Below are 56,457 nucleotides of genomic sequence, written 5' to 3'. Positions count from 1 at the left end.
CCCGGCGGATCGAGCGTCTGGAGGGCGGCGAGCACGTGTTCGACCTGCGGGAGACTCGTGCCGAGCCGCTCGCCGGTCTCGACGAGATCGACCTGGATGTAACCGGCATCGTCGAGCTGATCGATAAAATTCTGGGCGATCAGCCGGTCGCTCATATCGGGCAGGACGAAGGGGATCTGCTGCGCCAGATGATCGCGCAGCGACACCTGACCGGCGACAAAATCGTCGAGATCGTAATCGGCGCCGTCGGCGCTGCCCGGCATCGATTTCCACTGTCCAACGAGTTCCGGTGCATCGAGGCGCTGCGGGCCACCGTCATCGGGAAAGACATTGGTGTAATTGGCGTCGAGCTCGTCGTTCAGCCGGCCGGTGCTTTCGCTGCCGCCGTTGTCGTACCAGTCGCTCGACAGCGCCTCGGCGCGATTGTCGGCGCCGTCGTCCGAGCCGGCGTCCTCCGGCGAATGACCGAACTGCTCGTCCTCGCCTGCCGCCCGTTCGTCGCCCGCCTCGCCGTCATTCGACGGAAATTCGAGCAGCGGGTTCTTCTCCACTTCCTGAGCGATGAACTGGTTGAGCTCAAAATGGGTCATCTGCAGCAACTGGATGGATTGCATCAGTTGCGGCGTCATGACCAGGGACTGGCTCTGGCGCAGAAATAGATTGGCGGACAGTGCCATGACGGACGCGAAACTCCCTCGACTCCAGGAAACCGCGCCCGATCCACGCTTCAGGCCACGGAAATCCGAGTTGGCCCAAAAATTGCTTTTTTATCTCATTTGGTCAAGCGGAACTACGCGGCAAGGTGAATCAGCGCCGGATCAGAGGCTGAAATTGTCGCCGAGATAGAGCCGGCGCACTTCCGGATTGTTGACGATGTCATTCGCCCGGCCGTGGGTCAACACCTCACCGGCGTGGATGATATAGGCGCGGTCGATGAGGCCAAGCGTCTCACGCACATTGTGGTCGGTGATGAGAACGCCGATGCCGCGCGCCGTCAGGTGGTGGACGAGGTTCTGGATATCGGCGACCGAGATCGGGTCGACACCGGCGAAGGGCTCGTCGAGCAGCATGAAGGTCGGGTCGGTTGCAAGCGCTCGCGCGATTTCGAGGCGGCGGCGTTCGCCGCCGGAAAGGGCGACAGCGGCACTCTTGCGCAGCTTCTGGATATGAAACTCCTCCAGCAGCTCGTTCAGCTTCTGCTCGCGCTCGGCCTTGTCCTTCACATGCACTTCGAGGACGGCGCGGATATTTTCTTCCACCGTCAGTCCGCGAAAGATGGAGGCTTCCTGCGGCAGGTAACCGACGCCGAGGCGCGAGCGGCGGTACATCGGCATGGTCGTGACATCGTTGCCGTCGATCTCGATCGTGCCTTCATCCACCGGCACCAGGCCGGTGATCATGTAAAAGCAGGTCGTCTTGCCGGCGCCGTTCGGGCCGAGCAGTCCGACGGCTTCGCCGCGACGCACCACCAGGGAGACGCCGTTGACGACACGGCGCGTCGCATAGGTCTTGGTCAGACCACGGGCGATCAGCGTTCCCTGATAGCGGCTCTTGTCGGCGGCACCCGCAGCTTGCGGCTCAGGCCTGCCGAACATGGTGGATAGCGATGATAATTTCACGTGGGAGGCCGGTTCAGTTCTGCTTCTGCGCGTTCGGCTGCGATTTGGGATCGAGCTGAATCTGGACACGACCGCCGCAGCTTTCAAGCTCCGCCTGGCCGGTTTGCATATGAACGGTCAGCTTGCAGCCGGTGAAGACGTTCGGACCGTCCGACAAAATGACCTTGTTTCCCTGATCCGCGGTCAGGATGAATGTCTGCGAGGCCATGTCGAAATTGCCGTCGTCGGCAGTCGCCGTCTGCGTGCCCGAGACCAGGTAGACCTTGTCCGTCACCAGGATCTTGTCGATATCCGCACTTCCCGACGCCAGCGAGGCCGACTGCTCCGGTTTGGCTTCGGGTTGAGCCGGCGCGCCGGCGCCCGGCTTCGCCGCCTTGTCCTTGTAATAGACGGTCATCTTGCCGGACTGCATCGTCGTCGTGCCCTGGACGACCTTGACGTTGCCGGTGAAGAGCGCGGTGTGCTCCTGGTCATGGATCTCCAGCTTGTCGCTTTCGATCTGGATCGGCTGGTCGTTGGAAAGCTTCATGCCCGACATGGTGGTTGACTGCGCGCCCGCGCCCGAGACCGTCAGAATAAGGGCAAATGCGCCGGCAACGAATGCGATGCCCGTCTTGCAAGCTGAAATGCGACAATCTTTTGTCATGGGTGACCCGGCTGGTTAAGTGCCCTGTTTATGAATGGTGGATGGATCGACATTCATGCGAACATTCCCCTCGAATGTGATCACGCGCCCCTTATCGGTTATCTCCAGCGTCTTCGCAACAATGGAAGCATTGTCCTTGGTAATGGTGACGGGATCGTCACTGCGCATGTTGCCGCCCTTGATGTCGAGCCGGGCGGACTGGAATTGCGCGTTGAGGCCGCTGCTCAGCACCAGGGTGAAGGGAGCCGTCATATGCAAGTTGTCGGTGGCGCGATTATAATCGGCAGTCGAAGCGATGACGCGGGCAATCAGCCCGTCATTCATCGGCACGGCGGCCTTGATGGTTTCGAGGGTGATGAGATCGGGATTGCGGATATCCTGCAGCGCCCTTTCGGCAAGCATGGAATAATTGACGCCGTCGGAGTTGCGTCCGGCAATTGCCGGCTTTTCCATCACGACCTTGCCGTTCTCGATCTTGGCGCCTTCAAACTTGACGTTTTCAGGCAGGTACAGCCTCACCATGGCCACCGTCGCGAGGGCGCCGGCGACGACAAGGGCGGCCAACGGCAGCAGGATCTTCAGCCGCCGCACGCGGGCGGAATGGAACAACGCATCGCCATAGGGGCTCCTGCCGGAGCCCGCATAAGCGGCATGTCCGTTGTTCTTCAGGGTATCGAGCATAGGTCTCGTTCCATGTGCGATGATTGCCCCGCCTGCGTAACAAAGCGGCCGGCAATCACAGTTCGTTTCGCATTATTACATTGGCTTGCCAATATGGAATTTTTTCTGCAACAAGCAACAAAACGGAAAAACATACAAAAGTGGCATTCGTACGCGCCGCTGCGATCAATTTCACCGGACCCAACGGCGCCATGCCGACCCCGGGCCAGCGCTGGAGATTTCTATGGACAGTTCGATCATCGCGGATCGCCGGCGGCTGCGCCGCAAGCTCGGCTTCTGGCGCATCGTCGCGGTCGCCCTCATCGTGGCGCTTGGTTTTGCCTTTTACCGCTTCGCCCTCGGCGGAGCCGGCACGGCAAGCCCGCATATCGCCCATGTGACGATATCGGGGCTGATCGTCGATGACGACGAGCTGCTGGAGCGGCTGAAGAAGGTCGAGACCAGCGATCAGGTAAAGGCCGCGGTGATTTCGATCTCCTCGCCCGGCGGCACGACCTATGGCGGCGAAAAAATCTTCAATGCGATCCGGGCGATATCAGCCAAGAAGCCTGTTGTCTCGGACGTGCGCACGCTGGCCGCCTCCGCCGGCTATATGATCGCCACCGCCGGCGACACCATCATTGCCGGCGACAGCTCGATCACCGGCTCGATCGGCGTCATCTTCCAGTATCCGCAGATCCAGCCGCTGCTCGACAAGATCGGCGTATCGCTGCAGGAGATCAAATCCTCGCCCCTGAAGGCCGAGCCCTCGCCCTTCCACGAGGCGAGCGAGGAAGCCAAGGCGATGATCCGCAACATGGTGGTCGACAGCTATAACTGGTTCGTCGACCTGGTCGCCGACCGGCGCAAGCTGCCGCGGGATGAGGTGCTGAAACTCGCCGACGGCACGATCTATACCGGCCGGCAGGCGCTGAAGGCGAAGCTCGTCGATACGATCGGCGGCGAGGCGGAAATCCGCGCCTATCTCAAGTCGCGCGGCGTCGACACCGATCTGCCGATGGTGGATTGGGACAAGAAGAGCAACACGCCTTTTCTGCTCGCAGGAGCTGTTTCGCGGCTGGTTACTATCTTGGGTTATGATGATCTCGTCAAAGGCCAGGATATCAATGGAATCCTGCCCCCAAAGTTGCTTCTTGACGGGCTGCTTTCAGTTTGGCAGGTTGGCCACGATTGATAAGAAATCAATAATTTAAGGGGGCGACTGTGATCAAGTCCGAATTGGTGCAGATTGTTGCGGCACGCAACCCGCATCTCTATCATCGCGACGTCGAAAATATCGTCAACGCGGTTCTCGACGAGATCACCGATGCACTGGCTGCGGGCAACCGCGTCGAATTGCGCGGCTTCGGCGCGTTTTCGGTCAAGAACCGCCCTTCCCGCTCCGGCCGTAACCCGCGCACCGGCGATACCGTCTTCGTCGAGGAGAAGTGGGTTCCCTTCTTCAAGACGGGCAAGGAACTGCGCGAGCGGCTCAATCCCGGCCAGGCTGACGAAGAGGATTGAGCGGCGCGAGCCGCCTGCGGCGAAACCGCACTTGAACTTGAACACCGTTTTCCTATTCTGCTAGCGCATCGGCCCGAAAGTCGGAATCGATTTTCGGGCCGATGCATATGAGACGCATGGAGAGCTTAAATGGCCAAGAAGATCGTCAACCTGTTGATTCTGCTGCCGCTCGGAGTCATCCTCATCGTCTTCTGCGTCGCCAACCGGCAGAGCGTCACGCTCGCCTTCAATCCCTTCAGGCCCGAAGACCAGGTGCTTGCGGTTTCCGCACCCTTCTTCGTCTTCCTGTTCATCGCATTGATAGCAGGCATGCTGATCGGCTCGGCCGCCACCTGGTTCAGCCAGGGCAAACACCGCAAGCGCGCCCGCACCGAGGCCAAGGAAGCCATTCGCTGGCAGGGCGAGGCCGATCGTCACAGGTCCCGCGCCGAGGACATCGCCGGCCAGCTGCCATCGCGGTGAGATCGGCTCACCGCCCTGAGTCAAACCGGAGAAAAGCTCAGCTCCTCATAATCGCCTTCCGGCGACGCGCCATTGCCGGTCACGGCAAACCCGTGGGAAAGGTAGAAGGCCTTCGCCCGCCGGTTGTTCACCAGGCATTTCAGCCGATATTTATGTTGCGGCCATTCCGGCAGTGCCCGGAGCAGCGCCGTGCCGGCGCCGAGTCCCTGGAATTCCTGCCTTATATAAAGCATATGAATGAAATCGTCCTCCGGCCAGAGCGACAGGAAGCCGGCGACGCTCCGATCGGTATGCTCGCAGACGAAGATCGTCTCGCCATTGGTATGGACGGCGAAATCCTCGCGGTGAAACTTGCCGGGATCGACCCAGACGAATGTCTGGCGGCGCACGGAAAGATAGATGTCCGCGAGCATTTCCTGGTCTTCCGCCCGTGGCGGCCTGATGGTCCATGTCATTATGTCGGAATAGCTCAGGCTCAGGTCCGCGCCAAGCCGTAGCGAAAGCCTTCGGCGCTCAATCCGCAGCCATTTTTGCAACGACCGCAGCATTGAAATCCGAGAAGAAACCTTCGGCCAGCCGCTGCGAGGTCGAATCGAGCAGGCGTGTGCCGAGCTGGGCGAGCCTGCCGCCGAGTTCCGCCTTGGCCCTATAGTGCAGGATCGTCTCCTCGCCCCTCGCCTCGAGCACGACATCGGCGCTGCCCCTGGCGAAGCCGGCAAGGCCGCCCTTGCCTTCGGCCGACAACGTATAGCTTCTCGGCGCATCGATATTGGAAAGCGTCAGCAACCCATGGAAGGTGGCAGACAACAGGCTGAACTTCACCTTGATCGTCGCCTCGAAAGCGCTTGGCGACAGCCGCTCGATGCCCTGGCAGCCGGGAATGCAGCCGAGCATGATCTCCGGATCGTTGAGCGCTGCCCAGACCATGTCCCGCGGCGCGGCGATCAACTCTTCGCCGGTGAAATCCATTCGATAGCCCCATCTGCGATTCGCCCATCTTATCCCAGAGGGAAAGCGCTTTGCCACGGCGGATGGGAATGTTATCTGGTGGCCTCTATCGGAAAGAATTACGATGAGCGACGAATTGAAACCCTGGAGCGTGACGGCGAGCCGGATCACCTACGAGGATCGCTGGATCCGGCTTCGCAGCGACGATTGCGTTACCGCCGATGGGATCGTCGTCGCTCCGTTCCATGTGCTCGATTATCCCGATTGGATCAACGTCATCCCGCTGATGCCCGACGGACGCGTGCTGTTGACGCGGGAATACCGGCATGGCCGAGCCGAAATCGTCCTCGGTCTCGTCGCCGGCGGCGTCGAACCCGCTGACATCGAGGCCGGCGATGCGGCGATGGCGGCAGCGCGGCGCGAACTGCGGGAAGAGACCGGCTATGACGCCTCGACCTTCGTCAAGCTGCTCACCTCCTATCCGAATGCCGCCAACCACAGCAATATAGTCACGAGCTGGCTGGCGTTTGGCTTGAACAGATCAGGCGAACCCCATTTCGACCCTGGTGAGAAAGTCGACATGTTGTTTGCAGATCTTGGCGATATCCTTGCCGACCTGCGGTCCGGCGCCGTTATCATGCAATCGATGCATGTCGCGGCCCTCTATGCGGCGGAAAGCTGGCTTCGCACGCACGCATCCGAGGGCTTGAAATGAACGCCGCCACAAGAGAACCTGTCCAGGCGTGGTCGGCGCCCAGTTGATCCGCTCCAGTCTTCTAGGCTAGAGGACGAAAAACCCGACAGAGACGCGGAAGAGCACGTGAAACAAAGAGAACGCCGGCCGGGCCAGAAGAAGACATCAGGTCCCGCCGGTGAAAGCCGCAGGGACGATCGGGCCGGCCGAGCACCGAAGCCCGTGGCACGCCCCGCGGTCACACGCGATACGGTTCGCGAGACTGCAACGCCGGCCGCGGTTTCGCGCCCGCTCATGACGCGCAGCGGCGATCGGCCGGCGGAGCGCGTGCCTGTCATTCTCGAATCGCTCGGCGCCGGCGATTTCCACCTGATCGACAGCGGCGACGGCCAAAAGCTGGAGCAATATGGCCCCTATCGCATCATCCGTCCGGAAGCCCAGGCGCTGTGGCGGCCTTCGCTGGCGCCGCAGATCTGGGAGAAGGTCGATGCCGTCTTCACCGGCGATACCGACGAGGAAGGCACCGGCCGCTGGCGCTTCCCCAGGGAGGCGCTCGGCGAGACCTGGCCGCTCAACCTGCTCGGCGTCGATTTTCTCGGCCGCTTCACCTCCTTCCGTCACGTCGGCGTCTTTCCCGAGCAGATCGTCCACTGGAGCTGGATGAAAGAGCAGGTCGAAAAGGCCGGCCGGCCGCTGAAGGTGCTGAACCTCTTCGGTTATACCGGCGTCGCCTCGCTGGTCGCCGCCGCTGCCGGCGCCGAGGTCACCCATGTCGACGCCTCGAAGAAGGCGATCGGCTGGGCGCGCGAGAACCAGGCGCTCGGCCGCATGGAGAAGCTGCCGATCCGCTGGATCTGCGAGGATGCGATGAAGTTCATTCTGCGCGAGGAACGGCGCGGCAGCCAGTACGACATCATCCTGACCGATCCGCCGAAATTCGGCCGCGGCCCCAATGGCGAAGTCTGGCATCTCTTCGAGCATCTGCCGCTGATGCTCGATGTCTGCCGCGAAATCCTGTCGCCGAAGGCGGTCGGCCTGGTGCTGACGGCCTATTCGATCCGCGCCAGCTTCTATTCGATCCACGAGCTGATGCGCGAAACGATGCGCGGCGTCGGCGGCGCGGTCGAATCCGGCGAGCTGGTGATTCGCGAGGCAGGCCTCGACGGCAAAACGCCGGGGCGCGCGCTTTCCACCTCCCTCTTTTCCCGCTGGGTGCCGAAATGAGCAAGGACTTCCACGATCAGGGGCCACGCAGGGTCGGGCAGGTGAAGGAAGTCACCTCGCTCGCCAATCCGATCATCAAGGACATCAAGGCGCTGACCAACAAGAAGTCGCGGGAGGAAAGCGGGACTTTCCTCGCCGAAGGGCTGAAGCTCGTCATCGATGCGATCGAGCTCGGCTGGACGATCCGCACGCTTGTCTATGCCAAGTCCGCCAAGGGCAAGCCGCTGGTCGAGCAGATGGCGGCGAGGACCGTCGCCTCGGGCGGGCTGGTGCTCGAAGTCAGTGAAAAGGTGATTGCCGCGATCACGCGGCGCGACAACCCGCAAATGGTCGTCGGCATCTTCGAGCAGCGCTGGACGCCACTCAAGGGCATTCGGCCGCAGGAGGGTGAGACGTGGGTGGCGCTCGACCGGGTGCGTGATCCCGGCAATCTCGGCACCATCATCCGGACGGCCGATGCGGCCGGCGCGGCCGGCATCATTCTCATCGGCGAGACGACCGATCCCTTCTCGCTGGAGACCGTGCGGGCAACCATGGGCTCGGTCTTCGCCGTTCCGGTCGCGCGAGCGACGCCGGAGGAATTTCTCGCCTGGCGGAAGTCGGCCGGCGTTTCCATCGTCGCCACCCATCTGGCCGGCGCGGTCGATTATCGCACGATCGACTACCGGAAAAAGCCCACCGTACTCCTCATGGGCAACGAACAATCCGGCCTGCCGGACCAGCTCGCCCGGGAAGCCGATGCGCTTGCCCGCATCCCGCAACAGGGTCGCGCCGACTCCCTCAACCTCGCCGTCGCCACCGCCGTCATGCTTTTCGAGGCGCGCCGCCATCTCCTCTCACTTGCCGAGGGCAAATGACCGAACCGACGCATGCACGCCCCGCACTGTTTTCGCGCCCGGCGCCGATCCTCTTCTTCATCCTCTTCGCCGTTCTGATCGACCAGGCCGTGAAGGTCGCCGCCGATCATTACCTGCCGCTGCAGGAAGCCGTGCCCGTCATTCCGATGCTGGCGCTCTACCGCACCTATAATCTCGGCGTCGCCTTTTCGATGCTGGAGGGCATGGACGGCTGGTTCATCGTCGGCATGCGGCTCGTCATCGTCGCCTTCGTCGTCTGGCTGTGGTACCGCACGGCAAAAGACCGCTGGCTCGCCCATCTCGGCTATGCACTGATCATTGCCGGGGCGATCGGCAATCTTGTCGACCGCTTCGCCTACGGGCATGTGATCGACTACATCCTCTTCTACACCGAAAGCTGGTCTTTCGCCGTGTTCAATCTCGCCGACAGTTTCATCACCATCGGCGCCGGCTGCGTCATTCTCGAGGAGCTGCTGCTGCCGAAAAAGGCAGGCCGCTAAAATCTTATCGAATTCCTGAAGGCATTCGGAACAAGCCTCATGTTATCGAGATAGCATGCAGAGTCTGGGACAGTTGCAGGAAAGATTGTCCGCCGCCTTCGGCGGAACCGCCGTCAAGCCGCATCAAGAGCGGACGGAGGAACCCTCTCCGCGTCCCGGCGCATCGACAGCGCGCACGGGTGCTGCGCCCCTATCAGGGCCTGCAGCGACGCGGCGCCTGCTGTTCTATTGGCTGAGCGGCGCGGGCTTTCTGGCCGCGATGATCCTGACGCTGCTCGCCCATGCCGGCGAGCCGCTGCTCCTTTCGGGCGGCCTCGTCGCTCTCGGCCTTGCCGTCATCGCCTGTTATGCCGTGCTGATGGTTCGCCGGCAGAGAAGCGGGCAGCCGGCCGGTCGATCCACTCCGAACGGCAATGATGGCGCGAAGCTCTTCGCCGAGGTGCATGACGTGCTCGGCGACATCACCCTCACCCGTGCCATGGACCGGCGCATCATCTCGGCCAACGACACGTTTCGCCGTCTGACCGGCCGGCTGCGTCCGGAAGGGCGGACCTGCGAAGAGATCGGGCTTGCCTTCCGCCCCGGCCCGATCCCGCACTGCTATGACGTCGAGATCTCGACGCCGGAAGGCCAGCGTATTTTCCTCTGGCGCGACGTCGTCACCCGCGATCCGGGCAGCGGCCATCTGCTGCTGCAGAGCGTCGCCCGTGATGTGACGGAGGAGCGACTCGTCGCGCAGAGCCGCGAGTCCGCCCGCCAGAAGGCCGAGTATAACAGCGCCGCGAAATCCCGACTACTTGCAACAGTCAGCCACGAAGTGCGCACGCCGCTTTCCGGCATTCTCGGCATGACGCACCTGCTCGCGGAAACGCGGCTGACGCAGGAGCAGCAGAATTATCTGGCCAACATCCGCCAGTCCGGCCACGCCTTGACGCAGCTTGTCGAGGATCTGCTCGATTTTTCCACCATCGAGGTCGGCCGCTTCGAGCTTCACCCGCGCTCGGAATCGCTGCGGAAGCTTCTGGAAAGCGTTGTCGAAATGCTCGCCCACCGGGCGCATGAAAAGGGCATAGAGATCGGCGCCACCGTGTCATCAGACGTTCCGGAGAAAATGAGCTTCGATGCGGCGCGGCTGCGCCAGGTTCTGTTCAACGTCATCGGCAATGCCGTCAAATTCACCCAGGCCGGCGGCGTCTTCATCCGCGTATCGCTCGATGCCGGTAACCTCCTGATCACCGTCACCGACACCGGTCCGGGGATGACGGCGGAGGAGCAGGCGCGCGTCTTCGGCGAGTTCGAACAGGGTGGAAACGTTGCCGACAAGAGCGGCGGCACCGGGCTCGGTCTTGCCATCTCCGCCCGCATCATGCGCGAATTCGACGGCGCCCTGACGGTCACCAGCGAAAAGGGCAAAGGCAGCACATTCACCATCCGCTTCCCGATTGAACTCGACAGCGAGCGCTCCGAGCGGCGAAACACGCTGCTTTCCGGCAACAGCGTCGTGCTGCTGGCGCCGGCGGGAGCTGCCCGCTCCGCCATTGCGGAAACGATCACCGCTCTCGGCGGCATCTGCCATCTCGTCGACACCGGCGAGGCTGCGCGCGCGAGGCTGCTCGGAATGGCCAGCGGCGGCCGCCGGCCGACCGATATCATCGTCGATCATCGCATGTCGGCGGAATTTTCAGCGCACATCGCCGATCGCGCCGAAATCGCTGCCCTCGGCCTGCGCAAGGTCCTGCTCGTCAATCCGGAAGAGCGCAGCGCCCATCCGCTCGACCTGTTTGATGCCTGGCTCATCCGGCCGCTGCGCGAACAGTCGCTGATCGACGTGCTGCGCGGGCGCATGCGCGGCATGGAGAAGCGCGATGCGCTAAACGACAACCAGCCGGGTTTCGGCCTGCCGATGGCCGAGGCCGTGATTGCCGCTCACGGCCTGCGCATCCTGCTCGGCGAGGACGATCCGATCAATGCGATGCTGGTGCGCGTCGTCCTCGAAAAGGGCGGACACAAGGTGCACCATGTCGAAGATTTCGAGACGCTTCTCGATTGCGCCCTTGGCGATGCGAACGCCCGGCCGGACATCATCATCAGCGATCTGTCGATGCCGGGCGGCAACGGCATCGATATGCTGGGGCGGCTGCGCGGCCACGAAAGGCGGCTCGATCTTGCCCCGGTGCCGGTGATCGTGCTCACCGCCGACAAGAGCGACGAGTCGCGCCGCCAGGTATTGCTCAATGGCGCCAACCGCGTCATGGTAAAGCCGGTCGATCCGGTGCGGCTACTGACGGAAGTTCAGGCGGTCGCCGCCCTTTCCGCCCGCCGGGCAGAAGCGCGGTAGGTCGCTGAATTGACTATGCAGGCGGCTTGCGCCGGGAAATTCAATATGTCACTTTCCTGTCGCACAGAAGTGTTTTATGGCGTCGATAAGCCGGCAACGGGAGAATCGCCATGTCCTCCATCGACATCCTGAATCGTGACGTTACCGCGGAGGCTTCACGGCCGTCGACGGCTGCGCAGCAAGACGGCGACATCCTCGGCCGGATCGGCAATCTCGAAACCCGCCTTGCCCGCACGGCACGCGAGATCGATGCGGCCCAGGCCGTGCGCTACCGCGTCTTCGTCGAAGAAATGAAGGCGCAGCTGCCGCCGGAAGCCATGCGGCGCGAACGCGATTTCGATGCCTATGACTCTTTCTGCGACCATCTTCTCGTTCTCGACCGCTCGCTCGAGGGTGATCCGGAAGACCAGATCGTCGGCACCTACCGGCTGCTGCGCCAGGATGTCGCGATCGCCAATGGCGGTTTTTACTCGGCGTCCGAATTCGAAATCGAGAGCCTCCTCGCCAGGCATCCGGACAAGCGTTTCATGGAACTCGGACGCTCCTGCGTGCTGCCGGAATACCGCACCAAACGCACCGTCGAGCTTCTCTGGCAGGGCAACTGGGCTTATGCGCTGAAGCACGGCATGAGCGCCATGTTCGGCTGCGCCTCGTTCCCCGGCGTCTTTCTCGAAAGCCACGCGCTGGCGCTGTCCTTCCTCTACCACAATGTGCTGGCGAAGGATGAGTGGGCCATCGGCGCACTGCCGCATCTCGCCCGCAACATGGACCTGATGCCGCCCGAGGCCGTCAACCCGAAGCGGGCGCTGATGGCCCTGCCGCCGTTGATCAAGGGCTATCTCAGACTCGGCGCGATGGTCGGCTCGAGCGCGGTCATCGACCACGCCTTCAACACGACCGACGTGCTGATCGTGCTGCCGATCTCCAGCATTTCCGACCGCTACTTGAATTACTACGGCGCCGACGCCGGCCGCTTCGCAAGCTGATCGGAATTCCAGCGGTTTTGCCGTGATCCTCGCGTCGTCGCGCTGCTGTCCTATCCGCGCTTTTTGCCCCTCACCCTAACCCTCTCCCCGTAAGAACGGGGAGAGGGGACGTGCCCCACGAGACATTGGTGGGGGACGGAAAGGTCGCGGCACATGCCCTTCTCCCCGCGAGCGGGGAGAAGGTGGCGGCAGCCGGATGAGGGGCTGTTCTCCCGGATCTTCTCTTACGAACCGCCATAGGCGGCGATCGCCGCCATGTTGACGATGTCGCTGTCCTTGGCGCCCATCGAGGTTATCTGCACCGGCTTATCCAGGCCGACGAGGATCGGGCCGATCACAGTGGAGCCGCCGAGTTCCTGCAACATCTTCGTCGAGATCGAGGCCGAGTGGAAGGCCGGCATGACGAGGACATTGGCGGGGCCGGAAAGCCGGCAGAAGGGATATTGCTCCATCACCTTGCGGTTCAGAGCGACATCGGCGGCCATTTCGCCGTCATATTCGAAATCGACCCGGCGGCGGTCGAGGATCTTCACCGCCTCGCGCACCCGCTCGGAGCGTTCGCCGGAGGGATGGCCGAAGGTGGAATAGGCAAGCAAGGCGACGCGCGGCTGATAACCCATGCGCCGTGCGAGACCGGCAGCCTCTTCGGCGATATCGGCAAGCTCCTCGGCCGTCGGCATGTCATGCACGGCCGTATCGGCGACGAAGACCGTGCGGCCGCGGCAGAGCGCCAGCGACACGCCGATGACACGGTGGCCAGGCTTCTCGTCGATGCAGCGGCGTACATCCTCGAGCGCGGTGGAATAGTTGCGGGTGATGCCCGTCACCATGCCGTCGGCGTCGCCGAGTGCCACCATGGTGGCGGCGAAGTGGTTACGGTCATTGTGGATCAGGCGCTGGGCATCGCGATGGAGGTAACCGCGCCGCTGCAGCCGGGCATAGAGATAATCGATATAGGCCTCGACGCGGGTCGAGATACGGGCGTTGACGATCTCAAGGCCGGGCCGGTTGAGATCGATGCCGGCGCGCTCCGCCGTCGCCCGGATCAGATCCTCGCGGCCGAGCAGGATGGCGGTGCCGAGCTGCTGGTTGGCGTAGGACATGGCAGCGCGCAGGACCTGTTCTTCCTCGGCCTCGGCAAAGACGATCCGCTTCGGGCGGCGGCGCACACGTTCGTAGAGGCTGGCAAGCGTCGAGGCGATCGGATCGCGGCGCGCCGAAAGCTCGCGGGCGTAACCGGCCATGTCGGTGATGACCTTGCGGGCGACGCCGCTTTCGATCGCGGCTTCCGCGACCGCCACCGGGATTGCCGAGATCAGGCGCGGATCGAAGGGAACCGGAATGATGTATTGCGGCCCGAAACGCGGGCGGTTGCCCTGATAGGCGGCGACGACGTCATCCGGCACATCCTCGCGGGCAAGGTTTGCCAGCGCCTTGACGGCGGCGATCTTCATCGCGTCGTTGATGGTGGAGGCGCGCACATCGAGGGCGCCGCGGAAGATATAGGGAAAACCGAGGACGTTGTTGACCTGGTTCGGATAATCGGAACGCCCCGTCGCCATGATGGCGTCGTCGCGGATGCGGGCGACCTCCTCCGGGGTGATCTCGGGATCGGGATTGGCCATGGCGAAGATGATCGGCCGGTCGGCCATCGAACGGATCATCTCGGCCGAGAAGGCGCCTTTCTGCGACAGGCCGAAAATAACGTCGGCGCCGTTCATCGCCTCTTCCAGCGTGCGCGCGTCGGTTTTTGCCGCATGCGCCGATTTCCACTGGTTCATGCCCTCGGTGCGGCCCTGATAGATGACGCCCTTGGTATCGCAGAGGATGATGTTCTCGGGCGCAAAGCCCATCGCCTTGATGAGTTCGACGCAGGCGATCGCCGCAGCGCCGGCGCCGTTGCAGACGAGCTTCGTCGTCTTCAGGTCGCGGCCGGTCAGTTCCAGCGCGTTGATCAGGCCGGCGGCGGCGATGATCGCCGTGCCGTGCTGGTCGTCGTGGAAGACCGGGATGTCCATCAGCTCGCGCAGCCGGCTCTCGATGACGAAGCAATCCGGCGCCTTGATGTCCTCGAGATTGATGCCTCCGAAGGAGGGGCCGAGGAAGCGCACGCAATTGATGAACTCGTCGACATTTTCCGTATCGATCTCGAGATCGATGGAATCGACGTCGGCAAAGCGCTTGAAGAGCACCGACTTGCCCTCCATGACCGGCTTGGAGGCGAGCGCGCCGAGATTGCCGAGGCCAAGGATCGCCGTGCCGTTCGATATGACGGCGACCATGTTGCCGCGCGCGGTATAGTCATAGGCGGTCTGCGGATCGGCGGCGATTGCCTTGACCGGCACGGCGACGCCCGGGGAATAGGCGAGCGAGAGGTCGCGTTGCGTCGCCATCGGCTTGGTCGGGTTGATCTCCAGCTTGCCGGGGCGGCCCATGGCGTGAAAATCAAGCGCCTCCTGATCGGTCACCGAGGTCACCGGCCGGTCCTTATTGTCGATATCGGGCATAAATCCTCCAACGTCCTGTGGGCGACGCTTCGCTCTTCCTCAAATGCAGTTGTCATCTATAGCGGCGCGCGGATAGGGTTGGCACCTGTTTTTTTGGGAAAAACTGCACCTCCGTGAACGCACGAATAGACATTGGGAATGAAGCCTTTTCGGCTGCCGAGCTCGCCACGGCGGAAAGCCGCGCCTCGGCGACGCCGATGATGGAGCAATATATCGAGATCAAGGCGAACAATCCGGGTTCGCTGCTGTTCTATCGCATGGGCGATTTCTACGAACTGTTCTTCGAGGATGCGCTGGAGGCCTCGCGCGCGCTCGGCATCACGCTGACGAAGCGCGGCCAGCACATGGGCCAGGATATTCCGATGTGCGGCGTGCCCGTGCATGCGGCCGACGACTATCTGCAGAAGCTGATTTCGCTCGGCTTCCGCGTCGCCGTCTGCGAACAGATCGAGGATCCGGCCGAGGCCAAGAAACGCGGCGCCAAATCGGTCGTCAAACGCGACGTGATCCGTCTCGTCACACCAGGCACGATCACCGAGGAGAAGCTGCTCTCGCCTTCGGAATCGAATTATCTGATGGCGCTTGCCCGCATCCGTGGCGGCGCCGAGCCGCAGCTGGCGCTCGCCTGGATCGACATTTCCACAGGCGTCTTCCGGCTTGCCGAGACGGAAAGCTCGCGGCTGCTTGCCGACATCCTGCGCATCGATCCGCGCGAATTGATCCTGCCCGACACGATCTTCCACGATGCCGAGCTCAAGCCGGTCTTCGACGTGCTTGGCCGAACCGCAGTTCCGCAGCCTTCCGTGCTCTTCGACAGCGCCAGCGCCGAAGGCCGGATCGCGCGTTATTTCGGCGTCTCGACCCTCGACGGCTTCGGCAGCTTCTCGCGCGCCGAGCTGGCGGCGGCGGCGGCCGCCGTCGCTTATGTCGAGAAGACGCAGATCGCCGAACGGCCGCCGCTTGGAAAGCCGGAGAGGGAAAGCGCGGCGTCCACGCTTTTCATCGATCCGGCCACCCGCGCCAATCTGGAACTTGCCCGAACGCTGTCGGGCGATCGCAACGGTTCGCTCCTGAAGGCAATCGACCGCACCGTCACCGGCGGCGGCGCACGGCTTCTCGCCGAACGGCTGATGTCGCCGCTGACCGACCCCGCTCGCATCAATGCGCGGCTCGATTCGATCGGCTTCCTGATCGAAGAGCCCTCGCTCTGCGGCAAGCTCCGCGACACGCTGAAACATGTGCCCGACATGCCGCGCGCGCTGTCCCGCCTGGCGCTCGACCGCGGCGGGCCACGCGATCTCGCCGCAATTCGCCAGGGCCTGCAAGCGGCCGGCGGACTTGCCGATCTGCTTGCAAGCGCGATGCTTCCGGAAGAGCTTGATCAAGCGCTCTGCGGGCTGCAGGCCCTTCCCGCGGGCCTCGAGACCCTGCTTGCCGAGACGCTCGCCGATGAATTGCCGCTGTTGAAACGCGACGGCGGTTTCCTGCGCGACGGCGCGAGCGCCGAGCTCGACGAGGTCCGGGCGCTGCGAGACCAGTCGCGCCGGGTGATCGCCGGGCTGCAATTGCAATATGCCGAGGAAACCGGCATCCGGTCGCTGAAGATCAAGCACAACAATATCCTCGGCTATTTCATCGAGGTGACCGCCGGCAATGCCGCCCCGATGACGGAGACGGCCGAGGCAAAGGCCCGTTACATCCACCGCCAGACGATGGCGAGCGCCATGCGCTTCACCACCACCGAACTTGCCGATCTCGAAAGCCGCATCGCCAATGCCGCCGATCGGGCGCTGACGATCGAACTCGACGCCTTCGACAGGATGACGGCGGCCGTGGTGGCTGAAGCCGAAGCAATCACGGCGGGCGCGCGGGCGCTTGCGGTGATCGACGTCGCCGCGGGCCTGGCGCTGCTCGCCGAAGAACAGGCCTATTGCCGGCCGCAGGTCGACGGTTCGAAGATGTTTGCGATCGAAGGCGGGCGCCATCCGGTCGTCGAGCAGGCGCTGCGCCGGCAGGCGGGCGGCCCCTTCGTCGCCAATCATTGCGACCTCTCGCCGAAAACAGGCGACAAGGACGGCGCGATCTGGCTGCTGACCGGCCCCAACATGGGCGGTAAATCGACCTTCCTGCGTCAGAACGCATTGATCGCGATCCTGGCGCAGATGGGCTCCTTCGTGCCGGCGACATCGGCCCATATCGGCATCGTCGACCGGCTGTTCTCGCGCGTCGGCGCCTCCGACGATCTGGCGCGCGGACGCTCCACCTTCATGGTCGAGATGGTGGAAACGGCTGCCATTCTCAACCAGGCGAGCGACCGTTCGCTCGTCATCCTCGACGAAATCGGCCGCGGCACCGCCACTTTCGACGGGCTGTCGATTGCCTGGGCCGCCGTCGAGCACCTGCACGAGGCCAATCGCTGCCGCGGCCTCTTCGCCACGCATTTCCACGAGTTGACCGTGCTTTCGGAAAAGCTTGGCCGGCTATCGAACGCGACGATGCGCGTCAAGGAATGGGACGGCGACGTGATCTTCCTGCACGAGGTCGGCCCGGGGGCCGCCGACCGCTCCTATGGCATTCAGGTCGCACGTCTTGCCGGGCTTCCGGCCTCGGTCGTGTCGCGGGCCCGCGACGTGCTCACCCGCCTCGAAGATGCCGACCGCAAGAACCCGGCGAGCCAGCTGATCGACGATCTGCCGCTCTTCCAGGTGGCGGTGCGCCGCGAGGACACGGCCCGCGGCGCCTCCAAGGTCGAAGAGGCGCTGAAGGCGATGAGCCTCGACGACATGACGCCGCGCGAGGCGCTCGATGCGCTCTACGATCTCAAGAAAAAGCTGAAATAGGAGCGCAGCCCATGTTCATGGAGAAGCTGGTTCGCGAAACCGAGCGCCTGTCGCTCATCTGCTCCATGCTCGACACGATGCGGCGCGCCGACAAGGACCGCAACGCGCGCGGCTGGACATCGCCGATCGGCCTGCTGAAAATCACCCGCTCTTGCGCTATGATCTCCGAACTCGGAACGTCGATCGCCAAGGCGGGCTACCGCGAGTGCGACAGGGTGACGCTCGAGGAGATCCAGCGCGAGACCCGGCAGGTGCTGTATTCGCTGCATGCGCAGGTCGCAGACTGAGGCCTTACGGAAAGGCCGCCGGTCGCGGCAAGCGTCCCGCATCGCAGCATGGCAACACCATTTCGCCAAATTTAAAGGTTCTTGCAGTACGAAGGCCCGTGTCAATCGCCGGGCAAAGAGGTTATAGCGCATGCAGACGAAACGTGAGGCGAGCCTCGATCAGGCAGCCCGGCATGAACAGGAAACCAGCCCTGTGAGCGCGACGCGCAACCTCGATTTCTCGGAGATCCTCGACGCCGAGCTCTTGCAGAAGCAGTGCGACGCCGTTGCCGAGGCCAATCGGAACCGACCCGACATCATGCGCGCCGATCTTCTCGCGGCGCTGAAAAAGGCGAGCACGGACGGACGGCAGAAGGCGCGCGCGGCCCTTGCCGCCGACGGCAGCGGTCTCAATTGCGCCTATCGGATTTCCTGGCTGCAGGACCAGATCATCACCGTCCTCTACAATTTCGCCACTGCCCATATCTTTCCGCTGCAGAAGGACAAATTCGCGGTGACCGCCGTCGGCGGCTACGGCCGTGACACGCTGGCGCCGGGCTCCGATATCGACCTGCTCTTCCTCTTCCCGCCGCGGCCGGCGGAGGAGACGCACAAGGCGGTCGAATTCATGCTCTACGTGCTCTGGGACATGGGCTTCAAGGTCGGCCACGCCACCCGCACGGTGGAGGAATGCATCGCGCTGTCCAAGTCCGACATGACGATCCGTACCGCGATCCTCGAGATGCGCTATATTTGCGGCCTGCAGCGGCTGGAAACCGAGCTCGAAGCCCGTTTCGACAAGGAGATCGTCACCGGGACCGGCCCGGAATTCATCGCCGCCAAACTGGCCGAGCGCGACGAGCGCCACCGCAAGGCGGGCGACACGCGTTACCTCGTCGAGCCCAACGTCAAGGAAGGCAAGGGCGGGCTTCGCGACCTGCACACGCTATTCTGGATCTCGAAATATTACTACCACGTGCGCGACCAGGCGGAGCTGATCAAGCTCGGCGTCTTGTCGAAACACGAGTATCGCCTGCTTGAGAAAGCCGACGATTTTCTCTGGGCGGTGCGCTGCCATATGCACTTCCTGACAGGCAAGGCCGAGGAGCGGCTGTCCTTCGACATCCAGCGCGAGATCGCCGAGGCCTTCGGTTATCACACCCGCCCAGGCCTTTCGGCGGTCGAGCGTTTCATGAAGCACTATTTCCTGGTGGCCAAGGATGTCGGCGATCTCACCCGCATCCTGTGCGCGGCACTCGAAGACCAGCAGGCGAAGTCGATCCCGGGCCTCACCGGCGTCATCAGCCGCTTTACCCATCGCACCCGCAAAATCGCCGGCAGCGTCGAATTCGTCGAAGACCGCGGCCGCATCGCTCTTGCCGACGCCGATGTCTTCAAGCGCGATCCGGTCAGCATCCTCAGGCTCTTTCACGTCGCCGACATCAACGGGCTGGAATTCCATCCCGACGCGCTGAAACGCGTCACCCGTTCACTCGCGCTGATAGACAGCAGCTTACGGGAAAACGACGAGGCGAACCGCCTCTTCATGTCGATCCTGACGTCGAAGCGCGACCCGGCGCTGATCCTGCGCCGCATGAACGAGGCCGGCGTGCTCGGCCGCTTCATCCCCGATTTCGGCAAGATCGTCGCGATGATGCAGTTCAACATGTATCACCATTATACGGTCGACGAGCATCTGATCCGCACCGTCGAAGTTCTCTCGGAGATCGACAAGTCACGGGCGGAGGATCTGCATCCGCTCGCCAACAAGCTGATCTCGGGAATCGAGGACCGCGAGGCGCTCTATCTCGCCGTTCTCCTCCATGACATCGCCAAGGGCCGCCAGGAGGACCATTCGATTGCCGGCGCCCGCGTCGCCCGCAAGCTCTGCGCCCGCTTCGGACTGTCGCAGAAGCAGACGGAACTCGTCGTCTGGTTGATCGAGGAACATCTGACGATGTCGATGGTGGCGCAGACCCGCGACCTCACCGATCGCAAGACCATTATCGACTTTGCCGATCGCGTGCAGTCGCTCGACCGGCTGAAGATGCTTCTGATCCTGACGATCTGTGATATCCGCGCCGTCGGTCCTGGCGTCTGGAACGGCTGGAAGGGCCAGTTGCTGCGCACGCTCTATTACGAAACCGAGCTGCTGCTGGCCGGCGGCTTTTCGGAAGTCTCCCGCAAAGAGCGGGCCAATGCCGCCGCCGAGGCGCTGCGCGGCGCGCTTTCCGACTGGAGCCAGAAGGACCGCAACACCTATACGAAGCTGCATTACCAGCCCTACCTGCTCTCCGTGCCGTTGGAAGACCAGCTCCGCCACGCCCACTTCATCCGCCAGGCCGACAAAGCCGGCCAGGCGCTCGCCACCATGGTGCGCACCGACAGCTTCCACGCCATCACTGAGATCACCGTGCTGTCGCCCGACCATCCCAGGCTGCTCGCCGTCATTGCCGGCGCCTGTGCTGCGGCTGGCGCCAACATTGTCGACGCCCAGATCTTCACGACCTCGGACGGACGGGCACTCGATACGATCCATGTCAGCCGTGAATTTGCCGACGATGCCGACGAGCTGCGCCGCGCCGCCACGATCGGGCGGATGATCGAGGATGTACTGGCCGGCCGCAAGCGCCTGCCCGAGGTCATCGCCACGCGCACGCGCAACCGCAAGAGAAGCAAGGCTTTCGACATTCCGCCCTCGGTCAACATCACCAACAGCCTGTCGAACAAGTTCACGGTCATCGAGGTCGAATGCCTCGACCGGCCGGGCCTGCTGTCGGAGATCACTGCCGTGCTCTCCGATCTGTCGCTTGACATCCAGTCGGCGCGCATCACCACCTTCGGCGAGAAGGTGATCGACACCTTCTACGTCACCGACCTCGTGGGTCAGAAAATATCCGGCGACAGCAAGCGCGCCAATATCACCGCCCGCATGAAGGCCGTAATGGCGGAGGAGCAGGACGAGCTGCGCGAGCGCATGCCCTCCGGCATCATCGCGCCTGCCGCCACCCGGACGTCACCCGCAGCCGAAAAGAAAGCCGATTCTCCCGCATGAGCCCCAAAGCATGAGCCTCGTCAAGAAATTCGCGACCGTCGGCGGCGCCACTCTCGGCAGCCGGATCTTCGGTTTCGCCCGTGAAACGCTGATGGCGGCGGCGCTCGGCACCGGACCGATGGCCGACGTCTTCTACGCCGCCTTCCGTTTTCCGAACCTCTTCCGCCGGCTGTTTGCCGAAGGCGCCTTCAACGCCGCCTTCGTGCCGCTCTTTGCCAAGGAAATCGAGGCGAACGGCACGGACGGCGCCAAGCGCTTTTCGGAAGAAGTCTTCGGCGTCTTGTTTTCGGTGCTGCTCCTCATCACCATCGTGATGGAGCTTGCCATGCCGCTCTTGGTGCGCTTCATCATCGCGCCGGGTTTTGCCGACGATGCCGAGAAATTCTCGATCACGATCCGCATGGCGGCCGTGATGTTTCCCTATCTGATGTGCATGTCGCTGACGGCGATGATGAGCGGCATGCTGAATTCGCTGCATCATTTCTTTGCCGCCGCCATCGCCCCCGTCTTCCTCAACGTGGTGATGATCGGTGCGCTGTTTTATTCGCTCTATACCGGCGCCGATCCGCTCGCGACGGCCTGGTATCTCTCCTGGGGCGTTCTTGCCGCCGGGGTGCTGCAGCTCGCCGTCGTCTATATCGGCGTGCTGGCGGCCGGCATGAGCATCGGCCTCCGCTTTCCGAAGATGACGCCGAATGTCAAGCGGCTGCTGATCCTCGCGGTGCCGGCCGCCGTCACCGGCGGCATCACCCAGATCAACCAGCTGATCGGCCAGGCGATCGCCTCCTCCCGTGACGGCGCGATCGCCGCCCTGCAATATGCCGACCGCATCTATCAGCTGCCGCTCGGCGTCGTCGGCGTCGCTGTCGGCGTCGTGCTGCTGCCGGAGCTGGCCCGGGCGCTGAAGGGCGGGGCGCTACGCGAAGCGGCAAACCTGCAGAACCGCTCCATCGAATTCGTGCTGTTCCTGACCATCCCCGCCGCTTTCGCGCTCTGGATACTCTCCGACGAAATCATCCGCGTGCTCTACGAGCGCGGCGCCTTCCATCAGGAAAACACCGCCGTCGTCGGCTCGATCCTGGCGATTTACGGGATCGGCCTGCCGGCCTTCGTGCTGATCAAGGCGCTGCAGCCGGGTTTTTATGCCCGCGAGGACACCAAGACGCCGATGCGCTTCTCGGCGATCGCAGTGGGGACCAACTGCGTGACGGCGCTGACCCTCTTCCCCGTTATGGGCGCGCCCGGCATCGCCGTCGCGGAAGCCACCGCCGGCTGGATCAGCACGCTTCTGCTGTTCACCACGCTTCTGCGCCGCGGCCATCTGACATGGGAATGGGCGCTGGCAAAACGCGCCGCCCTGCTGATCGTCGCCTCGGCCGTCATGGGCGCGGCGATCGTCTTCCTCAAGCACTATTGGGCGCCATGGCTCGCCTCCGGCGCGCCGCTTCTGAGCAAGGTCGGTACGCTGGGGCTGCTGATAGCCATCGCCATGCTCATCTATTTCGCCGCCGCCTTCCTGATCGGCGGGGCGGATCTCGGCATGATAAGGCGCAACCTGAACCGCAAGCCGGTGAAGACGGAAGGGTGAGGTCGAGACACGGGTTAACACCCCTCCCCACAAGGGGGAGGGGCTCTGCGCGGCACCGCCCCACGTCAAACATCAACGCTTCTGCGGATGAGACGGTCAAAGGAATAAGGTCGGCGCGGCATTCAAGCCCCTCCCCTTGTGGGGATGGGTTGGGGAGGGGTTTTAGGCGGTCGGAACCGACAGCCGTGGCACACCCCCCGCACACACCTTCCTCTCTCGCTTAACAATCGACCCATCGCCGTTGCGGGCCGACATCGACATGAATGATGCCGTTGCAGTAGCTGCCGATGCCGCCGATGCCTGGAGCTGTCCTGGCGGCAGCAATGATTGTTCGTTCCGATAGGCCCGGCACCCTGATATCGGCCGCCAGGCATTTTCCATGCAGGGAGCCATGACGGCGGGGATGCGGCCGGAGGCCGGAGGTGACGATCGGACGGCGTCCGGTCTTTGCGGCGATATGCGACAGGATCGCTCGCAGCCGCTCTGGAAAACAGCCGGCGCGCACGCTGACGGTCTGAACCGCATAGGCGAGTCGCGTCTCATGCTTGGGAAGATGAACGGCCGGTCTCTTGCTGTCTTGACCGACGGCGTCGGTTGCGGATTGTAGGGCGAAAAGGCCTGCCATGACGAGCAAACGGGTGTTCTGCATGGTCCCCTCCGGGCGGTTGGCCTGGCGACTGACGGGCTGCCAGTGTGCGGAGAGGATTTTCAGTTCAATAAAAGCTTTTCTGTGAAATTTTATACTCAGTTTGAACTAAGGACGCTGATCAATTCGGCTTAAAAGTGAGCGTCCTTCGCGTTCTAGATGGAATAAACATCCAAACATGGGAGATCACATGACCGTCCAGTCTCTTTTTCTCGTCACGCTCGTCGTCGACGATTACGACCGCGCCAAAGGCTTCTATTGCGGCACCCTCGGTTTCGATTGCCTTCAGGACGAGCCCCAGCCGGGGGGCAAACGCTGGGTGGTGGTGAAAGGCGGAGATGGCGCCGCCTTTTTGCTGGCGCAGGCGGCAAACCAGACGCAGCGGGCGGCGATCGGCAACCAGACGGGTGGCCGCGTCGGCTTCTTCCTGAAGACCGACGATTTCGCCCGCGATCATGCCGCCCTGCTTGCGGCCGGCGTGCGCTTTCAGGAGGAGCCCAGGCATGAGGTCTACGGCACGGTCGCCGTCTTTGCGGATCCTTACGGCAACACCTTCGACCTGATCCAGCATGCTGCAGCCCGAACCTCTTGATTGCGACCGGCCGCCCGTGCATAAGCCGCGGCGTTAGCAACATGGGCGGGAAGCCCTGGGGCCCTCCACCAGCCTACTGAGGACGACATGAGCGAATTCAAGAAACTCGTATTCTCCGGCGTACAGCCGACCGGCAATCTGCATCTCGGCAATTATCTCGGTGCCATCCGCCGCTTCGTGGCGCTGCAGGAAGGCAATGACTGCATCTATTGCGTCGTCGACATGCATGCGCTCACCGCCCAGCTGGTGCACGAAGACATGCCGAGCCAGACGCGCTCGATCGCCGCCGCCTTCATCGCCGCCGGCATCGATCCGGAAAAGCACATCGTCTTCAATCAGTCGGCCGTGCCGCAACATGCGGAACTCGCCTGGATCTTCAACTGTGTCGCCCGCATCGGTTGGATGAACCGCATGACGCAGTTCAAGGACAAGGCCGGCAAGGACCGCGAGCAGGCTTCGCTCGGTCTTTACGCCTATCCGAGCCTGATGGCCGCCGATATTCTCGCCTATCGCGCCACTCATGTGCCTGTTGGCGAGGACCAGAAGCAGCATCTGGAGCTTGCCCGCGACATCGCGATGAAGTTCAACCTCGATTATGCCGAGCACATTCGCAAGAGCGGCTACGGCATCGACATCACCGTCGGCGACGAGCCGGTGCATGCCTATTTCCCGATGGTCGAGCCGCTGATCGGCGGGCCGGCGCCGCGCGTCATGTCACTGCGCGACGGCACCAAGAAAATGTCGAAATCCGATCCCTCCGACCTTTCGCGCATCAATCTGATGGACGACGAGGAGGCGATCTCGAAGAAGATTCGCAAGGCCAAGACCGATCCGGACGGTTTGCCGAGCGAGGTCGACGGGCTGCAGGGCCGGCCGGAAGCCGACAATCTGGTGGCGATCTATGCCGCGCTCGCCGACAAATCGAAGGCCGAGGTGCTGGCCGACTTCGGCGGCCAGCAATTCTCCGTCTTCAAGCCGGCGCTGGTCGATCTCGCCATCCATGTGCTGGCGCCGATCACCGGCGAGATGCGCCGGCTGATGAACGATACCAGCCATATCGACGCGATCCTGCGCAAGGGCGGCGAACGGGCGAGAGCCCGTGCTGAAGTGACGATGAGCCAGGTACGCGACGTCATCGGCTTCCTCTACTGAGGCAGATCTCCTCTTCTGCCCTTCTGGGGGGAGAAGGGGATCTCCTTCAGAGCGCGAGGCGCCAAAAAACTGCGCTTGCAATTTTTCCGCTTCGGGTGTCAGAGTCCGCGCCATGGTATCGAAGCGACTCTCACGGCTCGAAGGTCACCGCCGCAAATTCATGGCGGTGATCGACGGGACACCCGAATGCCAGCGCGCCGTTCATTATGCCGGGCGGCGCGCGAAGAACTCCAATGGCGGCCTGGTGCTGCTCTATGTGATCCCCAACGGCGATTTCCAGCAATGGCTCGGGGTCGAGGAGATCATGCGGGCCGAGGCCCGCGAGGAAGCCGAGGCAACGGTTGCCAAGATCGCCCAGATCGTCCGCGAGACGATCGGCATCGAGCCTGAGGTCGTCATCCGTGAAGGCAGTGCCGCCGAGCAGATCAACGCCGTGATCGAGGAAGACCGCGATGTAGCGATCCTCGTTCTTGCCGCCGGCTCGGCAAAGGAAGGTCCCGGACCACTGGTTTCGTCGGTCGCCGGACGCGCGGCGGCGTTTCCAATTCCCGTCACCGTCCTGCCGGATACGCTGACCAACGAGGAAATCGACGCCCTCTGCTGAGCCTATTTCTTGAGTACAAGTCTCTTGATTAGGCCAGGCAATGGGCTTATCTTCTTTTGAAGAATTCTAAAGACGGCCGAGGTCTCGAGCCTGTCACATGGAGAGCCAGATGTTCATTCAGACCGAAGCCACGCCGAACCCCGCCACACAGAAGTTCCTGCCGGGCAAGGTCGTCATGGAAAACGGCACCGCCGAATTCCGCAGCGCCGAAGAGGCTGAAGCCTCGCCGCTCGCCGCCCGGCTGTTCGACATCCCCGGTGTCACCGGCGTCTATTTCGGCTATGATTTCATTTCCGTCTCCAAGGACAACGCCGAATGGCAGCATCTTAAGCCGGCTATCCTTGGCTCGATCATGGAGCATTTCATGTCCGGCAAACCGGTCATGGGGGATGCTTCCATCCTTTCCGAGGACGCCGATGCCGGCGACGAGTTCTTTGATGAAGCCGACGAATCGATTGTGCTGACCATCAAGGAGCTTCTGGAGACTCGCGTGCGCCCGGCCGTCGCCCAGGACGGCGGCGACATCACCTTCCGCGGCTTCAAGGACGGCAAGGTTTATCTGAACATGAAAGGCTCCTGCTCCGGCTGCCCGTCTTCGACGGCGACGCTGAAGCACGGCGTCCAGAACCTGCTGCGCCATTTCGTTCCCGAAGTGCAGGAAGTGATTGCCGCTTAAGAATTTCGAATTCGCTCCGGCCGTTCATCTCAGGTTCGGCCGGACAGTTTATGGTTAGGCGACAACAGCTTATTCGGAAATTGATGGCATGATCGTTCTGGCGCTCGACACGGCAGGTGTGGATTGCGCTGCCGCCGTTTATGACAGCGGCAGGAATACGATGCTGGGGGAGGCATCGGACATGATCGGCAAGGGGCATGCTGAACATCTGATCGGTATCGTCGATCGCGCGCTGGATCAGGCGGGAGTGACACTTTCTCAGATCGACCGCCTTGCCGTCACCATCGGCCCCGGCTCCTTTACCGGTATCCGCGTCGGCGTTGCCGCGGCCCGCGGTTTTGCGCTTTCCCTCGATGTGCCCGTCGTCGGCGTCACCACGCTCGCGGTGATGGCATCGGCCCAGCGTGAGAAGACGCCCGGCCGCGCCGTGCTGGCGGCGATGGACGCCAAGCGCGACGAAATCTATCTCCAGTCCTTCGCAGCCGATGGTTCCCCGCTCGATCAGCCGCGGGCGGCAAGCGTCGCCGAGGCCCAGGCTTTCGCCGCCGGCTTCGATGGTGAAATCACCGGTTCGGCAACGCCGCTCCTGAAGGCCGGCGCCGGCGGCGATCACCCCAACGTCTTTCCGATTTCGATTGTCGCGCGTCTGGGGGCTGCCGCCCCTGCCGATGCCGGAAAGCCCAAGCCCCTTTATCTGCGCGGACCGGATGCCAAGCCGCAGGCCGGATATGCGATTGCGCGACGAGTGTGACGATGCTGGAAGCCTATCTGACGCTGAAGCCGGAATTCGAGATCATCGCCATGGAGCGCGAGGATTGCCGCGACGTCGCCGTCTTGCATGGCGAGCGATTCGCCCGGCCCTGGGGCGACGGCGAGTTCCACAGCCTGCTGTCGCAGGAGACTGTTTTCGGCTTCGTCGCGCGCCAGACCAATGCCATCCTGAAAAAGCCGCTTCCCGGCTTTATTCTTGCCCGCCAAGTCGCCGGCGAGGCCGAGATCCTGACGATTGCCGTGCAGGCGAAGGTCGCCCGCACCGGGCTGGGCTGGCGGCTGATGCAGGCGGCGATGCGCGAGGCGCGGGTGCGTGGCGGCGAGAGCATGTTTCTCGAGGTCGACAGCGGCAATACGGCGGCGCTCGGCCTCTACCGCAAGCTCGGCTTTGAAAAGGTCGGCGAGCGCCAGGGCTACTACAAGCAGGAAAACGGCGCCCGTTCCACGGCGCTTGTCATGAAGCGCGTTCTTCGATAGTTCCGTGGCAGAAAGATAACATCCGCACCGGCACGAACGCCGTGCAGGCATTGCGGAAACACGAATATCTCTAGAGGCGGCCATGACCGATGTAGCCAAGACCCTTGAGGAGCTTTGCGCCGAACGCGGCATGCGCATGACCGAGCAGCGCCGCGTGATCGCACGCATCCTCGAAGAGTCGGAAGACCATCCTGACGTCGAAGAGCTTTACCGCCGTTCGGTGAAGGTCGATGCGAAGATCTCGATCTCTACAGTCTATCGCACCGTCAAACTGTTCGAAGATGCCGGCATCATCGCCCGCCACGACTTCCGCGACGGGCGCTCGCGCTACGAAACGGTGCCGGAAGAGCATCATGATCATCTCATCGACCTGAAGACCGGCAAGGTCATCGAATTCCGTTCGCCTGAGATCGAGGCGCTGCAGGAGCGCATCGCCCGCGAGCACGGCTTCCAGCTGGTCGACCACCGCCTGGAGCTCTACGGCATTCCGTTGAAGAAGGAAGATCTCTGAAGCGATGGCAGCCCGGGAGTGCCGCATTTGATCGCCTGGCTGCGCATTGCCTTCGCTGCGGTCGTCATCCTTGCCGTCAGCATCGTGCTCATGCCGCTGCAGGTGTTGGCCCTGCGTTTCGACTGGCGGCTGCGCCGCAGACTTCCGCGTGTCTGGCACCGTATCATCTGTTATTGTCTCGGCCTCCGCGTCCGGGTGACTGGCAGGCTGGAAGACCGTCGACCGCTGATGCTCTGCTCGAACCATTCGTCTTGGCTTGACATCATGGTCCTGTCGGCCGTCGCCGACGTCGCCTTCATCGCCAAGATCGAGGTCAGCGACTGGCCGATCTTCGGCACCCTCGCTAAGCTGCAGAAGAGCGTGTTCGTCGTGCGCGAGGAGAGGCGCAAGACCGGCCATCAGGCAAATGAGATCGCCGGTCGCATGGCCGACGGCGAGATCGTCGTGCTCTTCCCCGAGGGCACGACCTCGGACGGCAACCGGTTGCTGGAGGTCAAGTCGTCGTTGTTCGGCGCCGCCGCGATGGCGGTGCCTTATTCGCCGACGGCAACCGTCGTGGTGCAGCCGGTGGCCGTTGCCTATACCAGGGTGCATGGCATTCCGATGGGACGCTACCACCGGCCGCTCGCCGCCTGGCCGGGGGATATCGAGCTCCTGCCGCATCTGATCGACATTCTCAGATGCGGCGCAATCGATGCGGAGGTTTCCTTCGGCGAGGCGGTGGAATACCGCGCCGACTGCAATCGCAAGGAGGTGAGCGCGACGATCGCCTCGCGCATCCGCAGCCTTCTCAACACAAGCCTGCGCGGTCGCGATATCGGCTAAGCCGAGAGGTCTCTTTTCTCGGGCGGCAAAAACCACTAAATAGCGCGCCATGACACAGAATAACGCCCTTCTTCAGGCCCCGGAGGTTTCTCTCCGTGACGGCAGCAACAGCCGCAAGGTCTTCATCAAGACCTATGGCTGTCAGATGAACGTCTATGATTCCACGCGCATGAGCGATGCTCTTGCCCGCGACGGCTACGAACCGACCGAAGACATGGAACAGGCGGATCTCGTTCTGCTTAACACCTGTCATATCAGAGAGAAGGCGGCCGAGAAGGTCTATTCGGCGCTCGGACGGCTGCGCGAGATGAAAAAGAAGAAAGCAGCCGACGGCCGGGAGATGATGATCGGCGTTACCGGCTGCGTCGCCCAGGCCGAAGGTGAGGAGATCCTGCGCCGGGCGCCGGCTGTCGACGTCGTCATCGGCCCGCAGACCTATCACCGCCTGCCGGAGGCGTTGCGCCGGGCCAAAGAGGGCCAGCGGGTCGTCGATACTGAATACGCGATCGAGGACAAGTTCGAGCATCTGCCGATTGCCGAGAGCCGCAAGATCCGCGCCCGCGGCGTCACCGCCTTCCTGACGGTGCAGGAGGGCTGCGACAAGTTCTGCACCTTCTGCGTGGTGCCCTATACGCGCGGCTCGGAAGTGTCGCGGCCGGTCTCGCAGATCGTCGAGGAGGCCGAAAAGCTCGCCGAAGCCGGAGTGCGCGAAATCACCTTGCTCGGCCAGAACGTCAATGCCTGGCATGGTGCCGGACCGCGAGGCGAGGCCTGGAGCCTCGGCGACCTGCTCTACCGCCTTGCCGAGGTCCCCGGCCTGGCGCGGCTGCGTTATACCACAAGCCATCCGCGCGACATGGATGACCGGCTGATCGAGGCCCATCGCGACCTCCGGGCGCTGATGCCCTACCTGCACCTGCCGGTGCAATCGGGCTCCGACCGGATCCTCAAAGCGATGAACCGGCGTCATACGGCGGCCGAATATCTCAGCCTGATCGAACGCATCCGCGCAGTGCGGCCCGATATCGCGCTGTCGGGCGATTTCATCACCGGTTTTCCGGGGGAGACAGATAAGGATTTTGAGGATACACTCAGACTTGTGGAGGAGGTGCGCTATGCGCAAGCCTTCTCGTTCAAATACTCGACTCGGCCGGGCACACCCGGCGCGGAACTGAAGGACCAGGTGCCGGAAGAGATCAAGGCAGAACGGCTGGAACGCCTGCAAGCGCTGCTTTTGAAGCAGCAGCAGGAATTTGCCGAATCCTGCATCGGCAAGGAGATCGATCTGTTGCTCGAAAAGCCCGGCCGCATGCCGGGACAGCTGATCGGACGTTCTCCCTGGCTTCAATCCGTGAATGTTGATGCAAAAGCATCGCAAATCGGTGACATTATCAAAGTGCGAATCACCGGAACCGGAACGAACAGCCTGTTTGCCGAACGCGCAGAGGCTGCGGTCTAACCCAAGGAGCCCGACCGCTTGAACGGACAAGAATTGGTTTCTTCTTCACCGCGCCACCCCCGCACGCCGAGCGACACCAATCACTTCGTCCTGACGTTCGAGAACAATCGGTTCGCCAGCGAACTCTTCGGCCAGTTCGACCAGAACCTAAAGCTGCTCGAGGAGCGGCTGAACATCGATGCACGGGCGCGCGGCAATTCCGTCGTCATATCGGGCGATGTCGTGACCACCAACCAGGCGCGGCGCACCCTCGATTATCTCTATGAAAAGCTTCAGAAAGGCGGCAGCGTGGAACGATCCGACGTCGAGGGCGCAATCCGCATGGCGGTCGCCGCCGACGATCAGCTCAGCCTTCCCACCATGGAGCGCAAGGCCAAGCTGACGATGGCGCAGATTTCGACGCGCAAGAAGACGATCATCGCCCGCACGCCGACGCAGGACGCCTACATCAGGGCGCTGGAGCGCGCCGAGCTCGTCTTCGGCGTCGGCCCGGCCGGCACCGGCAAGACCTATCTCGCCGTCGCCCATGCCGCCCAGATGCTGGAGCGCGGCGCGGTCGAAAAGATCATCCTGTCGCGCCCGGCCGTCGAGGCCGGTGAGCGCCTCGGCTTCCTGCCCGGCGACATGAAGGAAAAGGTCGACCCCTATCTTCGGCCGCTCTATGACGCGCTCTATGACATGATCCCCGCCGACAAGGTCGATCGGGCGATCACCGCCGGCGTCATCGAAATTGCCCCGCTCGCCTTCATGCGCGGCCGTACGCTCGCCAACGCCGCGATCATCCTCGACGAAGCGCAGAATACGACGTCGATGCAGATGAAAATGTTCCTGACGCGTCTCGGCGAAAATGCCCGTATGATCGTCACCGGCGACCCGAGCCAGATCGACCTGCCGCGCGGCGTCAAATCCGGCCTCGTCGAGGCCCTGGAGCTGCTGAACGGCGTCGAGGGCATCTCGATCGTGCGCTTCAAGGACACCGACGTCGTGCGTCATCCGCTGGTCGGCCGCATCGTCAGAGCCTATGACGCCACCTATCTTGTCGAAGCCGAAGACGTCGGTCGGCAGGGCTGATGGCCGAACTCGATATCCAGATCAGCATCGAGGACATCGGCTGGCCCGGCGAGGAAACGCTGCTGGTTTTTTGCGAGCGCGTGCTCGGGGCCGCCGCGGTCTATCTGCGCGACAATGAGAAGCAGCCTTTCCCGAACATGCCGCCGGAGGTTTCGCTGGTCTTTACCGACGATGCCTCGATCCAGGACATCAATGCCGAATGGCGCGGCAAGGACAAGCCGACCAATGTCCTCTCCTTCCCGGCCTTTCCGGTTCAGCGCGGCAAGCTGCCCGGGCCGATGCTCGGCGACATCATCATCGCCCGGGAGACGGTGGAGCGGGAAGCCCAGGAACTCGAAAAGAGTTTTGACGACCACCTGACCCATCTTCTGGTGCACGGTTTCTTGCATCTTCTCGGCTACGACCATATGAATAATGCCGAAGCCGAAATTATGGAGGGGCTGGAGACTCGCATTTTGGCGCAGCTCGGCCTATCTGATCCCTACGAGGGTCAAGACCTTAAAATGGAACCATGAGCGACTTTACGACGAAGCCGGCGGCAGACGCCAAGGACTCCGAATCATCCTCTTCTTCGGATGAGGTCGGCAGTAGTAGTCGGCCATCCGGCCGATCCCAATCCTTCTGGTCGCGCGCCGCCCGCATTCTCCGCCCGCAGCAGGGCTCGCGACTGCGCGAGGATCTTGCCGATGCGCTGATGACCGATGCAGCCGGCGACGACGCTTTTTCGCCCGACGAGCGGGCAATGCTGCACAATATCCTGCGCTTTCGCGAGGTGCGCGTCGCCGACGTGATGGTGCCGCGCGCCGATATCGAGGCGGTGGACCAGAACATCACCATCGGCGAGCTGATGATCCTGTTCGAGGAATCCGGCCGCTCGCGCATGCCTGTTTATGCCGATACGCTCGACGACCCGCGCGGCATGGTGCATATCCGCGACCTGCTCTCCTATGTCGCCAAGCAGGCGCGCAACAAGCGCCGCGGCCCGGCAAAGCCGGCCGCTGCAGCGCCGGCGATCGAAGTCGCGCCGGAGAACATCCAGAAGCCGCCGCGCTCGACCAAGCCGAATTTCGATCTTGCCCGGGTCGACCTGCAGAAGACGCTGGCCGAGGCCGGCATCATCCGCAAGATCCTGTTCGTGCCGCCGTCGATGCTGGCCTCCGACCTCTTGCGCCGGATGCAGGTGAACCGTACGCAGATGGCGCTCGTCATCGACGAATATGGCGGCACCGACGGTCTCGCCTCGCACGAGGACATCGTCGAAATGGTGGTCGGCGACATCGACGACGAACATGACGACGAAGAAGTGATGTTCAAGCGCGTCGCCGAAGACGTCTTCGTCGCCGACGCCCGTGTCGAGCTGGAAGAGATCGCCGAAGCGATCGGACCGGATTTCGACATCAGCGAACAGGTCGACGAGGTCGACACGCTGGGCGGGCTGATCTTCTCCGCGCTCGGCCGCATCCCCGTCCGCGGCGAAGTCGTCCAGGCCCTGCCGAACTTCGAATTCCATATCCTCGACGCCGATCCGCGCCGCATCAAGCGGCTGCGCATCACCCGCAAGCGCCACGCGATCCGCCGCCGCGCCAAGGAGGCTGGCGACATCACACCCGGATCCGAGACCGGCGACGACCGGTCGGCCGAATCGACCACCAACTAGGCATCGGTACGGAAATCGGAATTGCCTTTCGGGCCGATGCGGGAACAGGACAAAGAGCCGCTTTTTTGAAAGACTGCGAATGGGTTGATTCGCGGTTTGATGGGAGTGCGCATGGAGCGGCTTGCGGACAGGGTTATCCTCGTCTGGGGGTTAAAACGGTCGTTGCTGGCCGTCGCCGCTGGAGCATTCGCCGCTCTGGCGCTGCCGCCTTTCGGTTTTTTCGCGGCGATGTTCCTCTCCTTCACGCTGCTCGTCTGGCTGCTCGACGGGACGGCAGCTTCTCCTGAAAGCGGCCTGATCGGCAGGCTATGGCCGGCCTTTGCCGTCGGCTGGCTGTTCGGCTTCGGCTATTTCGTCGCCGGCCTTTGGTGGATCGGTCATGCCTTGCTGGTCGATTCGGAGGAATTTGCCTGGGCACTGCCCCTGGCAGTCCTCGGGCTGCCGGCCGGCCTTGCGGTCTTCTATGGGCTGGCGACTGCCCTTGCCCGGATCGTCTGGTCCGACGGCATGGGACGGATCGCCGCACTTGCGGCCGGCTTCGGCCTGATGGAATGGCTTCGAAGCATGATCCTCACCGGCTTTCCCTGGAATGCCATCGGTTATGGCCTGATGCCCGTTCCGCTGATGATGCAGTCGGCGCATGTGATCGGTGCGATGGGGGTGACGACACTTGCCGTCTTCGTCTTTTCCGCCCCGGCGCTGATCGGGACGCGACAGGGCGCGAAGCCTGGAATTGCGCTCGCCATCCTGCTGTTTGCCGCCCATCTCGGTTACGGCGCCTATGCCCTTTATCTGGCGCCGCGGCCGCAGTCCTTACCCGAAGACAAGCGGCCGGTGGTGCGGCTGGTGCAGCCGGCCATCGACCAGGCGGCGAAGATGGACAACGACGCCGACCGCAATGCGATCTTCGAGACCCATCTGAAGCTTTCCGCCGAAGCGCCCAGGAACGGCGGACGCAAACCCAACATCATCGTCTGGCCGGAAACCTCGATCCCCTTCATCCTCACCGACAACCAGGATGCGTTGACGCGGATCGCCGATACGCTCGACGACGATCAGATCCTGATCGCCGGCGCGGTGCGCGCCGAGGAGATGGGGCCTGGCACCCCGGTGCGCTACTACAATTCCATCTATGTGATCGACGGCCGCGGCCAGATCATCGCCGCCTCCGACAAGGTGCATCTCGTGCCTTTCGGCGAATATCTGCCCTTCGAGGACATCCTCACCGAACTCGGTATCCAGAATGTCGTCGAGATACCAGGCGGCTTTTCGGCCGCCGCAAGCCGGCACCTTCTGGCGCTGCCCGGCGGCCTCAATCTCTACCCGCTGATCTGCTATGAGATCATCTTTCCGGGCGAGATGACCGGCGACATCGTGGATGCCAACGCGCTCCTCAACCTCACCAACGATGCATGGTTCGGCATCACGCCCGGGCCCTACCAGCATTTCCAGCAGGCGCGGGTGCGGGCAATCGAGACCGGCCTGCCGCTGATTCGCGACGCCAACAACGGCATATCGGCACTCGTGAACGCGCATGGGGAAATCATCGCAGGCCTCGATCTTGGTGAGACCGGCTTCATTGATGCAACTGTTGATGGGTTCGGCAATGGGTTCGGAACCACATACCCCCTTCAGACATACTTCTGGTTGACCGAAGCACTGTTGATGCTGATTGCGCTAATTTCTCGCAAAGGTTTTATTTGAGGGTTGAATTGACCAAAAACCCCTAAAATTGCATAGTGATGACAATCGGCGTTGTTAACGTTTGCTTGAAGGTGGTTTCCCCACCGCTTGCAACGTGGCGTTTTGGGATGGATCAGGGGCATGCCGGTTGGAAACAGAAATTCGTAGCTAGGGCACGACCATGATTGAAAATAAGAAGAAACCGAATCCGATCGACATCCATGTTGGCAGCCGCATTCGCCTTCGCCGAACGATGTTGGGCATGAGCCAGGAAAAGCTTGGCGAAAGCCTCGGCATCACCTTCCAGCAGATCCAGAAATATGAGAAGGGCACCAACCGTGTCGGCGCAAGCCGTCTGCAGAACATCTCGAGCATTCTCAATGTTCCGGTCTCCTTCTTCTTCGAGGATGCGCCCGGCGAACATGCCGGCGCCGCCGGCGGCATGGCCGAAGCCTCCAGCTCGAATTACGTCGTAGACTTCCTCTCCTCCTCGGAGGGCCTGCAGCTCAACCGCGCCTTCGTGAAGATTTCCGATCCCAAGGTTCGCCGCAAGGTCGTGGAACTGGTCAAGGCGCTCGCTGCCGAAGCCGACGCTGACTGATCCAGCTCTCATTGCAAAATAGGAAAGGCGGTCGAAAGGCCGCTTTTTTTGTGTTTTTCGGGCAAAATTTGTCACCTCACCACTGATATAAAGATATATTTATGTCCTTGTGCGCTTGTCATCAGCGCTCGAACTGAGTACCTACTAGCTGGCTTTTATTCTTTGAGGGGAATCCCGGAATGCGCGCGAATTATCTCTTTACCAGCGAATCTGTTGCCGAAGGTCATCCGGACAAAGTGTGTGACCGCATCTCCGACGAGATCGTCGATCTGGTCTACCGCGAAGCGGCCAAGACCGGCGTCAATCCGTGGGGCGTGCGCATTGCCTGCGAAACGCTGGCGACGACCAACCGCGTCGTCATCGCCGGCGAGGTCCGCCTGCCGCCGAGCCTGATGAAGAAGGACAAGGATGGCAAGGACGTCATCAATCCCTCGAAGTTCAAAGCCGCCGCCCGCCGCGCCATCAAGGATATCGGCTACGAACAGGACGGCTTCCACTGGAAGAAGGCAAAGATCGACGTGCTGCTGCACTCGCAGTCGGCCGATATTGCCCAGGGCGTCGACAGCGCCGCCGACCAGCAGGGCGACGAGGGCGCCGGCGACCAGGGCATCATGTTCGGTTACGCCTGCAAGGAAACGCCGGACCTGATGCCGGCTCCAATCTATTATTCTCACAGGATCCTGCAGCTGCTGGCCGCCGCCCGCAAGAAGGGCGACGGTGAAGTCGCCAAGCTCGGCCCCGACGCCAAGAGCCAGGTGACCGTGCGTTACGTCGACGGCAAACCCTCGGAAGCGACCTCGATCGTACTTTCGACCCAGCATCTCGATGAGAGCTGGGATTCCAAGAAAGTCCGCGCCGTCGTCGAACCCTATATCCGCGAGGCGCTCGGCGAGCTGAAGATCGCCGAGGATTGCAAGTGGTACATCAATCCCACCGGCAAGTTCGTCATCGGCGGACCGGACGGCGATGCAGGCCTGACCGGCCGCAAGATCATCGTCGACACCTATGGCGGTGCGGCTCCGCATGGCGGTGGTGCATTCTCCGGCAAGGACACGACCAAGGTCGACCGTTCGGCTGCCTATGCCGCCCGCTACCTCGCCAAGAACGTCGTCGCCGCCGGCCTCGCCGACCGCTGCACGATCCAGCTCTCCTACGCCATCGGCGTCGCGCAGCCGCTGTCGATCTATGTCGACCTGCACGGCACCGGCAAGGGTGTGTCGGAAGACCAGGTTGAAGCGGCGATCCGCCAGAACATGGACCTGTCGCCGTCGGGCATCCGCCGTCACCTCGACCTCAACAAGCCGATCTACGCCAAGACCTCGGCCTATGGCCATTTCGGCCGCAAGGCCGGCCGTGACGGCTCATTCTCCTGGGAGCGCACCGACCTCGTCAAGGCGCTCAAGGAAGCCGTCAAGACCAAGGTCGCTGCATGACGGATATGGAACGCCGGGGACGAGCGACCGAAGCCTTTTTCGGTCGCCGCAAGGGAAAGGCCCTGCGCGAACAGCAGGCGGAAACGCTGAACAGCCTGCTCCCGGCATTCCTCATCGATCTCTCGGCGGCTCCCCCGGAGCCGCTGACATCCCTCTTTCCGATTCCGGTCACGACATTGCGGCTGGAAATCGGTTTCGGCGGCGGCGAACACCTGATCCATCGGGCGCTGGAGAGACCTTCGACCGGTTTTATCGGCGTCGAACCCTTCGTCAATTCGATGCAAAAGCTTTTGTCGCGTATCGGCGAGACCGGCGCCTCCAATATTCGCGTCTATAATGACGATGCGACGCAACTGCTCGACTGGCTGCCGGATGGCGCGCTCGACCAAATCGATCTGCTCTATCCCGATCCCTGGCCGAAGCGGAAGCACTGGAAGCGCCGCTTCGTCTCGAAGACCAATCTCGACCGCTTTCACCGCGTGCTGAAGCCCGGCGGTCTTTTCTGCTTCGCCTCCGACATCGACACCTATGTGAACTGGACGCTGCTCAAATGCCGCGGCCATGGCGGCTTCGACTGGATGGCAGAAAACGCGGCGGATTGGCTGACCCCCTATGAGGGCTGGCCGAGCACGCGCTATGAGGCGAAGGCGCGCCGCGAGGGCCGGTCGTCAGCCTATCTGACCTTCAGGAAGATCTGAATTCGGCGAACACTGCGCTGGAAGCAATTGAAGGCGATAGTGAAGGCGTGCCGTGCGGCCCCCTCATCCGACCCTGCGGGCCACCTTCTCCCCGCTGGGGAGAAGAGGGAGAATGCCGCTTCTCGATCGACCCCGCTGGATGGAGTGCGTATGAACAGGTGGGTTCGTTGGCCAGTATCGGCGCGCCTTGCTCCCCTCTTCTCCCCAGCGGGGAGAAGGTGGCCCGAAGGGCCGGATGAGGGGGCCACACGGCACGGTGCCAACGACGACCAGTCTATTTGCAGTATAGCTGCAAATGCCTGATGGCATTTCGCTTTTCATAGCACTCAGTGCGTTTGACGGTCAGTGCAGGCTGACCGTCTTCAATTCGTCTTCGGCGGCCTTGAAGAAGGTGCTGGAGCGGTTGTCCGTCAAAAGGATCGGCGTGCCGTCGGCACCGAACAGTGCCCAGAGATCGACGTTCGGATCGATATCCGGCGCCTCGGGGAAGCACTTAGCGACCTCTTCGGTGCGCATCTTTCTGATATAGGCGACCTCGCCGTTGCCGATGTGGGCAAGCTCGGATTTGGTCAAGTGAGACGTGGCTTCTTTCATCAACATTCCTGTTCCTCCGGGAGAAGGGACCAACGGTTCTGGAAACCGTTGTGCTACTGTGAGACCGAAATGTTAATTTTCTTGACCATGCGCGCCGGTTCCGGACGAATTAGATCGACGGAGAGCAGACCGTTCTTCAGGCCGGCGCCGAGGACCTGCATGCCGTCGGCCAGCACGAAGGTGCGCTGGAACTGGCGGGAGGCAATGCCGCGATAAAGATAATCCCGCTCGCCCTGCTCCACCTGACGGCCGCGGATCACAAGCTGGTTCTCCTCGGTGGAGACATCGAGCTCCTCCTCGCTGAAACCGGCAACGGCAAGGGTGATGCGCAGACGTTCGGGGGCGCCGCTGTCGGCGGCGATGCGTTCGATGTTGTAAGGCGGGTATCCGTCGCTCGCTTTGGAAATGCGCTCCAGCGTTTTTTCCATGGCGTCGAAGCCCAGAAGCAGGGGGCTGGCGAAAGGGGTAATGCGGCTCATCTCTTTTCAAGTCCTTGATGCAAGCGACCATCCCGGACCTCAAGCGCAGCATCCGGATGCCGCTAATATGGGGGCATGATCACGGCGCTGCAAGGCGCACGCGACCCTCCCGATTCAAACCTCTCTCACTTTTCGAATGCCGGCGCCCGCCTCCTTGCTTGACAAAGGACCTGCTGCCTCGCATCAAAACATGCCCGCGCGGAATGTGCCGATTTGTGACGGGGAATGAAGAGATTGTGTCTGCCGGAACAAGCGGCATGGCGAGAACAGGACGATTGGAATGGCAAGCGCGAGAAAGATCATCATCGACACGGATCCCGGCCAGGATGACGCGGCCGCCATCATGCTGGCTTTCGGAAGCCCCGATGAGCTCGAGGTGCTAGGGATCACGACGGTCGCCGGCAACGTGCCGCTGTCATTCACCAGCCGCAACGCGCGCATCGTCTGCGAGCTCTGCGGCCGCACGGATGTGAAGGTTTTCACCGGCGCCGACAAGCCGATCGCCCGCAAGCTGGTGACTGCAGAACATGTGCACGGCAAGACCGGCCTCGACGGCCCTGTTCTGCCCGAACCGACGATGGCGCTGCAGCCCGGCCACTCCGTCGATTTCATCATCGAGACGCTGCGCCGCGAGCCGGAAGGCACGGTGACGCTCTGCACGCTCGGGCCGCTCACCAATATCGGCATGGCCTTCCAGAAGGCGCCCGACATCATTGCCCGCATTCGCGAGCTGGTCATGATGGGCGGCGGCTTCTTCGAGGGCGGCAATATTACGCCGGCCGCCGAATTCAACATCTATGTCGACCCCGAAGCCGCCGACATCGTCTTCCGTTCAGGCGTGCCGATCGTGATGATGCCACTCGACGTGACGCATCAGCTGCTGACGCGCAAGGACCGGGTCAAACGCATGGCCGAGATCGGCACGGCGCCTGTTAAGGCCATGGTCGAGATGTTGGAATTCTTCGAACGCTTCGATATCGAGAAATACGGTTCTGATGGCGGGCCGCTGCACGACCCCACGGTCGTGGCCTATCTCTTGAAACCAGAGCTTTTCCAGGGCCGCGACTGCAATGTCGAGATCGAGATCCGGTCCGAACTCACCGTCGGGATGACCGTCGTCGACTGGTGGCATGTGACCGAGCGCAAGCGCAACGCCAAGGTCATGCGCCATGTCGATGCGGACGGCTTCTTCGATCTGCTGATCGAACGCTTCGCCCGCATCTGATTTTTCTTTCCTTTTCCGAGGCGGAGAAGGAAAACGACCTCAGGCGTCCTTCTCGTCGAAGACGGAATTGATTTCGGCCTCGACCGGCTTCGGGCCGCCCTTGGCAACGCCGACCATGGCCGGCCGTAGGACGCGTTCGCCGATGGTGAAGCCGGCCTGCACGACCTGGACGACGGTATTGTTCGGCACTTCGGAGTTCGGCACCTCGAACATCGCCTGATGAAAATTCGGATCGAATTTCTGGCCGACCGGCTCCAGCTTGCGAACGCCGTGGCGCTCCAGCGCCGAGAGCATCGAGCGCTCGGTCATCTCCACACCTTCGATCAGGGTGGTGAGGCCGGCATCGGCCGTGGCCTTGGTCTCCGGAGAGATGGCGTCCAGCGCCCGGCGCAAATTGTCCGAGACGGCGAGCATGTCGCGGGCGAAACCGGCGACGGAATAGGATTTTGCATCCTTGACCTCGCGCTCGGTGCGGCGGCGCAGATTATCCATCTCGGCGGCAAGGCGCAGATAGCGGTCACGCAGCTCGGTATTCTCGGCCTTCAGGAGGTCGAGCGGATCCGGCTGGTTTGCCTCCTCCTGCCCGACAGTGGCAGTTTCGACGTTGACGGCAGCGTCGGCTGCGGCGTTGGCCGCAGTTGCGTCAGGTCCGTTTTTCGTCGTTTCATCGGTCATGACGGTCTCCGGTTGGTATTTTCAGATGCGCCCGATATCGAGGTTTGACCGGAAAAAATCAAGCCTGCGTGACGAAGAAGCGAAAATTCCGCGGCTTCGTCAGTGATGACCTCAAAGCGGATTGCGCGACAGGCGGGAGACGAGCTGAGCGGTGTAATCCACCATCGGCACGATGCGGGAATAATTGAGCCGCGTCGGGCCGATGACGCCGACCGCGCCGACGATCCGGTCGTCATCGTCGCGATAGGGCGCGACGATGAGCGACGAGCCGGACAGAGAGAAGAGCTTGTTTTCCGAACCGATGAAGATGCGCACGCCTGAACCGCTTTCGGCCAGGTTGAGAAGCTCGATCAGGCTGTCCTTCTTTTCGAGATCGTCGAACAGCATGCGCAGCCGGTCGAGATCTTCGGCGCCGGCGAGGCCTTCGAGCAGGTTGGCGCGGCCGCGGATGATCAGCTGGGCGGGCTTTCCCTCGTCCGGGCTGCCAGCCCAGACGGCGATGCCGCGCTCGACAAGATCGCGCGAGAGCGCATCGAGTTCGTGACGGACATCATCCTTCAGCCGGCTTAACTGTTTGCGCAGCTCCGGCAGCGTCTGGCCGGACATGTGCGCGTTGAGGAAATTCGCCGCCTCCGTCAGCTGCGAGGAGGTGACGCCCGCCGGCAGTTCGATGATACGGTTTTCCACCTGATCGTGATCGCCGACGAGCACGGCGAGCGCCTTTGTCGGTTCAAGCCGGATGAACTCGACGTGTTTCAGCACCGGATCACTTTTCGAGGTGATGACGAGGCCGGCCCCGCGCGAGATGCCGGAGAGCATGCGGCTCGCTTCGTTCATCATCGATTCCACCGGATTGCCGCCGCTTTCGGCCCGCACCTGGCGATCGATATTGGCGCGCTCCTCGGCGGAGAGATCGCCGATCTGCATGAAGGCATCGACGAAGAAGCGCAGCCCGATCTGGGTCGGCAGCCGGCCGGCGCTGACATGCGGGGAATAGATGAGACCGAGCTCTTCGAGATCGCTCATGACGTTGCGCACCGACGCCGGCGAGAGTGACATCGGCAACAGGCGCGACAGATTGCGCGAGCCGAGCGGCTCGCCGCTTTCGAGATAACCCTCGACGATGCGGCGAAAAATTTCTCTGGAGCGCTCGTCCAGCGCAGCAACGGCATCCGAAACCGACGTCGACCTGATGCCCATGAACCTTTTCAAACCCACGCTGATGATGCTCCCGAAAATATAGTCAAACTCGCACGCGTGGCAAAAGGGAATTTGCAAATGAGCGCGGCCAATCGTAGAAGCGGTCAGCAACTCCAGGAGATAAGAATGCGGCCTTCAGGCAGAAAAACCGACCAGATGCGCAAGGTCTCGTTCGAGCGCAATTTTTCCAAGCATGCGGAAGGCTCCTGCCTGGTGAAATTCGGCGATACGCATGTGCTTTGCACCGCAAGCCTCGAGGAAAAGACGCCGCCGTGGCTGCGCAACACCGGCAAGGGCTGGGTCACGGCCGAATACGGCATGCTGCCGCGGGCGACCGGCGAGCGCATGAAACGCGAGGCCGCCGCCGGCAAGCAGGGCGGTCGCACCCAGGAAATCCAACGGCTGATCGGCCGGTCGCTACGTGCCGTCGTCGATCTGCAGGCGCTCGGCGAAAAGCAGATCACGCTCGATTGCGACGTCATCCAGGCCGATGGCGGCACACGGACCGCCTCGATCACCGGCGGCTGGATCGCGCTTTACGATTGCCTGAAATGGATGGAAAGCCGCAACATGATCAAGGTCGAGCGGGTCCTGAAGGATCACGTCGCCGCCATCTCCTGCGGCGTTTTCGCCAGCCAGCCGGTCATCGATCTCGATTATCTCGAGGATTCCTCGGCCGAGACCGATGCGAACTTCGTCATGACCGGCGCCGGCGGCATCGTCGAAATCCAGGGCACGGCCGAAGGCACGCCGTTCAGCGAAGAGGAATTCAGCTCGCTGATGCGGCTTGCCAAGAACGGCATCGGCGAACTCGTCGCTCTGCAGAAAGAGGCGATTGCAGGATGAACGCCATGCTGGAAGGCATGTTGGAAACGGCGCTCTATGCGCGCGATCTCGATCAGGCCGAGACGTTCTACGGGGACGTTCTTGGGCTTGAAAAGATCACCCGCGCCGGCAACCGACATGTCTTCTTCCGCTGTGGCCCAGGCGTTCTCCTGATCTTCAACCCCGAGGAAACGATAAAGCCGCCGGCACCCGACGCGCTGCAGGTGCCGCCGCACGGCACCACCGGGCAAGGCCATGCCTGTTTCCGGGTGTCCGGTCGCAATATTGATGCGATGGCCGAACGGCTGAAGGCGGCTGACATCGCGATCGAATCCGAGGTGCACTGGCCAAATGGCGGCCGCTCGATCTATTTCCGCGACCCTGCCGGCAACAGCCTGGAATGCGCGGAGGCTAAAATCTGGGGCATCGAACAGGATATTTGAATGCGCAAGCTCGAAACCAAAACCATCGTCGTCGCCAGCCACAATGCCGGCAAGATCCGCGAGATCCAGGAACTGATCGGGCCGCTCGGCTTCACCGCAAAATCGGCGGCCGAACTGAATTTCGTCGAACCAGACGAAACCGGCACGAGCTTCGAGGAGAATGCGACGATCAAGGCGGTCGCCTCGGCCAATGCCGCCGGCATGCCGGCGCTTTCGGATGATTCCGGTCTGGTGGTCGACGCGCTCGGCGGCGATCCCGGCGTCTACACCGCCAACTGGGCGGAAAGGGCAGACGGCACGCGCGACTTCGACATGGCGATGGCCAAGGTGGAAAAGGCGCTGCAGGACGCCGGCGCCACGACGCCGGAACAGCGCGGTGCGCGTTTCGTCAGCGTGCTCTGCCTTGCCTGGCCGGACGGGCATACCGAGCTTTTCCGCGGCGAGGTGGAAGGCCATGTCGTCTGGCCGCCGCGCGGCACCCAAGGCTTCGGCTATGATCCGGTTTTCCAGCCCGAGGGTTATGCCGTCACCTTCGGAGAAATGAGCGGCGAGGAGAAACACGGCTGGAATGTCGGCAAGCCGCAGGCGCTGTCGCATCGGGCCCGTGCCTTCAAACTTTTCGTCGAAACCTGCCTGGAGGCATAAGATCTGTTCGTGGGCAATTTCGATACGCCAAGCCTCTCGCGCGACGCCGCGCTGCTGCCCGATACCGGCGAGCCCGGCTTCGGCGTCTATGTGCATTGGCCCTTCTGCGCGGCGAAGTGTCCCTACTGCGACTTCAACAGCCATGTACGCCATCAGCCGGTGGATCAGGAGCGCTTTGCATCAGCCTTTCTGAAGGAGATGGCGGCAGTCCGGGCGATGAGCGGGCCGAAGACGGTGACGAGCATCTTCCTCGGCGGCGGCACGCCGTCGCTGATGAAGCCGGAAACGGTCGATGCCATTCTCGACGGTATCGCGCGGCACTGGCATGTGCCCGCCGGCATCGAAATCACCATGGAAGCCAATCCGTCGAGCGTCGAGGCCGAACGGTTCCGCGGCTACCGGGCGGCCGGCGTCAACCGTGTCTCGCTCGGCGTACAGGCGCTGAACGACCGCGATCTGAAATTCCTCGGCCGGCTGCATGACGTCGCCGACGCGCTGAAGGCGATCCGGCTGGCGCGCGAGATCTTCCCGCGTATGTCCTTCGACCTCATCTATGCCCGGCCGGACCAGACGGTCGAGGAATGGGAGAAGGAACTGAAGGAAGCGATCTCCTATGCGGTCGACCATCTGTCGCTCTATCAGCTGACCATCGAGGAAGGCACGCCCTTCTTCGGTCTGCACAAATCAGGCAAGCTGATCGTGCCGGACGGCGAGCAATCGGCCCTGCTCTACGAGGCGACGCAGGAGATCACGGCGCGTGAGGGCATGCCCGCCTACGAGGTTTCCAATCATGCCCGGCCGGGTGCCGAAAGCCGCCATAACCTGACCTACTGGCGTTACGGCGACTATGCCGGCATCGGTCCGGGCGCGCACGGCCGCCTGACGCATGGGCATGAGAAGCTCGCGACGGCGACCGAGCGCAAGCCGGAAGCCTGGCTCGAGATGGTCGAGCGCGACGGCCACGGCATTCTCGATGAGGAGCGGCTCGGTTTCGAGGAACAGTCGGACGAACTGCTGCTGATGGGACTGCGGCTCAGGGAAGGCGTCGATCTCGCCCGCTGGCAGCAGCTTTCGGGCCGTGAGCTCGACCCGAAACGCGAGGAATTCCTGCTCGAACATAAATTCGTCGAGCGGATCGGCAATTCGCGCCTGCGCTGCACGCCATCGGGCATGCTGATCCTCGATTCTGTCGTCGCCGATCTCGCCTGCTGACACCCATAAGAGTTCCGGCGCGGTGACGATATCGCTGCCCGCGCCGAAAAATCTTCTCAGCCGTGGCTGGTGGCGCCTGCCTTGAAGAGGCTGCCAGTCGGCGTCTTCAGGAACATCTCCAGCGGAATGTGTTCCTGGTGCAGGAAACCGGTCGCCTGCAAGAGACCATCGCGGACCATCTCGATGACGGCGACGACCGAGGCCGACGTCGTCCAGGCGATCGCTGTGCGGCGGGCGCCGGCGATCTCGATCGGGTAATAAGCGCGCACGAATTCCTTGCGACGTAGGCTGCCGTTCTCCGTGCCTTCCGCGGCCACGTGCACGTAGACGACATCGTCTTCGACAGGCGGCTTGGCGTTGGTCAGGATCTCGCCGGCGAGCTTGCGCTTGTCGCGCATCAAGAGCTCATGGAAGAAGAAGTTCATCAGCTCCATATGGCCGGGATAACGCATGGTCTTGTAGTCGAGATTGTCAACCTTGCCGAGCATGGTGTCGCACATGGTGCCGAGGCCGCCCGATGTCGTGAAGGCTTCGAGCTTGACACCACCGACATAGATGGTCTCGTGCCACTCCATCGGCGAGACGAGCTTGCGCACGCCGCCCTCGATGACCTCGCAATCATTCAGATATTCGTTGACGACGCCTTCCGGCGACCAGTTGAAGGCATAGCCGAGAAGACCCGTCGGATGCTGCGGCAGGGCGCCGACGCGCATGCGGATCGATCGGCAGCGATCGAAGCCGTCGGCCAGGCTCGCGCCGACGATGCCGACGAAACCGGGCGCCAGGCCGCATTGCGGCGCCATCAGTCCGCGGGCGGTCTTCGACAGTTCGATGATGAAATTGGTGGTTGGGACGTCTTCCGTCAGATCGAAGTAATGAATGCCGGCAAGATGGGCAGCGCGAGCCAGCTCGATGTTCAGGTGATAGGGCAGGCAAGACAGCACCGCCTCAACGTTCGAGAGCAGTTCGCCGATCACCTGCGGATCGGATATGTCGCCTGCGCGGCATGTAAAGGGCAGCTCGCCCAGGGGCAGCTGCGCATCGACACCAATGACCTTGAAGCCGCCTTCATGCAAAAGCGTTGCCGCCAGCCGCCCGACCTTGCCGAGGCCGAGAACGGCGATCTTTTCGAAACTCATTCATTCCCTCCCATGCGCCGTTCGGCGCTCTTCTTGGACGCGGGGAGGTATAGAATAAAAAGCTTATAAAGGAAAACGGCTGGAATCGCTTCCAGCCGTCAATTTCCCGACAGGTCCGCCGATTACTCGTTGATCAGCCGCTTCAGCAGCTCGATTTCGTGCGAAAGCTTGGTGTCACCTGATATCAGCTCCTCGATCTTGCGCACGGCATGCAGCACGGTCGTGTGATCGCGCCCGCCGAAGCGGCGGCCGATTTCCGGAAAGGAGCGCGGCGTCAGCGTCTTCGACAGATACATGGCGATCTGGCGCGGCTTGACGATGACGCGGGTGCGCCGATTGGAGACCAGTTCCTGGCGCGAGACGTTGTAATGCCTGGCGACGATGCGCTGAATATCCTCGATGCGTACACGGCGCGGTTCGCCCGAACCGACGAGATGGGCGAGCAATTCGTCGACGCGCTCGATCGACAGGTTCGGCTCGAAGGAGCGGCGGAAGATCAGCTGGTTGAAGGCGCCTTCGAGTTCGCGGCCGCTGGCCGTGATATTGCGGGCGACGTGCTGAAGCAGATCTGCCGGAATTTCGAGCGACGGATCCTCGAGCCGGGCCGCGGCCAGGCGCCGCTTAAGGATTTCGAGGCGCATTTCATAATCCGGCGCGTCGAGTTCGATGGCAACGCCGCCCTGCAGGCGCGAGCGGACGCGCGGATCGAGCGACTCCAGCTCCCATGGCGCGCGGTCGGCGGCGACGACGACCTGCTTGGCGCTGTCGAGCAGCATATTCAGGAGATGGCAGAATTCATGCTGGATCATCTTGCCCTGCAGGAACTGCATGTCGTCGATGATCAAGAGGTCGATGTTGCGCAACGAGTCTTTCAGCGTCAGCGCGTCGTTGTCGCGGATCGCCGTGGCGAAGCGCCACATGAAATATTCGGCCGTCAGATAGACGACACGCAGGGCCCGCGGGTTCTGCACCGCCGCATTGGCGATCGCCTGCAAGAGATGAGTCTTGCCGAGCCCGACCGTCGAATGGACGAAGAGCGGATTGAACCGTACGGCGCCGGAGCCGACTTCCGCGATCGTCTTGGCAGCCGCAAGCGCGACGCGATTTGAGCTGCCTTCCACGAAGGTATCGAAGGTGAAACGGCTGTCGAGCGGCGAACCGAACAGCGGCGTGCCGAGGCTTGCGGGCCTTGCGGCGGCAACGGCCGAAACTGCCTGCTGGACGGCCTGACCGGCCGGCTGGGCGCTCGGCGGACGGCGCATCTGCGCGGGAGCAGCCGGCTCGGGCTGGACCACCTCGTCGACGGCCTTCATGCCGCTGCGCGTGGCGGTGCGCACTAGGATTTCGATCTTCAGGATTTCTGGGTCTTCGGCCTGAAACAGACCGGTGATGAGCTCGAGATAACGATTGTTGATCCACGACTTCAGGAAGGTCGTGGGAACCGAAAGGCGAACAACGCTCTTCGATACCGAATGCAGCTTCAACCTGGCAAACCAGCTGGCATAGACGTCAGGACCGACCTGGGCCTTCAAGCGCGCGCTGACGCGCTCAAACAAAATGCTCTGCTTCATTTCCGCCTTAGCTTCCCCCACTTCCTGGCGCATGGAGCCGAACGCTTGCGGTGCCGCATCCCCATTGTCGAGCCCGCCCGCCATCATCGTATTCATCTGCATAATGCCGCCTTTCAATTCCACCGGGCGGCCTCCGCTAAAACAGCCGCCCGATCATTCCCCGCTTTGACGGGCTGGCGGCATCCTCATGAAGCCACTCGCCTGCCGGTTCACTCAAACACGGCACCGAAGCCCGCTGCAGGTACCGCGTTCATGCGGCGCCCTCACCGGCTTTCCGTGCCAGGCTGTCGGTCAATCCTCGTTTTCGGCCGACCAGCCCGAACGCAATATTACTATCCCTATCCGGCAGCCTCACGTTAAACGTGTGGTTGCCAAGGCACAAAACATCCCTGCCCCGTAACAGCCACGTTACGGCCCAAATCCGTCAAGTGCTTGAAAAAACGGAAGCGCAAGGCTCCGTAACAGATGGCACAAATTCATCGCCCTGCCGACGTGGCAGTTAAGACCGAACTCTGCAGGTGATGTCCGCGCCCTCTGTTGGACGCCATTTAGGCAGGATCAAATGGCAAGATCAACGATGAATTTTACGCAAAATTAAGATGCGACCATTGACTCCGGCCGCCCTTTTCGGGCGTCACACCCGCGTCAAAAAAGAATCGCAGTTGAATCAACGAGATTCCCCGTTCGGGCTATTTTGACACGCAAAGAAAGAAAAAAAATAAAAATCTTCTTGACTCGGGCGTGATCCGCAAAGGTTTGGCCAGAGTCGCGCAATGGGAAAGCATCCTTGCGCAAGCTATTGTTTTTTAATGCCTTTTCCTGTCATGGCGCTGACACGAAACAGTCGCGCGATTAACCATGAAGGACGCTCCTCAGCGGAATCAAAAAAGCCCGGTAAAATTACCGGGCTAATCATAACGAGGAGGTCGTTAATGGATTGTTACGCGGTCGTGGAGACCGACAGAGCCTTCACACGAGCAGCCAGGCGAGAGACCTTGCGCGATGCCGTGTTGGAGTGCAGCACGCCCTTGCTGGCGGCGCGGGCGAGTTCCGGCTGAGCGGCCAGGAAAGCCGCCTTCGCCTTGTCGGCGTCACCGGATGCGATGGCCTCTTCGACCTGGCGAACGAAAGTACGAACGCGCGAGCGACGAGCCTTATTGACGTCGGTACGGCGGGCGATCTTGCGGGTCGCTTTTTTCGCCGAAGTTGTATTGGCCATGGATGCCTCTCTCAAGAATTCGAACAAACTCCGCCATTACCGCGGGCCCTGCGGCCACCAAATCCAGCAATACGGGAGCAATCGCGGAAAACCAGAGCGGCTTTCCGAACCGTGGGCGGGCATATAACCCTAAAGCCGGCCCACGTCAACGCGGATTTTCAAGCTTTCCGACGGCAAGCTCCGAAAAGCATTCAACGGTGCTTGAAGGCTGGTTTGCGCTTCTCGATGAAGGCGGCCATGCCTTCTTTCTGATCGTCCGTGGCAAAGAGACTATGAAACAGGCGGCGTTCGAACCGCAACCCTTCCTCCAGCGTCGTCTCGAAGGCGCGGTTGACCGCCTCCTTGGCCATCATGACCGAGGGCTGCGAAAGCGACGCGATCTTTTCGGCGGCGGCCAAAGCCTCGTCGATGAGACGCTCGGGCGGCACCACACGCGAAACGAGTCCCGACCGTTCCGCCTCGGCCGCATCCATCATCCGGCCGGTCAGGATCAGATCCATGGCCTTCGCCTTGCCGACGGCGCGCGTCAGCCGCTGAGAGCCGCCCATGCCGGGAATGACGCCAAGGGTGATCTCCGGCTGACCGAACTTCGCGGTCTCCGAGGCGATGATGAAATCGCACATCATGGCGAGTTCGCAGCCACCGCCGAGGGCAAAACCGCTGACGGCAGCGATCACCGGCTTGCGTGCCTTAGCGACGTCATCCCAGCCGCTGATGAAATCACTCTTATAGATATCGGCGAACTGAAGCGACTGCATCTCCTTGATGTCGGCGCCGGCGGCAAAGGCGCGTTCGGAGCCGGTGAGCACGATCGCACCGACGGCATCGTCCTGATGGAAAGCGACGTAGGCCTGCTTCAGTTCCCTCAGCACGGTGGAATTCAGCGCGTTCAGCGCCTGCGGGCGGTTCAGGGTGACAAGGCCGACAGTGCCTCGGGTTTCGACGATCAAGGTCTCGTAAGCCATGCTGTTCTCCCGGTTTCTCACTGTTACTTCTGACAGGCGGCGCAATAGAAGGTGGAGCGGCCCGCCTGCACGACACGGGCGACCGTACCGCCGCAGCCGGGCGTGCCGCAAGCCTCACCTTCGCGATCATAGACGGAGAAGGAATGCTGGAAATAACCGAGCGATCCATCGGCCTGGATATGGTCTCGCAGCGACGATCCGCCGGCGGCGATTGCATCGGCGATGACGTCGCGGATCGAGGCGACCAGCAGGTCGAGCTCATGCTTCGGCCGGCCGCCCGGCGTCACCAGCGTGCCGGCAGCACGCAGCGGCGACAAATGCGCGCGCCACAGCGCCTCGCATACATATATATTGCCGAGACCGGCAATGTTCTTCTGGTCGAGCAGCGCGCTCTTCAGGGGCTGCGCCTTGTCGCGGAAGCGTTCGGCCAGATAAGCGGCGCCGAGTTCGTTTCCCGTCGGCTCCGGGCCGAGATCGCGGAAGAAGGGATGGGCGGCGAGATCGGCGCGTCCGACCATATCCATGAAGCCGAAACGGCGCGGGTCGTTGTAGATGACGCGGCGAGCGCCGTCCGGTCCCTGCAGATGAAAGACGACGTGATCGTGTTTCTCGTCCTTCGAGCGGGCGTGGTGGAACTCGCCCGGGGTTGCGGAGACGGAGTTCTCCTCGATGCGAAAGGAACCGGACATGCCGAGATGGGAAATCAGCGTGTTGCCGTCGTCGAGATCGACCAGCAGATATTTGGCGCGGCGACCAAGGCCGATGATGGTGCGGCCGGAAACCCTGTCCGCCAATGCATCGGGAAAGGGGAAGCGCAAATCCTTGCGCCGCAGTTCCAGCCTGGCAATGAGAGCGCCTTCCATCGCCGGCGCCAGGCCGCGCTTGACCGTTTCGACTTCAGGCAATTCCGGCATCTTAACCCATCTCTATCGAACGTGTTTCAACCGAGGACGATGTGCGCTATAGCGCCATGTGCCGCGGAGAGCGCGGTGCAGTGATAACGTCGCGCGCGGTCTTTCGCTACGGTCGCCGCGCCGATCTTCAAGGAACGGAGCAGCCTGATGTCAGAAAGCCGCACTTCCGCCGATGGCGGCATGGAGACCTCCTACGGCTTCCGCGAGGTGCCGGGCGGCGAGAAGCAGGGTCTGGTCAACCAGGTGTTCCACAAGGTCGCCAAACGCTACGACATCATGAACGATGTGATGTCGATGGGCATGCACCGGGCCTGGAAAGATGCGATGATCTCGGCGCTCAACCCGCGCAAGGAGCCGGGCTACAAGGTGCTCGACGTTGCCGGCGGCACCGGCGACATCGCCTTTCGCATCATCGAGGCCTCTGGTCGGCAGGCACATGCGACGGTGCTCGATATCAACGGCTCGATGCTCGGCGTCGGCGCCGAACGGGCGGCAAAGAAGAAGCTTTCCGACAATCTCACCTTCATCGAGGCGAATGCCGAGGAACTGCCCTTCGAGGCCGCGAGCTTCGATGCCTATACGATCGCCTTCGGCATTCGCAACGTGCCGAGGATCGACAAGGCGCTGTCCGAGGCCTATCGCGTGTTGAAACGCGGCGGACGGCTACTGGTCCTGGAGTTTTCGGAAGTCGATATGCCGCTTCTCGACAAGATCTATGACGCCTGGTCTTTCAACGCCATTCCGCAATTCGGCAAGGCGATCACCGGCGATGCCGAACCCTACCTGTATCTGGTGGAATCGATCCGCAAGTTCCCGAACCAGGAGAATTTCGCGGCGATGATCCGCCAGGCCGGCTTTTCGCGCGTCACCTACACCAATTATACCGGCGGCATCGCCGCGCTGCATTCCGGCTGGAAGCTCTGAGGGATGATGCAGGCTACATGCTCCCCCTCATTCCCTTCCTCGGGCTTTGCCCGAGGGACGTCACAGGAATCCAGCGCGCCCAAGTCCTTGGGCGCAGGAGACTCGTTAATGCTTCTTAAGTCATTCACCGCGCAGACGCGCGGTGGCTGGATTCCTGTGACGAGCACAGGAATGAGGGAGGAGAGATTGGCCGCGCCTTCGCAAGCAGGCCAGCCTGCATGAGCACTTTCGGAGCCTATTTTCGCCTTTGGCGCGTCGGCTGGGTGCTCGTGCGTGAGGGTGTCGTGTCGGCCCTGCCGTCCGAAGGACTGCCGCCTTCGGTCGCGCTTGCTAAATCCTTCGTCACGATTTTCGAGCGCGGCAGGGCGCGGTATCAGAAGCGCAGCGACCGGCTGGCGCAGGCGGTCGAGCGGCTCGGCCCTTCTTATGTCAAGATCGGCCAGTTCCTGGCGACGCGGCCTGACGTCGTCGGCGTCGAATTCGCTAACGACCTGTCGCAGTTGCAGGACCGGATGGCCTTCTTCCCCTCGGCTGCCGCAAAGGCGAATATCGAAGGATCGCTCGGGCGGCCGATCGACGAACTCTATGTGAGCTTCGGCGAGCCGATCGCCGCCGCCTCGATCGCACAGGTGCATCCGGCCGAAGTCGAAACGGCAGAAGGCCGAAGGAAGGTCGCCGTCAAGGTCGTCCGACCGGGCGTTCGCCAGCGTTTTGTCCATGACATCGAGGCAATGTATCTGGTCGCTCATATGCAGGAGCGGTTCATGCCGTCCAGCCGGCGGCTGCGGCCGGTCGAGGTGACGAAGACGCTGGAACAGACGACGAAGGTGGAGATGGATCTTCGCCTTGAGGCGGCAGCGCTTTCGGAGATTGCCGAAAACACCGACAGCGATCCCGGCTTTCGCGTGCCGAAGGTCGACTGGGAGCGCACGGGCCGCGACGTCATCACCATGGAATGGATCGACGGCACGAGAATGTCCGACGTCGAGGGGCTGCGCGCGGCCGGCCACGACCTCAACCTGCTCGCCGATACGCTGATCCAGTCCTTCCTGCGCCACACGCTGCGCGACGGTTTCTTCCATGCCGACATGCATCCCGGCAATCTCTTCGTCGATGCCGGCGGCATGATCGTCGCCGTCGACATGGGCATCGTCGGGCGGCTCGGCAAGAAGGAGCGACGGTTCCTCGCCGAGATCCTCTATGGCTTCATCACCCGCGATTACATCCGTGTCGCAGAGGTGCATTTCGAGGCCGGCTACGTGCCCGGCCACCACAATGTCGAAAGCTTCGCCCAGGCGATCCGGGCGATCGGCGAGCCGATCCATGGACAGCCGGCCGAGACGATCTCGATGGGCAAGCTGCTGACGCTGCTGTTCGAAGTGACCGAACTCTTCGACATGGCGACGCGGCCGGAACTGGTGATGCTGCAGAAGACCATGGTGGTGGTCGAGGGCGTGTCGCGCATGCTCAATCCGCGCTTCAATATGTGGAAGGCCTCCGAGCCTGTCGTCGGCGACTGGATCCGCAACAATCTCGGACCGAAGCGGATCGCCACCGATCTCAAGGACGGGCTGAAGGCGGCGGTGAAGCTTGCCGAAGCCGTGCCCGAAATCGCGGCGAAGACCGAAAAATTCCACCATCAACTTCTGCATATGAGCGAACACGGACTGCGCTTCGACGCAGAGACTGCGGATGCGATCGGCAAGGCGGAAGCGCGGCACAACCGCTCGTCGCGGATCGCGCTTTGGGTCATAGCGTTGACGCTCCTCTATATTGCCTGGATGCTGAGCTGACCGCTCCGACAACATGCTGTGTTCGGCATTTAGGATATCCCATGTGACGGAGGGCTGGCTTAGTCTCGCAGTTTAGGAGATACGGCACATGCAGCACGAACGCCTCGGCATCGAACTTTCCGGACGGCCGCTCGGTTTTGCCGAGATGGTGACGATTGGTGCCGGCAAGGCGAGGATTTCGGCTTCGCCGACCGGCATGGCCCGCATCGCGATCGCCCGCGAGATCGTCGAGGACGCGATCGCTTCAGGCATGCCCGTCTACGGCTCGACGACGGGCGTCGGCGCCATGAAGGACGTGGAATGGTCGGCCGACGAGCTCGACACCTTCAACCTCGGCCTGGTGCGCGCCCATCACTTCGGCACCGGCACGCCCTTTTCCTGCAATGTCGTGCGCAATGCCATGGCGATCCGCATCAACACGGCGCTGACCGGCCAGGTCGGCTGCACGCCGGAGCTGATCCAGGCCTATATCATGATGCTCGAGGCCGATCTTATCCCTGTGGTGCGCCGCACCGGCTCGATCGGCTGCGCCGATATCGGCCTGATGGGGCAGATCGGCGCGGTTCTGACCGGCGTCGGCGAAGCGGTCTACCGCGGCAAGCGGATGCATGCGGCCGAAGCCTTCCGGGTGGCTGGCCTGGAACCGGTACGAATGGCCCCGCGCGACAGCCTCGCTTCGCTCAGCGTCAATGCGGTGAGCTTTGCGGCGGCGGCGGAAACGACGCGCAACGCCGCGGCCTCGATCCGCATCCTGCTTTCGACCGGGATGATGGCATCAGGTGCGCTCGGCGCCTCCCGCGATCCCTGGAAGGCGGTCCGCCATGTCGGCACGGCACGCGAAGCGCTGATCGGCGCCTGGCTCTGCAACGCGTCGGACGATTGGAAGTGGCCGGTTGCAACGCATGTGCAGGATCCGCTCAGCCTGCGCATGATCGCCCAGGTGTTCGGCGCCGTCATCGAAAATCTGCTTTCGACCGGCCACAAGATCCTTGCCGCCACCGGACGCTCGGACGACAATCCGGTTGTCGTCGAGGGCCGGGTGATGACATCAGGCGGTTCGCTTCCGCTCGATGTGACGATCCTGCTCGAATCGGCCGCACTCTGCATGGCGCATGCGGCGCGCAACGCTTTCAATCGCTGCGTCATCCTCGGCAACGGCCAACGGCGCGACCTGCCGGTCAATCTCGTGCCGCCGGGACGGATCGCCACCGGTTTCGGGCCGATCATCAAGCTTGCCGGCGAAATCTTCTCGCGTGTGCTGTCGATGGCCAGCCCCGTTTCGGCGCAGTCGCTGGTCGTTGCGGCCGGGCTGGAGGACGAGGCCGCCTTCCTGCCGCTGGTCATCGAGCGCTTTGAACGGCAGATGCAGGCGCTGAAGCGCCTCGCGGCACTCGAGGCGCTCTTGTCTGCCCAGGCGATCGACATTCTCGGCGATGAACCGAAGGGCGTGGCCGGCATGCTCTACGACGTCGTGCGCAAACATGCGGCCTTTTATACCGTCGACCGGCCGCTTTCGGCTGAGGTGGAGGCGATCGAGGAAGAGCTCGGATCGGACGACTTTCTCGCGAAACTGACCGAGCAGGTTCCGATCGCCTCTTTCGACGATTTCTTTGCACTCGGTTCGCCGGAGCCCATCGAAGGGCGCTTGGCTAGCCGCGCAGGGTGATTGCGGGCCAGGGCCCAAAAAACTCAATCCTGCTCTACATTAACCAGTCGGCGCGCGATGCCGTCCGAAAGACGTTCAAGCTTCGGCATCATGCTCCGGCCGGCAACGGTTCCGACGTCAGTCTAGGGAGGAAGCGGTATGGACTTCGATCTCGTTTTGCAGGGCACGGTGGTGCTGCCGGACCGCATCGTCAAAGAGGGTTATGTGGCGGTGCACGGCGGCAAGATCACCGAGGTCGGCATCGGCGTGCCGCCTGCAGCGCGTGAACGGCATCTGCTCGGAAGAGCGCTGATCCTGCCCGGCGCCATCGACGCGCAGGTGCATTCGCTTTCCCAGAAGGATCAGGAGGATTTCGTCTGGTCGACGCGGTCGGCAGCGGCCGGCGGCGTGACGACGATCGTCGACATGCCTTATGACGAGGGCAATCTCGTCTGCTCGGCGGCGGTGGTCAAGCGGAAGATCGACCATGCCGCCCCGCAGGCGCGCGTCGATTTCGCCCTTTACGGCACCATTGATCCGCAAGAAGGCCCGGCGCGGATCCGGGAGATGGTCGAGGCCGGTGTCGCAGCCTTCAAGTTTTCGACCTTCGGCACCGATCCCAAACGTTTTCCGCGCATTCCCCCTGCCCTGCTCGACGTCTGCTTCGCGGCGATCGCGCCGACCGGGTTGACGGCCGGCGTGCATAATGAGGACGACGAGGCGGTGCGCAGCTATATGGAGCAGGTGAAGGCAAGCGGCATCACCGACTGGCGGGCGCACGGTCTGTCGCGGCCTGCCATCACCGAACTCCTGGCGATGCACACGATCTTCGAGACCGGGGCCAATACCGGCTGTCCCGCACATGTGGTGCACTGCTCGCTCGGGCGCGGCTATGACATCGCCCGCGCCTACCGCCGCGACGGTTTTGCCGCGACGGTCGAATGCTGCATCCATTACCTGACGCTCGACGAGGAAAACGACGTGAGGCGCCTCGGCGGCAAGGCGAAGATCAATCCGCCGGTGCGGTTACGCGCCGAAGTGGAGAGGCTCTGGCGGAAGGTCGCCGAGGGCGATGTCTGGCTGGTCTCGACGGATCACGTCAGTTGGTCTGAGAACCGCAAGACCAACCCCGATATGCTCGCCAACGCATCCGGTGTTCCCGGTCTCGAGGTGATGGTGCCGCTTTTCATCAAAGGCGCTCTCGAGCGCGGCATTCCCCTCACGTGGGCCGCGCGGCTGATGGCCGAGAATCCGGCGAAGCATTTCCGGCTCGATCATATCAAGGGCGCACTGGCATCAGGCAAGGACGCCGATATCACCGTGCTGGAGCCGCGCGAAAGCATCTATGATGCGGCTGCGAGCGGCAACAACGTCGTCGGCTGGAGCCCTTATAACGGCATTCGCCTGCCCTGGACCGTC

Annotated in this window: 55 protein-coding genes (2 of these 55 only partly in view); 38 read left to right on the top strand and 17 right to left on the bottom strand. The window is 62.5% G+C overall.

The features are described from left to right. The 4 genes from rpoN to lptC all read right to left on the bottom strand — a co-directional run. Positions 1–677, bottom strand: the start of a protein-coding gene (gene rpoN, locus QWJ46_RS12000; RefSeq protein WP_184458133.1) for an RNA polymerase factor sigma-54. Its footprint begins 883 nt before the window's first position; the window shows 677 of its 1,560 coding nt (coding positions 1–677); it begins with the start codon at positions 675–677; its stop codon lies off the left edge, out of view. Between the two features lie 141 nt (positions 678–818). Next, on the bottom strand, positions 819–1,595 hold the full coding sequence (gene lptB / locus QWJ46_RS11995; RefSeq protein WP_085776744.1) for an LPS export ABC transporter ATP-binding protein: 777 nt from the start codon (positions 1,593–1,595) through the stop codon (positions 819–821). Between the two features lie 37 nt (positions 1,596–1,632). Beyond that, positions 1,633–2,265 (bottom strand): LptA/OstA family protein, encoded by a 633-nt coding sequence (locus tag QWJ46_RS11990; protein WP_085776743.1) that lies wholly within the window; start codon positions 2,263–2,265, stop codon positions 1,633–1,635. A 15-nt stretch (positions 2,266–2,280) separates the two neighbouring features. Further along, positions 2,281–2,946 (bottom strand): LPS export ABC transporter periplasmic protein LptC, encoded by a 666-nt coding sequence (lptC, locus tag QWJ46_RS11985; RefSeq protein ID WP_302751297.1) that lies wholly within the window; start codon positions 2,944–2,946, stop codon positions 2,281–2,283. A gap of 223 nt (positions 2,947–3,169) precedes the next feature. Between lptC and sppA the strand changes: the two genes are divergently transcribed. The 3 genes from sppA (at position 3,170) to QWJ46_RS11970 (ending at position 4,911) form a co-directional block, all read left to right on the top strand. Then, positions 3,170–4,120 carry a signal peptide peptidase SppA gene (gene sppA / locus QWJ46_RS11980; RefSeq protein WP_302751296.1) on the top strand — a complete coding sequence of 317 codons (951 nt, stop codon included), beginning with the start codon at positions 3,170–3,172 and terminating at the stop codon, positions 4,118–4,120. 29 nt (positions 4,121–4,149) lie between these two features. Next, a complete protein-coding gene (locus QWJ46_RS11975; protein ID WP_003544934.1) occupies positions 4,150–4,449 on the top strand; it encodes an integration host factor subunit beta in 300 nt (99 codons plus the stop codon). 129 nt (positions 4,450–4,578) lie between these two features. Continuing rightward, complete coding sequence (locus tag QWJ46_RS11970; protein ID WP_210629430.1) at positions 4,579–4,911, top strand: LapA family protein; 333 nt, start codon at positions 4,579–4,581, stop codon at positions 4,909–4,911. Positions 4,912–4,931: 20 nt separating this feature from the next. Here QWJ46_RS11970 and QWJ46_RS11965 read toward each other — a convergent pair whose 3' ends face one another. Both QWJ46_RS11965 and QWJ46_RS11960 read right to left on the bottom strand, forming a co-directional pair. Further along, positions 4,932–5,366, bottom strand: coding sequence for a GNAT family N-acetyltransferase (locus tag QWJ46_RS11965; protein ID WP_302751290.1), 435 nt, complete (start codon positions 5,364–5,366; stop codon positions 4,932–4,934). Positions 5,367–5,424: 58 nt separating this feature from the next. Beyond that, positions 5,425–5,880: a carbon monoxide dehydrogenase subunit G gene (locus QWJ46_RS11960; protein WP_302751289.1), complete on the bottom strand. Its 456-nt coding sequence runs from the start codon at positions 5,878–5,880 to the stop codon at positions 5,425–5,427. A 103-nt stretch (positions 5,881–5,983) separates the two neighbouring features. Between QWJ46_RS11960 and QWJ46_RS11955 the strand changes: the two genes are divergently transcribed. The 6 genes from QWJ46_RS11955 (at position 5,984) to QWJ46_RS11930 (ending at position 12,458) form a co-directional block, all read left to right on the top strand. Next, a complete protein-coding gene (locus QWJ46_RS11955) occupies positions 5,984–6,574 on the top strand; it encodes an NUDIX hydrolase (protein ID WP_302751288.1) in 591 nt (196 codons plus the stop codon). Between the two features lie 105 nt (positions 6,575–6,679). Beyond that, positions 6,680–7,777 carry a class I SAM-dependent methyltransferase gene (locus QWJ46_RS11950; protein WP_302751287.1) on the top strand — a complete coding sequence of 366 codons (1,098 nt, stop codon included), beginning with the start codon at positions 6,680–6,682 and terminating at the stop codon, positions 7,775–7,777. Further along, on the top strand, positions 7,774–8,634 hold the full coding sequence (locus tag QWJ46_RS11945; protein WP_302751286.1) for an RNA methyltransferase: 861 nt from the start codon (positions 7,774–7,776) through the stop codon (positions 8,632–8,634). The genes QWJ46_RS11950 and QWJ46_RS11945 overlap by 4 nt, the downstream gene beginning before the upstream one ends. Further along, positions 8,631–9,134, top strand: coding sequence for a signal peptidase II (lspA, locus tag QWJ46_RS11940; protein ID WP_302751285.1), 504 nt, complete (start codon positions 8,631–8,633; stop codon positions 9,132–9,134). Before QWJ46_RS11945 ends, lspA begins: the two co-directional genes overlap by 4 nt. A gap of 55 nt (positions 9,135–9,189) precedes the next feature. Continuing rightward, positions 9,190–11,472, top strand: a complete 2,283-nt coding sequence (locus QWJ46_RS11935; protein ID WP_302751284.1) for a hybrid sensor histidine kinase/response regulator — start codon at positions 9,190–9,192, stop codon at positions 11,470–11,472. A gap of 110 nt (positions 11,473–11,582) precedes the next feature. Next, on the top strand, positions 11,583–12,458 hold the full coding sequence (locus tag QWJ46_RS11930; protein ID WP_302751283.1) for a GNAT family N-acetyltransferase: 876 nt from the start codon (positions 11,583–11,585) through the stop codon (positions 12,456–12,458). 224 nt (positions 12,459–12,682) lie between these two features. On the opposite strand, the gene QWJ46_RS11925 is transcribed toward QWJ46_RS11930, so the two are convergent. After that, on the bottom strand, positions 12,683–14,965 hold the full coding sequence (locus QWJ46_RS11925) for an NADP-dependent malic enzyme (RefSeq protein ID WP_184458110.1): 2,283 nt from the start codon (positions 14,963–14,965) through the stop codon (positions 12,683–12,685). Between the two features lie 113 nt (positions 14,966–15,078). Between QWJ46_RS11925 and mutS the strand changes: the two genes are divergently transcribed. The 4 genes from mutS (at position 15,079) to murJ (ending at position 22,714) form a co-directional block, all read left to right on the top strand. Further along, on the top strand, positions 15,079–17,805 hold the full coding sequence (gene mutS / locus QWJ46_RS11920) for a DNA mismatch repair protein MutS (protein WP_302751282.1): 2,727 nt from the start codon (positions 15,079–15,081) through the stop codon (positions 17,803–17,805). A gap of 11 nt (positions 17,806–17,816) precedes the next feature. Next, the gene (locus tag QWJ46_RS11915; RefSeq protein ID WP_184458106.1) at positions 17,817–18,092 is read left to right on the top strand and encodes a hypothetical protein; all 276 of its coding nucleotides are present in this window, start codon (positions 17,817–17,819) and stop codon (positions 18,090–18,092) included. 130 nt (positions 18,093–18,222) lie between these two features. Beyond that, complete coding sequence (locus QWJ46_RS11910) at positions 18,223–21,126, top strand: [protein-PII] uridylyltransferase (protein ID WP_302751281.1); 2,904 nt, start codon at positions 18,223–18,225, stop codon at positions 21,124–21,126. Between the two features lie 10 nt (positions 21,127–21,136). After that, the gene (murJ, locus tag QWJ46_RS11905) at positions 21,137–22,714 is read left to right on the top strand and encodes a murein biosynthesis integral membrane protein MurJ (protein ID WP_302751280.1); all 1,578 of its coding nucleotides are present in this window, start codon (positions 21,137–21,139) and stop codon (positions 22,712–22,714) included. 220 nt (positions 22,715–22,934) lie between these two features. Here the strand turns inward: murJ and QWJ46_RS11900 are convergent, their stop codons facing one another. Then, entirely contained in the window at positions 22,935–23,363 is a 429-nt protein-coding gene (locus QWJ46_RS11900; protein WP_302751279.1) for a D-Ala-D-Ala carboxypeptidase family metallohydrolase, read from the bottom strand. 187 nt (positions 23,364–23,550) lie between these two features. Between QWJ46_RS11900 and QWJ46_RS11895 the strand changes: the two genes are divergently transcribed. The 16 genes from QWJ46_RS11895 to QWJ46_RS11820 all read left to right on the top strand — a co-directional run bounded on the left by QWJ46_RS11895 (position 23,551) and on the right by QWJ46_RS11820 (position 37,570). After that, a complete protein-coding gene (locus QWJ46_RS11895) occupies positions 23,551–23,952 on the top strand; it encodes a VOC family protein (RefSeq protein ID WP_302751278.1) in 402 nt (133 codons plus the stop codon). A gap of 87 nt (positions 23,953–24,039) precedes the next feature. Next, positions 24,040–25,104, top strand: coding sequence for a tryptophan--tRNA ligase (gene trpS / locus QWJ46_RS11890; protein ID WP_302751277.1), 1,065 nt, complete (start codon positions 24,040–24,042; stop codon positions 25,102–25,104). A gap of 112 nt (positions 25,105–25,216) precedes the next feature. Continuing rightward, positions 25,217–25,708 carry a universal stress protein gene (locus QWJ46_RS11885; protein ID WP_011423764.1) on the top strand — a complete coding sequence of 164 codons (492 nt, stop codon included), beginning with the start codon at positions 25,217–25,219 and terminating at the stop codon, positions 25,706–25,708. A gap of 109 nt (positions 25,709–25,817) precedes the next feature. Beyond that, entirely contained in the window at positions 25,818–26,384 is a 567-nt protein-coding gene (locus tag QWJ46_RS11880; protein ID WP_210629445.1) for a NifU family protein, read from the top strand. A gap of 88 nt (positions 26,385–26,472) precedes the next feature. Continuing rightward, the gene (gene tsaB / locus QWJ46_RS11875; protein ID WP_302751276.1) at positions 26,473–27,135 is read left to right on the top strand and encodes a tRNA (adenosine(37)-N6)-threonylcarbamoyltransferase complex dimerization subunit type 1 TsaB; all 663 of its coding nucleotides are present in this window, start codon (positions 26,473–26,475) and stop codon (positions 27,133–27,135) included. Between the two features lie 2 nt (positions 27,136–27,137). After that, the gene (locus QWJ46_RS11870) at positions 27,138–27,632 is read left to right on the top strand and encodes a GNAT family N-acetyltransferase (protein ID WP_302751275.1); all 495 of its coding nucleotides are present in this window, start codon (positions 27,138–27,140) and stop codon (positions 27,630–27,632) included. Between the two features lie 82 nt (positions 27,633–27,714). Continuing rightward, the gene (locus QWJ46_RS11865) at positions 27,715–28,143 is read left to right on the top strand and encodes a Fur family transcriptional regulator (protein ID WP_184458087.1); all 429 of its coding nucleotides are present in this window, start codon (positions 27,715–27,717) and stop codon (positions 28,141–28,143) included. Between the two features lie 27 nt (positions 28,144–28,170). Beyond that, positions 28,171–28,968 carry a 1-acyl-sn-glycerol-3-phosphate acyltransferase gene (locus tag QWJ46_RS11860; RefSeq protein WP_302751274.1) on the top strand — a complete coding sequence of 266 codons (798 nt, stop codon included), beginning with the start codon at positions 28,171–28,173 and terminating at the stop codon, positions 28,966–28,968. A gap of 49 nt (positions 28,969–29,017) precedes the next feature. Further along, complete coding sequence (gene miaB / locus QWJ46_RS11855) at positions 29,018–30,427, top strand: tRNA (N6-isopentenyl adenosine(37)-C2)-methylthiotransferase MiaB (protein ID WP_302751273.1); 1,410 nt, start codon at positions 29,018–29,020, stop codon at positions 30,425–30,427. 18 nt (positions 30,428–30,445) lie between these two features. Then, entirely contained in the window at positions 30,446–31,498 is a 1,053-nt protein-coding gene (locus tag QWJ46_RS11850) for a PhoH family protein (RefSeq protein WP_064800439.1), read from the top strand. Next, on the top strand, positions 31,498–32,013 hold the full coding sequence (ybeY, locus tag QWJ46_RS11845) for an rRNA maturation RNase YbeY (RefSeq protein WP_302751272.1): 516 nt from the start codon (positions 31,498–31,500) through the stop codon (positions 32,011–32,013). Before QWJ46_RS11850 ends, ybeY begins: the two co-directional genes overlap by 1 nt. After that, positions 32,010–33,155, top strand: coding sequence for a hemolysin family protein (locus QWJ46_RS11840; protein ID WP_184458079.1), 1,146 nt, complete (start codon positions 32,010–32,012; stop codon positions 33,153–33,155). Before ybeY ends, QWJ46_RS11840 begins: the two co-directional genes overlap by 4 nt. A 111-nt stretch (positions 33,156–33,266) precedes the next feature. Next, positions 33,267–34,859 (top strand): apolipoprotein N-acyltransferase, encoded by a 1,593-nt coding sequence (gene lnt / locus QWJ46_RS11835; RefSeq protein WP_302751271.1) that lies wholly within the window; start codon positions 33,267–33,269, stop codon positions 34,857–34,859. A 160-nt stretch (positions 34,860–35,019) separates the two neighbouring features. Continuing rightward, a complete protein-coding gene (locus QWJ46_RS11830) occupies positions 35,020–35,439 on the top strand; it encodes a helix-turn-helix domain-containing protein (RefSeq protein WP_011423753.1) in 420 nt (139 codons plus the stop codon). Between the two features lie 179 nt (positions 35,440–35,618). Next, positions 35,619–36,872, top strand: a complete 1,254-nt coding sequence (metK, locus tag QWJ46_RS11825; protein ID WP_184458075.1) for a methionine adenosyltransferase — start codon at positions 35,619–35,621, stop codon at positions 36,870–36,872. After that, on the top strand, positions 36,869–37,570 hold the full coding sequence (locus QWJ46_RS11820; RefSeq protein ID WP_302751270.1) for a tRNA (guanosine(46)-N(7))-methyltransferase TrmB: 702 nt from the start codon (positions 36,869–36,871) through the stop codon (positions 37,568–37,570). Before metK ends, QWJ46_RS11820 begins: the two co-directional genes overlap by 4 nt. Before the next feature lie 342 nt (positions 37,571–37,912). Here QWJ46_RS11820 and QWJ46_RS11815 read toward each other — a convergent pair whose 3' ends face one another. Together QWJ46_RS11815 and QWJ46_RS11810 are read right to left on the bottom strand one after the other, a co-directional pair. Further along, entirely contained in the window at positions 37,913–38,170 is a 258-nt protein-coding gene (locus tag QWJ46_RS11815; RefSeq protein ID WP_008524631.1) for a DUF1150 family protein, read from the bottom strand. A gap of 47 nt (positions 38,171–38,217) precedes the next feature. Beyond that, positions 38,218–38,643 (bottom strand): Hsp20 family protein, encoded by a 426-nt coding sequence (locus QWJ46_RS11810; RefSeq protein ID WP_184458071.1) that lies wholly within the window; start codon positions 38,641–38,643, stop codon positions 38,218–38,220. 280 nt (positions 38,644–38,923) lie between these two features. On the opposite strand from QWJ46_RS11810, the gene QWJ46_RS11805 reads away from it, so the two are divergent. Beyond that, positions 38,924–39,868 carry a nucleoside hydrolase gene (locus QWJ46_RS11805; RefSeq protein WP_184458069.1) on the top strand — a complete coding sequence of 315 codons (945 nt, stop codon included), beginning with the start codon at positions 38,924–38,926 and terminating at the stop codon, positions 39,866–39,868. Between the two features lie 39 nt (positions 39,869–39,907). On the opposite strand, the gene grpE is transcribed toward QWJ46_RS11805, so the two are convergent. Together grpE and hrcA are read right to left on the bottom strand one after the other, a co-directional pair. Beyond that, a complete protein-coding gene (grpE, locus tag QWJ46_RS11800) occupies positions 39,908–40,543 on the bottom strand; it encodes a nucleotide exchange factor GrpE (RefSeq protein ID WP_184458067.1) in 636 nt (211 codons plus the stop codon). 111 nt (positions 40,544–40,654) lie between these two features. Beyond that, positions 40,655–41,743, bottom strand: coding sequence for a heat-inducible transcriptional repressor HrcA (gene hrcA / locus QWJ46_RS11795; protein ID WP_064800429.1), 1,089 nt, complete (start codon positions 41,741–41,743; stop codon positions 40,655–40,657). 126 nt (positions 41,744–41,869) lie between these two features. On the opposite strand from hrcA, the gene rph reads away from it, so the two are divergent. Genes rph through hemW form a run of 4 tightly spaced genes read left to right on the top strand, consistent with a single transcriptional unit; the run spans position 41,870 to position 44,868 of the window. Then, on the top strand, positions 41,870–42,589 hold the full coding sequence (gene rph / locus QWJ46_RS11790) for a ribonuclease PH (protein ID WP_184458065.1): 720 nt from the start codon (positions 41,870–41,872) through the stop codon (positions 42,587–42,589). Beyond that, positions 42,586–43,011, top strand: coding sequence for a VOC family protein (locus tag QWJ46_RS11785; protein WP_302751269.1), 426 nt, complete (start codon positions 42,586–42,588; stop codon positions 43,009–43,011). The genes rph and QWJ46_RS11785 overlap by 4 nt, the downstream gene beginning before the upstream one ends. Further along, a complete protein-coding gene (gene rdgB / locus QWJ46_RS11780; protein ID WP_064809385.1) occupies positions 43,012–43,656 on the top strand; it encodes an RdgB/HAM1 family non-canonical purine NTP pyrophosphatase in 645 nt (214 codons plus the stop codon). A gap of 9 nt (positions 43,657–43,665) precedes the next feature. After that, positions 43,666–44,868: a radical SAM family heme chaperone HemW gene (gene hemW, locus QWJ46_RS11775; RefSeq protein ID WP_302751268.1), complete on the top strand. Its 1,203-nt coding sequence runs from the start codon at positions 43,666–43,668 to the stop codon at positions 44,866–44,868. A gap of 56 nt (positions 44,869–44,924) precedes the next feature. On the opposite strand, the gene QWJ46_RS11770 is transcribed toward hemW, so the two are convergent. From QWJ46_RS11770 to mutM, 5 genes are all read right to left on the bottom strand, one after another. Then, positions 44,925–46,007 (bottom strand): saccharopine dehydrogenase family protein, encoded by a 1,083-nt coding sequence (locus QWJ46_RS11770; RefSeq protein ID WP_302751267.1) that lies wholly within the window; start codon positions 46,005–46,007, stop codon positions 44,925–44,927. A 122-nt stretch (positions 46,008–46,129) separates the two neighbouring features. After that, positions 46,130–47,680, bottom strand: coding sequence for a chromosomal replication initiator protein DnaA (gene dnaA, locus QWJ46_RS11765; RefSeq protein WP_302751404.1), 1,551 nt, complete (start codon positions 47,678–47,680; stop codon positions 46,130–46,132). A gap of 838 nt (positions 47,681–48,518) precedes the next feature. Next, a complete protein-coding gene (gene rpsT / locus QWJ46_RS11760; RefSeq protein WP_064800423.1) occupies positions 48,519–48,797 on the bottom strand; it encodes a 30S ribosomal protein S20 in 279 nt (92 codons plus the stop codon). A gap of 191 nt (positions 48,798–48,988) precedes the next feature. Next, a complete protein-coding gene (locus tag QWJ46_RS11755; protein ID WP_302751266.1) occupies positions 48,989–49,762 on the bottom strand; it encodes an enoyl-CoA hydratase in 774 nt (257 codons plus the stop codon). Positions 49,763–49,785: 23 nt separating this feature from the next. Then, positions 49,786–50,676, bottom strand: coding sequence for a bifunctional DNA-formamidopyrimidine glycosylase/DNA-(apurinic or apyrimidinic site) lyase (gene mutM / locus QWJ46_RS11750; RefSeq protein ID WP_184458057.1), 891 nt, complete (start codon positions 50,674–50,676; stop codon positions 49,786–49,788). A gap of 147 nt (positions 50,677–50,823) precedes the next feature. Between mutM and ubiE the strand changes: the two genes are divergently transcribed. From ubiE to QWJ46_RS11730, 4 genes are all read left to right on the top strand, one after another. After that, on the top strand, positions 50,824–51,600 hold the full coding sequence (gene ubiE / locus QWJ46_RS11745) for a bifunctional demethylmenaquinone methyltransferase/2-methoxy-6-polyprenyl-1,4-benzoquinol methylase UbiE (RefSeq protein ID WP_302751265.1): 777 nt from the start codon (positions 50,824–50,826) through the stop codon (positions 51,598–51,600). Between the two features lie 218 nt (positions 51,601–51,818). Then, positions 51,819–53,393: a 2-polyprenylphenol 6-hydroxylase gene (gene ubiB, locus QWJ46_RS11740; RefSeq protein ID WP_302751264.1), complete on the top strand. Its 1,575-nt coding sequence runs from the start codon at positions 51,819–51,821 to the stop codon at positions 53,391–53,393. An 88-nt stretch (positions 53,394–53,481) separates the two neighbouring features. Further along, positions 53,482–55,059: an aromatic amino acid lyase gene (locus QWJ46_RS11735; protein ID WP_302751263.1), complete on the top strand. Its 1,578-nt coding sequence runs from the start codon at positions 53,482–53,484 to the stop codon at positions 55,057–55,059. Positions 55,060–55,197: 138 nt separating this feature from the next. Then, positions 55,198–56,457, top strand: the 5' portion of a protein-coding gene (locus tag QWJ46_RS11730) for a dihydroorotase family protein (RefSeq protein ID WP_302751262.1). 120 nt of this gene lie beyond the right edge of the window; 1,260 of the gene's 1,380 nt are visible here — the first part of the coding sequence; its start codon is at positions 55,198–55,200; its stop codon lies off the right edge, out of view.

This window comes from Rhizobium sp. CBN3 (assembly GCF_030518245.1).
In the GTDB taxonomy this organism is placed as follows: domain Bacteria; phylum Pseudomonadota; class Alphaproteobacteria; order Rhizobiales; family Rhizobiaceae; genus Rhizobium; species Rhizobium aethiopicum_A.
Note: the sequence above shows the minus strand (reverse complement) of the source record. Positions and strands in the feature narration are given on the sequence as shown.

Excerpts from the sequence above, each read along its gene's own strand:
- lptB (WP_085776744.1), bottom strand. The coding sequence starts at position 1,595 with ATGTTCGGCAGGCCTGAGCCGCAAGCTGCGGGTGCCGCCGACAAGAGC.
- QWJ46_RS11990 (WP_085776743.1), bottom strand. The coding sequence starts at position 2,265 with ATGACAAAAGATTGTCGCATTTCAGCTTGCAAGACGGGCATCGCATTC.
- lptC (WP_302751297.1), bottom strand. The coding sequence starts at position 2,946 with ATGCTCGATACCCTGAAGAACAACGGACATGCCGCTTATGCGGGCTCC.
- sppA (WP_302751296.1), top strand. The coding sequence starts at position 3,170 with ATGGACAGTTCGATCATCGCGGATCGCCGGCGGCTGCGCCGCAAGCTC.
- QWJ46_RS11970 (WP_210629430.1), top strand. The coding sequence starts at position 4,579 with ATGGCCAAGAAGATCGTCAACCTGTTGATTCTGCTGCCGCTCGGAGTC.
- QWJ46_RS11965 (WP_302751290.1), bottom strand. The coding sequence starts at position 5,366 with ATGACATGGACCATCAGGCCGCCACGGGCGGAAGACCAGGAAATGCTC.
- QWJ46_RS11960 (WP_302751289.1), bottom strand. The coding sequence starts at position 5,880 with ATGGATTTCACCGGCGAAGAGTTGATCGCCGCGCCGCGGGACATGGTC.
- QWJ46_RS11955 (WP_302751288.1), top strand. The coding sequence starts at position 5,984 with ATGAGCGACGAATTGAAACCCTGGAGCGTGACGGCGAGCCGGATCACC.
- QWJ46_RS11945 (WP_302751286.1), top strand. The coding sequence starts at position 7,774 with ATGAGCAAGGACTTCCACGATCAGGGGCCACGCAGGGTCGGGCAGGTG.
- lspA (WP_302751285.1), top strand. The coding sequence starts at position 8,631 with ATGACCGAACCGACGCATGCACGCCCCGCACTGTTTTCGCGCCCGGCG.
- QWJ46_RS11935 (WP_302751284.1), top strand. The coding sequence starts at position 9,190 with ATGCAGAGTCTGGGACAGTTGCAGGAAAGATTGTCCGCCGCCTTCGGC.
- QWJ46_RS11930 (WP_302751283.1), top strand. The coding sequence starts at position 11,583 with ATGTCCTCCATCGACATCCTGAATCGTGACGTTACCGCGGAGGCTTCA.
- QWJ46_RS11925 (WP_184458110.1), bottom strand. The coding sequence starts at position 14,965 with ATGCCCGATATCGACAATAAGGACCGGCCGGTGACCTCGGTGACCGAT.
- QWJ46_RS11915 (WP_184458106.1), top strand. The coding sequence starts at position 17,817 with ATGTTCATGGAGAAGCTGGTTCGCGAAACCGAGCGCCTGTCGCTCATC.
- QWJ46_RS11910 (WP_302751281.1), top strand. The coding sequence starts at position 18,223 with ATGCAGACGAAACGTGAGGCGAGCCTCGATCAGGCAGCCCGGCATGAA.
- murJ (WP_302751280.1), top strand. The coding sequence starts at position 21,137 with ATGAGCCTCGTCAAGAAATTCGCGACCGTCGGCGGCGCCACTCTCGGC.
- QWJ46_RS11900 (WP_302751279.1), bottom strand. The coding sequence starts at position 23,363 with ATGCAGAACACCCGTTTGCTCGTCATGGCAGGCCTTTTCGCCCTACAA.
- QWJ46_RS11895 (WP_302751278.1), top strand. The coding sequence starts at position 23,551 with ATGACCGTCCAGTCTCTTTTTCTCGTCACGCTCGTCGTCGACGATTAC.
- trpS (WP_302751277.1), top strand. The coding sequence starts at position 24,040 with ATGAGCGAATTCAAGAAACTCGTATTCTCCGGCGTACAGCCGACCGGC.
- QWJ46_RS11885 (WP_011423764.1), top strand. The coding sequence starts at position 25,217 with ATGGTATCGAAGCGACTCTCACGGCTCGAAGGTCACCGCCGCAAATTC.
- QWJ46_RS11880 (WP_210629445.1), top strand. The coding sequence starts at position 25,818 with ATGTTCATTCAGACCGAAGCCACGCCGAACCCCGCCACACAGAAGTTC.
- tsaB (WP_302751276.1), top strand. The coding sequence starts at position 26,473 with ATGATCGTTCTGGCGCTCGACACGGCAGGTGTGGATTGCGCTGCCGCC.
- QWJ46_RS11870 (WP_302751275.1), top strand. The coding sequence starts at position 27,138 with ATGCTGGAAGCCTATCTGACGCTGAAGCCGGAATTCGAGATCATCGCC.
- QWJ46_RS11865 (WP_184458087.1), top strand. The coding sequence starts at position 27,715 with ATGACCGATGTAGCCAAGACCCTTGAGGAGCTTTGCGCCGAACGCGGC.
- miaB (WP_302751273.1), top strand. The coding sequence starts at position 29,018 with ATGACACAGAATAACGCCCTTCTTCAGGCCCCGGAGGTTTCTCTCCGT.
- ybeY (WP_302751272.1), top strand. The coding sequence starts at position 31,498 with ATGGCCGAACTCGATATCCAGATCAGCATCGAGGACATCGGCTGGCCC.
- QWJ46_RS11840 (WP_184458079.1), top strand. The coding sequence starts at position 32,010 with ATGAGCGACTTTACGACGAAGCCGGCGGCAGACGCCAAGGACTCCGAA.
- lnt (WP_302751271.1), top strand. The coding sequence starts at position 33,267 with ATGGAGCGGCTTGCGGACAGGGTTATCCTCGTCTGGGGGTTAAAACGG.
- QWJ46_RS11830 (WP_011423753.1), top strand. The coding sequence starts at position 35,020 with ATGATTGAAAATAAGAAGAAACCGAATCCGATCGACATCCATGTTGGC.
- metK (WP_184458075.1), top strand. The coding sequence starts at position 35,619 with ATGCGCGCGAATTATCTCTTTACCAGCGAATCTGTTGCCGAAGGTCAT.
- QWJ46_RS11820 (WP_302751270.1), top strand. The coding sequence starts at position 36,869 with ATGACGGATATGGAACGCCGGGGACGAGCGACCGAAGCCTTTTTCGGT.
- QWJ46_RS11815 (WP_008524631.1), bottom strand. The coding sequence starts at position 38,170 with ATGTTGATGAAAGAAGCCACGTCTCACTTGACCAAATCCGAGCTTGCC.
- QWJ46_RS11810 (WP_184458071.1), bottom strand. The coding sequence starts at position 38,643 with ATGAGCCGCATTACCCCTTTCGCCAGCCCCCTGCTTCTGGGCTTCGAC.
- QWJ46_RS11805 (WP_184458069.1), top strand. The coding sequence starts at position 38,924 with ATGGCAAGCGCGAGAAAGATCATCATCGACACGGATCCCGGCCAGGAT.
- grpE (WP_184458067.1), bottom strand. The coding sequence starts at position 40,543 with ATGACCGATGAAACGACGAAAAACGGACCTGACGCAACTGCGGCCAAC.
- hrcA (WP_064800429.1), bottom strand. The coding sequence starts at position 41,743 with ATGGGCATCAGGTCGACGTCGGTTTCGGATGCCGTTGCTGCGCTGGAC.
- rph (WP_184458065.1), top strand. The coding sequence starts at position 41,870 with ATGCGGCCTTCAGGCAGAAAAACCGACCAGATGCGCAAGGTCTCGTTC.
- QWJ46_RS11785 (WP_302751269.1), top strand. The coding sequence starts at position 42,586 with ATGAACGCCATGCTGGAAGGCATGTTGGAAACGGCGCTCTATGCGCGC.
- rdgB (WP_064809385.1), top strand. The coding sequence starts at position 43,012 with ATGCGCAAGCTCGAAACCAAAACCATCGTCGTCGCCAGCCACAATGCC.
- QWJ46_RS11770 (WP_302751267.1), bottom strand. The coding sequence starts at position 46,007 with ATGAGTTTCGAAAAGATCGCCGTTCTCGGCCTCGGCAAGGTCGGGCGG.
- dnaA (WP_302751404.1), bottom strand. The coding sequence starts at position 47,680 with ATGCAGATGAATACGATGATGGCGGGCGGGCTCGACAATGGGGATGCG.
- rpsT (WP_064800423.1), bottom strand. The coding sequence starts at position 48,797 with ATGGCCAATACAACTTCGGCGAAAAAAGCGACCCGCAAGATCGCCCGC.
- QWJ46_RS11755 (WP_302751266.1), bottom strand. The coding sequence starts at position 49,762 with ATGGCTTACGAGACCTTGATCGTCGAAACCCGAGGCACTGTCGGCCTT.
- mutM (WP_184458057.1), bottom strand. The coding sequence starts at position 50,676 with ATGCCGGAATTGCCTGAAGTCGAAACGGTCAAGCGCGGCCTGGCGCCG.
- ubiE (WP_302751265.1), top strand. The coding sequence starts at position 50,824 with ATGTCAGAAAGCCGCACTTCCGCCGATGGCGGCATGGAGACCTCCTAC.
- ubiB (WP_302751264.1), top strand. The coding sequence starts at position 51,819 with ATGAGCACTTTCGGAGCCTATTTTCGCCTTTGGCGCGTCGGCTGGGTG.
- QWJ46_RS11735 (WP_302751263.1), top strand. The coding sequence starts at position 53,482 with ATGCAGCACGAACGCCTCGGCATCGAACTTTCCGGACGGCCGCTCGGT.